General features: G+C 63.1%; 53 protein-coding genes, 2 tRNA genes, 1 pseudogene and 1 riboswitch (2 of these 57 cut by a window edge). Of the genes and pseudogenes, 29 read left to right on the top strand and 27 right to left on the bottom strand.

The features are described 5' to 3' along the window. The 4 genes from ACS3WB_RS00260 to ACS3WB_RS00275 all read left to right on the top strand — a co-directional run. On the top strand, positions 1-1,003 hold the 3' portion of the coding sequence (locus ACS3WB_RS00260; protein WP_438273620.1) for a heparinase II/III family protein. It extends 752 nt beyond the left edge of the window; 1,003 of the gene's 1,755 nt are visible here — the last part of the coding sequence; its start codon lies off the left edge, out of view; it ends in the stop codon at positions 1,001-1,003. Between the two features lie 59 nt (positions 1,004-1,062). Next, positions 1,063-1,144, top strand: a riboswitch (ZMP/ZTP riboswitch). A gap of 24 nt (positions 1,145-1,168) precedes the next feature. Continuing rightward, positions 1,169-2,761 carry a bifunctional phosphoribosylaminoimidazolecarboxamide formyltransferase/IMP cyclohydrolase gene (gene purH, locus ACS3WB_RS00265; protein ID WP_438273621.1) on the top strand — a complete coding sequence of 531 codons (1,593 nt, stop codon included), beginning with the start codon at positions 1,169-1,171 and terminating at the stop codon, positions 2,759-2,761. 350 nt (positions 2,762-3,111) lie between these two features. Continuing rightward, on the top strand, positions 3,112-3,774 hold the full coding sequence (locus tag ACS3WB_RS00270) for a c-type cytochrome (RefSeq protein WP_438273622.1): 663 nt from the start codon (positions 3,112-3,114) through the stop codon (positions 3,772-3,774). Further along, on the top strand, positions 3,771-4,751 hold the full coding sequence (locus ACS3WB_RS00275) for a c-type cytochrome (RefSeq protein ID WP_438273623.1): 981 nt from the start codon (positions 3,771-3,773) through the stop codon (positions 4,749-4,751). The genes ACS3WB_RS00270 and ACS3WB_RS00275 overlap by 4 nt, the downstream gene beginning before the upstream one ends. Before the next feature lie 14 nt (positions 4,752-4,765). On the opposite strand, the gene ACS3WB_RS00280 is transcribed toward ACS3WB_RS00275, so the two are convergent. Further along, positions 4,766-6,154: an MFS transporter gene (locus ACS3WB_RS00280; protein ID WP_438273624.1), complete on the bottom strand. Its 1,389-nt coding sequence runs from the start codon at positions 6,152-6,154 to the stop codon at positions 4,766-4,768. A 105-nt stretch (positions 6,155-6,259) separates the two neighbouring features. Here ACS3WB_RS00280 and ggt point away from each other — a divergent pair, with 105 nt between their 5' ends. The 4 genes from ggt (at position 6,260) to panE (ending at position 11,299) form a co-directional block, all read left to right on the top strand. Next, the gene (gene ggt / locus ACS3WB_RS00285) at positions 6,260-8,014 is read left to right on the top strand and encodes a gamma-glutamyltransferase (protein WP_438273625.1); all 1,755 of its coding nucleotides are present in this window, start codon (positions 6,260-6,262) and stop codon (positions 8,012-8,014) included. Between the two features lie 119 nt (positions 8,015-8,133). Beyond that, positions 8,134-8,715, top strand: coding sequence for a DUF2239 family protein (locus tag ACS3WB_RS00290; RefSeq protein WP_438273626.1), 582 nt, complete (start codon positions 8,134-8,136; stop codon positions 8,713-8,715). A gap of 241 nt (positions 8,716-8,956) precedes the next feature. Further along, positions 8,957-10,306, top strand: a complete 1,350-nt coding sequence (locus tag ACS3WB_RS00295) for an MATE family efflux transporter (RefSeq protein WP_438273627.1) — start codon at positions 8,957-8,959, stop codon at positions 10,304-10,306. A gap of 72 nt (positions 10,307-10,378) precedes the next feature. Beyond that, on the top strand, positions 10,379-11,299 hold the full coding sequence (gene panE, locus ACS3WB_RS00300; RefSeq protein ID WP_438273628.1) for a 2-dehydropantoate 2-reductase: 921 nt from the start codon (positions 10,379-10,381) through the stop codon (positions 11,297-11,299). A gap of 15 nt (positions 11,300-11,314) precedes the next feature. Here the strand turns inward: panE and ACS3WB_RS00305 are convergent, their stop codons facing one another. Next, positions 11,315-12,007: a glutathione S-transferase family protein gene (locus ACS3WB_RS00305; protein ID WP_438273629.1), complete on the bottom strand. Its 693-nt coding sequence runs from the start codon at positions 12,005-12,007 to the stop codon at positions 11,315-11,317. Between the two features lie 191 nt (positions 12,008-12,198). Here ACS3WB_RS00305 and ACS3WB_RS00310 point away from each other — a divergent pair, with 191 nt between their 5' ends. Then, a complete protein-coding gene (locus ACS3WB_RS00310) occupies positions 12,199-13,005 on the top strand; it encodes an undecaprenyl-diphosphate phosphatase (RefSeq protein WP_438273630.1) in 807 nt (268 codons plus the stop codon). 137 nt (positions 13,006-13,142) lie between these two features. Here the strand turns inward: ACS3WB_RS00310 and ACS3WB_RS00315 are convergent, their stop codons facing one another. After that, positions 13,143-14,111 (bottom strand): complex I NDUFA9 subunit family protein, encoded by a 969-nt coding sequence (locus ACS3WB_RS00315; protein WP_438273631.1) that lies wholly within the window; start codon positions 14,109-14,111, stop codon positions 13,143-13,145. 152 nt (positions 14,112-14,263) lie between these two features. Between ACS3WB_RS00315 and ACS3WB_RS00320 the strand changes: the two genes are divergently transcribed. Further along, a tRNA-Leu gene (locus ACS3WB_RS00320) sits at positions 14,264-14,350 on the top strand. Between the two features lie 140 nt (positions 14,351-14,490). Here the strand turns inward: ACS3WB_RS00320 and ACS3WB_RS00325 are convergent. The 3 genes and pseudogenes from ACS3WB_RS00325 to ACS3WB_RS00335 all read right to left on the bottom strand — a co-directional run. After that, complete coding sequence (locus ACS3WB_RS00325) at positions 14,491-16,008, bottom strand: protein adenylyltransferase SelO (RefSeq protein ID WP_438273632.1); 1,518 nt, start codon at positions 16,006-16,008, stop codon at positions 14,491-14,493. 160 nt (positions 16,009-16,168) lie between these two features. Next, the gene (locus ACS3WB_RS00330) at positions 16,169-17,125 is read right to left on the bottom strand and encodes an NAD-dependent epimerase/dehydratase family protein (protein ID WP_438273633.1); all 957 of its coding nucleotides are present in this window, start codon (positions 17,123-17,125) and stop codon (positions 16,169-16,171) included. Between the two features lie 121 nt (positions 17,126-17,246). Then, positions 17,247-17,434 (bottom strand): annotated as a pseudogene (locus ACS3WB_RS00335) (DHA2 family efflux MFS transporter permease subunit); the annotation flags it as partial. A gap of 415 nt (positions 17,435-17,849) precedes the next feature. On the opposite strand from ACS3WB_RS00335, the gene ACS3WB_RS00340 reads away from it, so the two are divergent. After that, positions 17,850-18,428, top strand: a complete 579-nt coding sequence (locus ACS3WB_RS00340; protein WP_438273634.1) for a tetratricopeptide repeat protein — start codon at positions 17,850-17,852, stop codon at positions 18,426-18,428. Between the two features lie 160 nt (positions 18,429-18,588). Here the strand turns inward: ACS3WB_RS00340 and ACS3WB_RS00345 are convergent, their stop codons facing one another. After that, complete coding sequence (locus ACS3WB_RS00345) at positions 18,589-19,344, bottom strand: NYN domain-containing protein (protein ID WP_438273635.1); 756 nt, start codon at positions 19,342-19,344, stop codon at positions 18,589-18,591. A 281-nt stretch (positions 19,345-19,625) separates the two neighbouring features. Here ACS3WB_RS00345 and ACS3WB_RS00350 point away from each other — a divergent pair, with 281 nt between their 5' ends. From ACS3WB_RS00350 to lptB, 4 genes are all read left to right on the top strand, one after another. Beyond that, positions 19,626-20,246, top strand: a complete 621-nt coding sequence (locus ACS3WB_RS00350; RefSeq protein ID WP_438273636.1) for a ribonuclease D — start codon at positions 19,626-19,628, stop codon at positions 20,244-20,246. 346 nt (positions 20,247-20,592) lie between these two features. Next, on the top strand, positions 20,593-21,363 hold the full coding sequence (lptC, locus tag ACS3WB_RS00355; RefSeq protein ID WP_438273637.1) for an LPS export ABC transporter periplasmic protein LptC: 771 nt from the start codon (positions 20,593-20,595) through the stop codon (positions 21,361-21,363). Between the two features lie 8 nt (positions 21,364-21,371). Continuing rightward, the gene (locus ACS3WB_RS00360; RefSeq protein WP_438273638.1) at positions 21,372-22,052 is read left to right on the top strand and encodes an LptA/OstA family protein; all 681 of its coding nucleotides are present in this window, start codon (positions 21,372-21,374) and stop codon (positions 22,050-22,052) included. 204 nt (positions 22,053-22,256) lie between these two features. Then, positions 22,257-23,261: an LPS export ABC transporter ATP-binding protein gene (gene lptB / locus ACS3WB_RS00365; protein WP_438273639.1), complete on the top strand. Its 1,005-nt coding sequence runs from the start codon at positions 22,257-22,259 to the stop codon at positions 23,259-23,261. A gap of 170 nt (positions 23,262-23,431) precedes the next feature. On the opposite strand, the gene ACS3WB_RS00370 is transcribed toward lptB, so the two are convergent. After that, complete coding sequence (locus ACS3WB_RS00370) at positions 23,432-23,710, bottom strand: hypothetical protein (protein WP_438273640.1); 279 nt, start codon at positions 23,708-23,710, stop codon at positions 23,432-23,434. A gap of 245 nt (positions 23,711-23,955) precedes the next feature. Here ACS3WB_RS00370 and ACS3WB_RS00375 point away from each other — a divergent pair, with 245 nt between their 5' ends. The 5 genes from ACS3WB_RS00375 (at position 23,956) to ACS3WB_RS00395 (ending at position 28,457) form a co-directional block, all read left to right on the top strand. Continuing rightward, the gene (locus ACS3WB_RS00375; protein WP_438274010.1) at positions 23,956-24,333 is read left to right on the top strand and encodes a DNA-directed RNA polymerase subunit N; all 378 of its coding nucleotides are present in this window, start codon (positions 23,956-23,958) and stop codon (positions 24,331-24,333) included. A gap of 341 nt (positions 24,334-24,674) precedes the next feature. Next, positions 24,675-26,318 (top strand): RNA polymerase factor sigma-54, encoded by a 1,644-nt coding sequence (gene rpoN, locus ACS3WB_RS00380; protein WP_438273641.1) that lies wholly within the window; start codon positions 24,675-24,677, stop codon positions 26,316-26,318. 56 nt (positions 26,319-26,374) lie between these two features. After that, a complete protein-coding gene (gene hpf, locus ACS3WB_RS00385) occupies positions 26,375-26,971 on the top strand; it encodes a ribosome hibernation-promoting factor, HPF/YfiA family (protein ID WP_438273642.1) in 597 nt (198 codons plus the stop codon). A 242-nt stretch (positions 26,972-27,213) separates the two neighbouring features. Beyond that, positions 27,214-27,675, top strand: coding sequence for a PTS IIA-like nitrogen regulatory protein PtsN (gene ptsN, locus ACS3WB_RS00390; protein WP_438273643.1), 462 nt, complete (start codon positions 27,214-27,216; stop codon positions 27,673-27,675). Positions 27,676-28,058: 383 nt separating this feature from the next. Continuing rightward, positions 28,059-28,457, top strand: coding sequence for a DUF930 domain-containing protein (locus ACS3WB_RS00395; protein WP_438273644.1), 399 nt, complete (start codon positions 28,059-28,061; stop codon positions 28,455-28,457). A 205-nt stretch (positions 28,458-28,662) separates the two neighbouring features. Here ACS3WB_RS00395 and ilvD read toward each other — a convergent pair whose 3' ends face one another. The 9 genes from ilvD to ACS3WB_RS00440 form a co-directional block, all read right to left on the bottom strand. After that, positions 28,663-30,504 carry a dihydroxy-acid dehydratase gene (ilvD, locus tag ACS3WB_RS00400; RefSeq protein ID WP_438273645.1) on the bottom strand — a complete coding sequence of 614 codons (1,842 nt, stop codon included), beginning with the start codon at positions 30,502-30,504 and terminating at the stop codon, positions 28,663-28,665. A 157-nt stretch (positions 30,505-30,661) separates the two neighbouring features. Then, positions 30,662-30,928 carry a DUF1150 family protein gene (locus ACS3WB_RS00405; RefSeq protein WP_438273646.1) on the bottom strand — a complete coding sequence of 89 codons (267 nt, stop codon included), beginning with the start codon at positions 30,926-30,928 and terminating at the stop codon, positions 30,662-30,664. Positions 30,929-31,026: 98 nt separating this feature from the next. Further along, positions 31,027-31,452: an Hsp20 family protein gene (locus ACS3WB_RS00410; RefSeq protein ID WP_292610452.1), complete on the bottom strand. Its 426-nt coding sequence runs from the start codon at positions 31,450-31,452 to the stop codon at positions 31,027-31,029. Positions 31,453-31,627: 175 nt separating this feature from the next. Next, on the bottom strand, positions 31,628-32,716 hold the full coding sequence (locus tag ACS3WB_RS00415) for a sn-glycerol-3-phosphate import ATP-binding protein UgpC (RefSeq protein WP_438273647.1): 1,089 nt from the start codon (positions 32,714-32,716) through the stop codon (positions 31,628-31,630). Positions 32,717-32,722: 6 nt separating this feature from the next. Beyond that, the gene (ugpE, locus tag ACS3WB_RS00420) at positions 32,723-33,571 is read right to left on the bottom strand and encodes a sn-glycerol-3-phosphate ABC transporter permease UgpE (protein WP_438273648.1); all 849 of its coding nucleotides are present in this window, start codon (positions 33,569-33,571) and stop codon (positions 32,723-32,725) included. Beyond that, a complete protein-coding gene (gene ugpA, locus ACS3WB_RS00425; RefSeq protein WP_438273649.1) occupies positions 33,571-34,452 on the bottom strand; it encodes a sn-glycerol-3-phosphate ABC transporter permease UgpA in 882 nt (293 codons plus the stop codon). Before ugpA ends, ugpE begins: the two co-directional genes overlap by 1 nt. A gap of 115 nt (positions 34,453-34,567) precedes the next feature. Further along, positions 34,568-35,884, bottom strand: coding sequence for a sn-glycerol-3-phosphate ABC transporter substrate-binding protein UgpB (gene ugpB, locus ACS3WB_RS00430; protein WP_438273650.1), 1,317 nt, complete (start codon positions 35,882-35,884; stop codon positions 34,568-34,570). A 295-nt stretch (positions 35,885-36,179) separates the two neighbouring features. Next, positions 36,180-36,255 (bottom strand) — tRNA-Ala (locus tag ACS3WB_RS00435). Positions 36,256-36,323: 68 nt separating this feature from the next. Then, positions 36,324-36,743 carry a TIGR02300 family protein gene (locus ACS3WB_RS00440; RefSeq protein ID WP_438273651.1) on the bottom strand — a complete coding sequence of 140 codons (420 nt, stop codon included), beginning with the start codon at positions 36,741-36,743 and terminating at the stop codon, positions 36,324-36,326. Positions 36,744-36,888: 145 nt separating this feature from the next. On the opposite strand from ACS3WB_RS00440, the gene aroA reads away from it, so the two are divergent. The 3 genes from aroA to rpsA all read left to right on the top strand — a co-directional run bounded on the left by aroA (position 36,889) and on the right by rpsA (position 41,041). Then, a complete protein-coding gene (aroA, locus tag ACS3WB_RS00445) occupies positions 36,889-38,235 on the top strand; it encodes a 3-phosphoshikimate 1-carboxyvinyltransferase (RefSeq protein WP_438273652.1) in 1,347 nt (448 codons plus the stop codon). Next, complete coding sequence (gene cmk / locus ACS3WB_RS00450) at positions 38,232-38,861, top strand: (d)CMP kinase (protein ID WP_438273653.1); 630 nt, start codon at positions 38,232-38,234, stop codon at positions 38,859-38,861. Before aroA ends, cmk begins: the two co-directional genes overlap by 4 nt. Before the next feature lie 479 nt (positions 38,862-39,340). After that, on the top strand, positions 39,341-41,041 hold the full coding sequence (rpsA, locus tag ACS3WB_RS00455) for a 30S ribosomal protein S1 (protein WP_438273654.1): 1,701 nt from the start codon (positions 39,341-39,343) through the stop codon (positions 41,039-41,041). Between the two features lie 298 nt (positions 41,042-41,339). Here rpsA and nth read toward each other — a convergent pair whose 3' ends face one another. Beyond that, positions 41,340-42,230: an endonuclease III gene (nth, locus tag ACS3WB_RS00460; RefSeq protein ID WP_438274011.1), complete on the bottom strand. Its 891-nt coding sequence runs from the start codon at positions 42,228-42,230 to the stop codon at positions 41,340-41,342. 22 nt (positions 42,231-42,252) lie between these two features. Between nth and ACS3WB_RS00465 the strand changes: the two genes are divergently transcribed. After that, on the top strand, positions 42,253-42,780 hold the full coding sequence (locus ACS3WB_RS00465; RefSeq protein ID WP_438273655.1) for a DUF2244 domain-containing protein: 528 nt from the start codon (positions 42,253-42,255) through the stop codon (positions 42,778-42,780). A 159-nt stretch (positions 42,781-42,939) separates the two neighbouring features. Further along, complete coding sequence (locus ACS3WB_RS00470) at positions 42,940-43,848, top strand: methylated-DNA--[protein]-cysteine S-methyltransferase (protein ID WP_438274012.1); 909 nt, start codon at positions 42,940-42,942, stop codon at positions 43,846-43,848. A 230-nt stretch (positions 43,849-44,078) separates the two neighbouring features. Here ACS3WB_RS00470 and ACS3WB_RS00475 read toward each other — a convergent pair whose 3' ends face one another. The 6 genes from ACS3WB_RS00475 to dnaK form a co-directional block, all read right to left on the bottom strand. Beyond that, on the bottom strand, positions 44,079-44,702 hold the full coding sequence (locus tag ACS3WB_RS00475; protein ID WP_438273656.1) for a 2,3-bisphosphoglycerate-dependent phosphoglycerate mutase: 624 nt from the start codon (positions 44,700-44,702) through the stop codon (positions 44,079-44,081). 142 nt (positions 44,703-44,844) lie between these two features. Beyond that, a complete protein-coding gene (gene dapB, locus ACS3WB_RS00480; RefSeq protein WP_438273657.1) occupies positions 44,845-45,660 on the bottom strand; it encodes a 4-hydroxy-tetrahydrodipicolinate reductase in 816 nt (271 codons plus the stop codon). 172 nt (positions 45,661-45,832) lie between these two features. Next, entirely contained in the window at positions 45,833-46,411 is a 579-nt protein-coding gene (locus ACS3WB_RS00485) for an NADPH-dependent FMN reductase (protein WP_438274013.1), read from the bottom strand. A 202-nt stretch (positions 46,412-46,613) separates the two neighbouring features. Further along, a complete protein-coding gene (locus ACS3WB_RS00490) occupies positions 46,614-47,216 on the bottom strand; it encodes a class I SAM-dependent methyltransferase (protein ID WP_292619484.1) in 603 nt (200 codons plus the stop codon). A 92-nt stretch (positions 47,217-47,308) separates the two neighbouring features. Next, positions 47,309-48,448 carry a molecular chaperone DnaJ gene (gene dnaJ, locus ACS3WB_RS00495; RefSeq protein ID WP_438273658.1) on the bottom strand — a complete coding sequence of 380 codons (1,140 nt, stop codon included), beginning with the start codon at positions 48,446-48,448 and terminating at the stop codon, positions 47,309-47,311. Between the two features lie 155 nt (positions 48,449-48,603). Further along, on the bottom strand, positions 48,604-50,502 hold the full coding sequence (gene dnaK / locus ACS3WB_RS00500) for a molecular chaperone DnaK (RefSeq protein WP_438273659.1): 1,899 nt from the start codon (positions 50,500-50,502) through the stop codon (positions 48,604-48,606). Positions 50,503-50,838: 336 nt separating this feature from the next. On the opposite strand from dnaK, the gene ACS3WB_RS00505 reads away from it, so the two are divergent. Then, positions 50,839-51,783, top strand: a complete 945-nt coding sequence (locus ACS3WB_RS00505) for a hypothetical protein (protein ID WP_438273660.1) — start codon at positions 50,839-50,841, stop codon at positions 51,781-51,783. A gap of 47 nt (positions 51,784-51,830) precedes the next feature. Here ACS3WB_RS00505 and grpE read toward each other — a convergent pair whose 3' ends face one another. Beyond that, positions 51,831-52,430: a nucleotide exchange factor GrpE gene (gene grpE, locus ACS3WB_RS00510; protein ID WP_438273661.1), complete on the bottom strand. Its 600-nt coding sequence runs from the start codon at positions 52,428-52,430 to the stop codon at positions 51,831-51,833. A 102-nt stretch (positions 52,431-52,532) separates the two neighbouring features. Beyond that, positions 52,533-53,621 carry a heat-inducible transcriptional repressor HrcA gene (gene hrcA / locus ACS3WB_RS00515; protein WP_438273662.1) on the bottom strand — a complete coding sequence of 363 codons (1,089 nt, stop codon included), beginning with the start codon at positions 53,619-53,621 and terminating at the stop codon, positions 52,533-52,535. Between the two features lie 163 nt (positions 53,622-53,784). On the opposite strand from hrcA, the gene rph reads away from it, so the two are divergent. The 3 genes from rph to hemW are packed head-to-tail and all read left to right on the top strand — an operon-like array spanning position 53,785 to position 56,318. Continuing rightward, positions 53,785-54,498, top strand: a complete 714-nt coding sequence (gene rph, locus ACS3WB_RS00520) for a ribonuclease PH (protein WP_319798371.1) — start codon at positions 53,785-53,787, stop codon at positions 54,496-54,498. A 36-nt stretch (positions 54,499-54,534) separates the two neighbouring features. Further along, entirely contained in the window at positions 54,535-55,161 is a 627-nt protein-coding gene (rdgB, locus tag ACS3WB_RS00525) for an RdgB/HAM1 family non-canonical purine NTP pyrophosphatase (RefSeq protein WP_438273663.1), read from the top strand. Next, positions 55,158-56,318, top strand: a complete 1,161-nt coding sequence (gene hemW, locus ACS3WB_RS00530) for a radical SAM family heme chaperone HemW (RefSeq protein ID WP_438273664.1) — start codon at positions 55,158-55,160, stop codon at positions 56,316-56,318. Before rdgB ends, hemW begins: the two co-directional genes overlap by 4 nt. Positions 56,319-56,361: 43 nt before the next feature. On the opposite strand, the gene ACS3WB_RS00535 is transcribed toward hemW, so the two are convergent. Then, positions 56,362-56,364, bottom strand: partial view of a penicillin-binding protein activator gene (locus ACS3WB_RS00535; protein WP_438274014.1) — the final stretch only. Its footprint extends 1,200 nt past the window's final position; 3 of the gene's 1,203 nt are visible here — the last part of the coding sequence; its start codon lies beyond the right edge, outside the window; its stop codon occupies positions 56,362-56,364.

The raw sequence follows: 56,364 nt of genomic DNA on the forward strand, positions 1-56,364 counted from the left end.
GACCTTCGCGGCGCGCAACATAGCGCCGCCGGCGGCGCTGTTGAACGCCATCGACCGCATGATGCCCATGCTGCGTTTCTTCCGTCACGGCGACGGCAGTTTTGCGCTGTTCAACGGTATGAGCGGTACGCCGTCGGACCTTTTGGCAACGCTGCTGGCCTATGACGACACTCGCGGCATACCGATGGCCCACATGCCGCACACCGGCTTCCAGCGCCTCGATGCCGGCGCCACGACACTGATCGTCGATACCGGACCGCCGCCACCGTCGAACCTCAGCGAGGAAGCGCATGCCGGTTGCCTGTCGTTCGAGCTGTCCTCCGGACTGAACCGGATCGTTATCAATTGCGGCACACCCTCGACCAGCCGCGACACCTGGCGCGCCTTCGCGCGCACCACGCCGGCGCATTCCACGCTGACCTGCCATGAAACGTCATCCTGCCAGTTCGTCGAACAGTCGGCGATGAAACGGCTGCTGCAAGGCGCGCCGATCGTCGGCGGCCCGCGCCATGTCGAAAGCTCCCGCGAGACTGTCGACGACGGCGAACGGCTGACGGCTTCGCATGACGGCTATCTCGCCCGCTTCGGCCTGATCCATAGCCGCATGCTGACGATCACGCGCGACGGCGCGCGGCTGGAGGGCGAGGACACGCTGGCGCCCGCGCCCGGCGGCCGCATGAAGGGCAGCAGGATCGACTACGCATTGCGTTTTCATCTGCATCCGTCGATCAAGGCGAGCCGCCTCAGCGATGGGCACGGGGTGATGCTGGTGCTGCCAAACCGCGAGGTCTGGACGTTCGACGCGCCCGCCGACCGCGTCGACCTCGAAGACAGCGTGTTTCTCGCCGGCAATGACGGCCCCCGCCGCAGCGCGCAGATCGTGATCCATCAGAGCGCGCGGGAAGCCCCCAGCGTGCGCTGGAGTTTCCTCCGTTCGGCCACCTCGCCAACGGCCACCACCGCCCGCCGCAATGCGAGCCGGCAGCCGGAATTACCGCTATAGCAGCTTAAGACCCGGTCTTTTCCGATCGTTGTGAAGGGCGACGAAAGCTGCTAACGAACCCGCGCTCGCGCGACTGGCGACCTTGGATGGAGCACCATCGGGAAGCGCGGGATATATCTGCCGCGCGCCTGGGCATAGGTATCCCTTCAGACAGAGGATCTGCCCATGACCGACCGCCCGCGCCGCGTGACCCGCGCACTGCTTTCCGTTTCCGACAAGACAGGCCTGATCGAATTCGCCCGCGCGCTCGCTGGCCTCGGCATCGATCTGGTCTCGACCGGCGGAACCGCCAAGGCGATCGCAGCGGCCGGGCTGACGGTGAAGGATGTCTCGGAGCTCACGGGCTTTCCGGAGATGATGGACGGCCGGGTCAAGACACTGCATCCGAAGGTGCATGGCGGTCTGCTGGCGATCCGCGATAATACCGAGCATGCGAAAGCGATGGCGGATCATAACATCGCGCCGATCGACCTGCTGGTGGTCAACCTGTATCCGTTCGAGGCGACCGTCGACAGGGGCGCGCATTACGAAGATTGCATCGAGAACATCGACATCGGCGGTCCGGCGATGATCCGTGCTGCCGCGAAAAACCACGACGACGTCGCGGTCGTGGTCGAACCGCAGGATTATCAGGCGGTGCTCGACGAACTTACCGCCAACGCCGGCGCAACCACGCTGAGCTTGCGCAAGCGGCTCGCCGCCAAGGCCTATGCGCGCACCGCCGCCTACGACGCCGCGATCTCCAACTGGTTCGCGGCGCAGATTGAGATCGACGCGCCGGATTATCGCGCCGTCGGCGGACGTCTTGCGCAGACGCTGCGTTACGGCGAAAACCCGCACCAGAGCGCCGCGTTCTATCGCACGCCCGAACGACGCGCCGGGGTCTCGACCGCGCGGCAGTTGCAGGGCAAGGAACTGTCCTACAACAACATCAACGACACCGACGCGGCCTATGAATGCGTCGCCGAATTCGATGCGGCGCGTACCGCGGCCTGCGTCATCATCAAGCACGCCAACCCCTGCGGCGTCGCGGAAGGAGTCGATCTCGCCGACGCCTATCGCAAGGCGCTTGCCTGCGACACCACCTCGGCCTATGGCGGCATCATCGCCTTCAACCGCACGCTCGACACTGATGCGGCCAACGCGGTCGCCGGCATCTTCACCGAAGTCATCATCGCGCCTGACGCGACCGAGGAGGCGATCGCCATCATCGGCAAGCGCAAGAACCTGCGTCTGCTGCTCGCCGGCGGCCTGCCCGATCCCCGCGCGCGCGGCCTGACCGCGAAGACGGTGGCGGGCGGACTTCTGGTGCAGACCCGCGACAACGCCGTCGTCGACGACATGCTGCTGAAGGTTGTGACGAAGCGCGCGCCGACCGAGGCCGAGATGCGCGATCTGCGCTTCGCGTTCCGCGTCGGCAAGCACGTCAAGTCCAACACCATCGTCTATGCCAGGGACCTCGCTACCGTCGGCATCGGCGCCGGGCAGATGAGCCGCGTCGATTCCGCGCGAATCGCGGCGCGCAAGGCCGAGGACGCGGCGCGCGACCTGAAGCTGGCACAGCCGCTGACCAAAGGCTCGGTCGTGGCGTCGGATGCGTTTTTCCCGTTCGCCGACGGGATGCTCGCCTGCGTCGAGGCCGGCGCCACCGCCGTCATTCAGCCGGGCGGCTCGATGCGCGACGAGGACGTCATCAAGGCGGCAGACGAGCACGGCATCGCCATGGTGTTCACCGACATCCGGCATTTCCGGCATTAGAGCATTTTCCGGCGAAGTGGATACCGGTTCGCCGTAAGAAAATGCGACGATTTTCAGAGCATGATCCCGAAAATTGGAAAGCGGTTTTCGGATAAGATCATGCTCAGAAGGATAGACGAGGGTCTGATTCAACGTAGTTTTGTCAGGCTTTAAAGCGCAATCTCTGCGGCGACTGCGTGCTCGATATTGATAATGCGGACCGTCTTTTCGCCAATCGCTCTCGCTTTGGCGGAACCAAAATCGGATTTGGCTTTTGTCGTCGAGCGGCATTCGCCGCGACGTGCTTTTCTATCTGGGCGAGGATATTTTCTTGCCGATGCGAACCTTGAGATGAAGGCGGGGGCAACAGAATGAGATCGGTGTTAGGCGGAGCAATGCTGCTTCTCGGCATGTCGGCGCTGCCGGTGCTTGCGGCGGATGGGAAAAACACCACGGCGAACGCGATGCCTCCCGGAGCGGCATCGTGCTCACCGTGTCACGGCAAGCAGGGAGAGGGCCAGCCGACGACGGCCGTGCCGCGCCTTGCCGGTCTCAACGCACAATACCTCGAACGTCAGCTTGCGGGCTTCAAGGACGGCACCCGCAAAAACCGCATCATGATGATGATCGCGTCGGACCTCTCGGATGCCGAGAAGAAAGCTCTCGCGACTTATTATGCCGATATGGCGACGACGAAGGCCGAAACCGCGCCTGCCGACGCGGCGGTGATCGCCGCAGGCGCAAAACTCGCCGCGACCGGCGACTGGTCGAAAGACCTGCCGGGTTGCGCACAGTGTCACGGAGCCGCTGGCCTCGGCGTCGGAACGGATTTTCCGCGTCTCGCCGGACAATGGGCCGTCTATATTGAGAAAGCGCTGCAGTCGTGGAAGAGCGGCGATCGCAAGACCGATCCGATGGGCGTGATGGCCAATGTCGCCGGCAAGCTCACCGACGACCAGATCAAGAGCGTCGCCGCCTATTACGAGAGCCTGCCTGTGGCGGCGTCGGCCCCTGCATCGGAGACCAAGCCATGACACGCAATCCGGTTGCCCCTTCGCTCCCGGCTGCGGCCGTTCTCGTCCTCGCGGCCACCGGCTTCGTCGGATACGTGCTGGCCATCGGCACGACCCCGGCGACAGGCGCAATGCCTGAGCAGCCTCCCGCGCAAAAAACGGAAGCCGTGCGTCCCTCCTACACGCCGCCTGCGGACAGCGACATCCCGAACGGTCCGTTCGGCGACATGATACGGCTCGGCGAGGCGATCTTTCACGACACCCAGCACAATGCGAAAGGCTTCGTCGGCAACGACCTGCAGTGCTCGAATTGTCACATCGATCGCGGCCGTCAACCGAACTCGGCGCCGCTGGGTGCCGCCTATCTTCTTTACCCCGCCTATCGCGCCAAGAATGCCCGCGTGAATACCTTCCAGGAGCGGCTGCAAGGCTGCTTCCGCTACAGCATGAATGGCAAGGCGCCGCCGTTTAACGACAAAGTGCTGGTTGCGCTGGAGAGCTACGCCTACTTCCTGGCGAAGGGCGGCCCAACCGGCGTCGTCGTCAAAGGCCAGGGCTATCCCAAGCTGAAAGCGCCGGATCAACCTGCCGATTACGATCGCGGAGCCAAGGCCTATGCCCAGCATTGCTCGCTCTGTCACGGGGCCGACGGCGCGGGACAAAAATCGGCGGACGGGCAGACCGTGTTTCCCCCGCTGTGGGGAGCGCGATCATTCAACTGGGGGGCCGGCATGGCCTCGATCCACAACGCCGCGGGCTTCATCAAGGCCAACATGCCGCTCGGTCTCGGCGGCTCGCTGACCGATCAGGAGGCATGGGATATCGCGACCTACATGGACAGCCAGGAGCGGCCGCAGGATCCGCGGTTCGTCGATTCGGTCGCGGAAACCCGCAAGCGATTCCACGACGAGCCAACCTCGAAATACGGGCTGGTCGTGAACGGCGTCCTGCTTGGCGAAAAGTCGCCGCCGTCGGGGACCATCAACGCAGCCGATTGAACGCGCGGGCGCGGCTATTCGCGCACGCGGGACAGCAGCGCGAGCCCGGCAACGAAGAACAGCACCAGCACCGCCATGCCCGCCTTCTGGCTGGCGGTGATCGCAGTGACGAAGGCGATCAGCAGCGGACCGACGAACGACGTCACCTTTCCGGTCAGCGCAAACAACCCGAAGAACTGCGCGATCCGATCCTTCGGCGCCATCCGGATCAGCAGCGTCCGCGAGGCGGCCTGCAACGGTCCGCCGGCGCCGCCGATCAGGCAACCGAGGATGAGATAGGCCTTCTCCGCGGGTGCCGCGAACAGCCCGCCGCCGGGAACGGGCGGCGGCACCTTCACGAACAGGATGGAGTCCTTCTCGACCAGCAGGATCACCGCGATCGACAGCAGCAGGACAGTCATGCTCGCGGCGATGACGAGCTTCGGACCCACGCGGTCGTCGAGCTTGCCGCCGATCCACGCGCCGAGCGCGCCGGCGATGGCAAGCAGAATGCCGAACACTCCCATCTGGATGGTATGCCAGCCGAAGGTGCCGGCGGCATAGATGCCGCCGAACGCGAACAGCGACACCAGTCCGTCGGTGTAGATCATGTTGGCGAGCAGGAAAGTCGCCAATGATTTGCGCCTCGGCAGTTCGCCGAGCGTCCCGCGCAGCTCTCTCAATCCTTCACGCAGCGCCGTCCGCACCGGACGCTTGGCCGGGAAGTCCGGCGTCAGCAGGAACATCGGCAGCACGAAGACGATGAACCAGATGCCGGTCAGGGGACCGGTGATGCGATCGCCCTGATGGGTCACGGGATCGAGCCCGAATAGCGGCGACAGGCCGAACAGCGTTTTGCCGGTCGTGGGATTGGCGGCGAGGAAGCCGAGCACCAGGATGAGGCTGAGGATGCCGCCGATATAGCCGGTGGCCCATCCTGTCCCCGACAGGCGCCCGATCTTGTGGGGCGGCACCAGCGAGGGCATCATCGCGTTGTTGAATACGGTTGCAAATTCGACGCCGATGGTGGCGATGCCGTAGGCAATCAAGAGCGGCAGGATCACGCTGGGGTCGCCGGGCCTGCCGATCCACATCAGGCTGGAGCCGATCACCAGCAGCGCGCCGAAGGCCGCGATCCACGGTTTGCGCCGGCCGCTGGCGTCGGCGATCGCGCCGAGCACCGGAGAGGCCAGCGCGATCACGATGCCGGCCGAGCCCGTCGCAAAGCCCCACAGCGACTGCCCCTCGGCCGGCGTCGCCGCCACAAAGGTCGCGAAATAGGGCGCGAAAACGAATGTCGTGATCAGCGTGAAATAGGGCTGCGCCGCCCAGTCGAACATGATCCAACTGGCGATTGCGGCGCGCGACGCATAGCGCACCTCGCTATCGGCGTTGCCCGCCGTCATGGCCGTGGTCACCGTCATGATCGATATGTCCCACCGAGTCACACAGGGCGGCTGCCTCGCGCGCCCAAATCCCTGTAGCATCCCTTCGATAACGAAATGACAACCATCATGGCCGGACCAGACATGACACGCCCTTTGCCGCCCCGGCGCGTCTTTTCCGCGATCGGTCTTTCCCTGATCGCCGCATTGCTGGTTTTCCGAACGCCCGTGTCCGCACAGGATGCGCGCGGTTCCCCGCCGCCCGCGACCGTTGCGATCCGTCCCGTGGACGCGAAACATGGCATGGTGGTGGCGCAGGAGAAGCGGGCCGCCGCAATCGGCGCGGAAATTCTGGCGCGTGGCGGCAATGCGGTCGATGCGGCGGTGGCGACCGGCTTCGCCATGGCGGTCACCTATCCCCGCGCAGGCAATCTCGGCGGCGGCGGCTTCATGGTGATTCACCTTGCGGACCGGAATCGCGACATCGCCATCGACTATCGCGAGACCGCGCCGGGCGCGACCACGCGCGACATTTTCCTTGGTGCCGACGGCAAGCCGGATCCTGCGAAGTCGCGAGATTCGGCGCTCGGCATCGGCGTGCCCGGCACCGTCGCCGGGCTCGCGCTGGCGCTCGGCCAATACGGTTCGGGCAAATTCACGCTCGCCGACCTGCTCAAGCCCGCGATCGCGCTGGCGCGCGACGGCTTCAGGATCGGCGACGACACCGCCGACACCTTGCCGCAATGGCACCGACGGCTCGCACGCTGGGCTTCGTCCGTGAAAATTTTTTCGCGCTCGGACGGCAGCTCGCTACGCGAAGGCGACCGTCTGGTTCAGACCGATCTGGCGGCAACGCTGACCGCGATCGCGGAGCGCGGGCCGCGTGGCTTTTACGAAGGGCCGGTGGCGGAACAACTGGTGGCGGCGATCCGCGCCGCCGGCGGCATCATGACACTGGACGATCTCAAGTCGTATCGGCCGCTCGTCCGCGAGCCGGTGCGCGGCAGCTATCGTGGCTATGATATCGTCTCGATGCCGCTATCATCGTCCGGCGGCACCGTACTGATCGAATCGCTGAACATCCTCGAGGGATTCCCGATGCGCGATCTGCATCAGGGGTCGGCGGATTCGCTGCACCTTCTGATCGAGGCGATGAAGCGCGCTTACGCCGACCGCGCGCGCTATCTCGGCGATCCCGCTTTTGTGCACGCACCGATCGCAACGCTGCTCGCCAAGGACTACGCCGCCAAACAGCGCGCTTCGATCGACATGGCGCGCGCAACGCCCGCCGCCGCAGTTCCCTTGCCGCCACCGCACGAGGGCGACAACACCACGCATTTTTCCGTGACCGACGCCTTCGGCAACGCCGTCAGCAACACCTATACGCTGAACTTCAGCTACGGCGTCGGGCTGGTGGCGGAAGGGACGGGCGTCCTGCTCAACAACGAACTCGACGATTTCACCGCAGCGTCCGGCGCGTCGAATGCGTTCGGGCTGGTCGGCTTCGAGGCCAACCTGCCCGGCCCCGGCAAGCGGCCGTTGTCCTCGATGACACCGACCATCGTGCTGAAGGACGGCAAACCGGTGCTGGTGACGGGCTCGCCCGGCGGCAGCCGCATCGTTTCCACGGTGCTGCAGATAATCGTCAATGTGCTCGATTACGGGATGAACGTTGCCGACGCCGTGGCCGCGCCACGGCTGCACCATCAATGGCTGCCCGACGAGGTTCGCGCCGAGCACGGATTTCCTGAAAACGTCATCGCGGAATTGCGGGCGCGGGGCCATACCGTGGTCATGCCGATGGGACAGACTTCGGCCAACTCCATCGCCGTCTCACCGGACGGCTTCCACGGGGCGGCCGATCCGCGCACGCGCGGGTCGGAGGCGGCGGGGTATTGAGCCGGCAGACCCTCATCCGTCAAAACACAGCCGAGTTCCATAATATTACCCGGATAATATTGACGCGTAAATTATATCCGGGTAATAATGATCGGCCTAATCCATGAGGGATATTGCCGATGATCTCCGACCAGACCTCCTGTTTCACCGCGTTTGAGGGCCAGCGGCGCATCGCCTCCGGCCCGCTCGCCGATGTCGCGCTCGCGGTCAAGCACGCGGAGACGCGCACGACCGCTCCGATCGCGATCTACAGCGATGCGACCGGACGGCCGGTCGACCTCGATTTGCGGGGATCCGACGATGAGATCACCGCCCGCCTGCAGCGGACCTCACCGGTGGAAGCGACCGGGCCGCGCGGTCGCGGCCGGCCGAAACTCGGCGTGGTCGCGCGCGAGGTGACGCTGCTACCGCGGCACTGGGAATGGCTGAACGCCCAGCCGGGTGGCGCGTCTGTCGCCTTGCGCAGGCTGGTCGACGAGGCCCGCCGCGCCAATGGCGAGCGGGATCGCAATCGCGCGGCGCGCGACGCGGCCTATCACTTCATGTCCGCGATGGCGGGCAACCTTGCGAACTTCGAGGAAGCCTCGCGCGCGCTGTTCGCAGACGACCGACCGCGGCTGACTGGCCTGATCGCTACCTGGCCGGACGACATCCGCGATCACGTCATCAAGCTGTGGAGCGGATTTGACATTTCACTGTGATCTGCCGTGGCCGCGCAATGCGAAGTGTCAATTCAAAACTCCACGGAAAACCTATAGCCGCCAGTTATCCCGTGGTTCCAGCCTTCGCAAAAGCGCCTGCTGAAGCGGGAATCGAATGTCAGAACCACCGGACCCCTCTATTATGTTTCGACGCGTTTTCTTTGCGCTAAGCGGCATCCACTTCGCTTGAAAACGCTATAGCTTTCGGCGGTGCCGTCAGAACTCCTGCAAGGATCCGATCATGACCGCCGCGCGACCGCTGTGGCAGGCGTATGTCTTCTTCCTGATGCCGATGATGCTGAGCAACGTGCTCCAGTCGTTGTTCGGCACCATCAACGGCATCTACCTCGGCCAGATGATCGGCGTCGACGCCCTCGCCGCCGCCTCGATCTTCTTTCCGGTGATGTTCTTTTTCATTTCCTTCATCATCGGACTTGGCGCGGGCTCGTCGGTGCTGATCGGACAGGCGTGGGGCGCGAACGCCGGCGGCAAGGCAAAAGCGATCGCGGGAAGCACGCTGGCGCTGACATTGCTTGGCGGTGGCGCGATTGCGATCGGCGGCGGAGTGTTCGCGCGACATCTGATGATGGCGCTGGCGACGCCGCCCAACATTCTCGATGCCGCGACCGACTACGCCCGCATCATGATGATCACCATGCCGGCGACCTTCACATTCCTGCTCGCCACCGCGATGATGCGCGGCGTCGGCGATACCGTCACCCCTCTATGGGCGCTTGCGATCTCCACCGTGATCGGGCTCGTCGTCACGCCGGCGCTGATACAGGGATGGTTCGGTCTGCCCCGGCTCGGCGCCGCCAGCGCCGCGATCGCCGCCGCGATTTCCTCGGTGGTAACGCTGCTATGGCTCGGGATCCACATGCTGCGGATGAATCATCCGCTGGCGCCCGATGCGGTGTTTTTCCGCGCCATGCGGCTGGACCGCGAACTGCTCGGCAAAGTGCTGCGCATCGGCGTGCCCACCGCGATCCAGCTCGTGGTGATGTCGCTCGCGGAAATCGTCCTGCTCGGCATCGTCAACGGATTCGGATCCGACGCCACCGCCGCCTATGGCGCCGTCAATCAGGTGTTGAGCTATGCGCAGTTTCCCGCGATCTCGATCGCCATCACCGCGTCGATCTTCGCAGCGCAGGCGATCGGCGCCGGCGACAACCAGCGGATCGGTGCGATCGTCCGCACCGGCATGTGGCTCAATTTGCTTTTGACCGGCGGCCTGGCCGCTCTGGGCTATCTGCTCTCACGGCTCATCATCGGCCTTTTCATCACCGGCCCTGCGGTCCTCGATCTGGCGCAGACGCTGCTGTTCATCGTGTTATGGAGCACGGTCCCGTTCGGCATGGCCACCGTGTACTCGGCCACCATGCGCGCGAGCGGTACGGTGGTGGTCCCGACGCTGCTGTCGATTCTCGCCATTGTGGCCGTGGAGGTGCCGGTCGCGGTCGTGCTCAGCCGCCGGATCGGGGTGGAAGGCGTCTGGATCGCCTATCCGGCCGCGTTCTGCACCATGATGGCGCTGCAGATGGCCTTCTACCTGTTGGTCTGGCGCAAGCGCGAGATCAAGCGTCTGATCTGAGGCCACACCGTCGTCCAGGCGTCTGAGCTGGCGTCGACAACAACCCGGGCACGACAAATACGGAGTACATCGATGCGCATTCTCGTGGTCGGGGCCGGCGCAACCGGCGGCTATTTCGGCGGCAGATTGCTCCAGGCGGATCGGGATGTGACCTTTCTGGTGCGCCCCAAACGCGCCACTGAGCTCGCAAGCACCGGTCTCGTCATCAAGAGCCCACACGGCGACGTGACGCTGAAAAATCCTCCGACCGTGCAGGCCGACGGCTTGAGCGAGAGGTTCGACGCCGTGCTGCTGGCCTGCAAGGCGTTCGATCTCGATGATGCCATCGCCTCTTTCGCGCCCGCCGTCGGCTCTCATACCGCGATCATTCCACTGCTCAACGGGATGCGCCATCTGGAAACGCTCGACGCCAAATTCGGCCGCGATCGCGTGCTCGGCGGCCTGTGCTCGCTCGCGGTCACGCTCAACGCCGAGCGCAAGATCGTTCACCTCGCGCCGATGCAGATGCTTCGCTTCGGCGAGCGCGACGGCGGCATGAGCGATCGCGTCAGGGCCATCGCCGATGTCTTCGCCGGCGCCCATTGCGGATCGCAGGCGTCCAACGACATCATCCAGGACATGTGGGAGAAGTGGGTGTTTCTGGCGACGCTGGCGGGCGCCACCTGCGTGATGCGCGCATCCATCGGCCAGATCGTCGCCGCGCCCGGCGGCCGCGATTTCATCCTTGGCGCACGCGACGAGATTGCCGCGATCGCCAGGGCGGCCGGACACGCGCCGCGCGAGGAAATTCTGACGTCCGCCACCGGCGTCCTGACGGCGGAGGGCTCGCCGCTCACCGCTTCGATGTTTCGCGACATCGAGGCGTGCGCGCGGATCGAGGCCGACCATATCATCGGCGATCTGATCACCCGCGCCGAGGCCGCGAGGCTGCCGGTGCCGAAGCTGCGTACGGTCTACACGCATCTGAAGGCCTACGAGAGCCGGCGCGGATGATCGCCACAGCGGTCTTCAGAAATCCAGATCGACATAGGTGCGCGACGCCGGCACGCCGGCCAGCCACTCGCTCAGCAGCGGCCGGAACGAGGGCCGCGACTTGATCCGCGCATACCACGCCTTCGCCGCTTCGTCCTCGGCCCATGGCACGTCGCCGAGATAGTCGATCGCCGATAAATGTGCCGCGGCGGCGAGATCGGCATAGGTCAGCTTCTCACCGGCCAGATAATTCCGCGTCCGTGCCAGCCAGCCGATATAGGCCAGATGGTGGCGCACATTGGCCTTTGCGGCGCGGATCACGTCGGTCTCCGGAGGGCCGCCGCCATTCTCCTCGCGCATGAAGCGCTTGTAGATGCGCTCCGTCACCAGCGGGCCGGACGCCTCTTCGAAGAACTTCTCGTTGAACCACGCCATCAGACGGCGCACCTCGATCCGTTCAGGCATCGACGGCGGCAGCAGCCGCCGCTCGCCGACCCGTTCGCCATAGGTCTCGTCGAGATAGTCCGCAATGATGGCCGCGCCGGGGATCGCCGGGATGCCTTCAGCGATCAGGACCGGCGTGGTGCCGGCCGGATTGAGCGCGAGAAATGCTTCGCGCCGCTCCCATACCCGCTCCTCCACCGGCCGCACATCGAGGCCGTGCTCGCCGAGAGCGAGGCGAATGAAGCGCGATTGTGGGCAGAATGAATGATGAAACAACGTGAACATAACGCCCTTGATAAGTTTGCGATTCTTAAAAAAGTATCTCTAATGCGTTAACGCCGCGGGGATCGAAGGCCCGCCTGAAGCGCCGGGAGCGCCGATCGCGGATCAGACGAATTTCGGCATTGCCGCAATGCGGCGAATAAGCGAAAAAAGCCCGCAATGTGCCGTCGAATGGGATTCGGAGCAGATATTTCATGTTTTCCGATGCGATCAGGGCCGTCATTCTCGGGATCGTCGAAGGCGTCACCGAATTCCTGCCGGTGTCCTCGACCGGACATCTGCTGCTGGCGGAACGCTTCTTCGATCTCGGCGCGGGCGATTTCTGGAATACGTTCACGGTACTGATCCAGCTCGGCGCAATTCTTGCAATTGTCGTTATCTATTTTGCGAAACTGTGGCGGATCGCGCTCGGCATGTTCTCCAATGCCGCGGACCGGCGTTTCGTCATCGGCGTGCTTGCGGCCTTCATGCCGGCGGTGATCGTCGGACTGCTTGCCGGCAAGTACATCAAGGAGCTGCTGTTCAATCCGTGGGTGGTGTGTTTTTCGCTGATCGTCGGCGGCGCGGCGCTGATGTGGGTCGATCAGCTCGACCACAAACCGCGAGAACACGACGCCACCACCTTTCCGCTGCCGATGTATATCTGGATCGGCATCGCGCAATGCACGGCGATGATCCCCGGCGTGTCGCGCTCGGGAGCGACCATCGTTTCGGCGATGCTGCTCGGCGCCGACAAGCGCGCCGCGGCGGAATTTTCCTTCTTCCTCGCGATCCCGACCATGATCGGCGCCTTCGCCTATGATTTCTACAAGAGCCGCGCCGAAATGACGGCCGACCATCTCGGCATCGTCGCGATCGGCTTCGTGGTGTCGTTCATTACCGCGATCATCGTGGTGAAGGCATTCCTCAGCTATGTCACACGAAACGGTTTTACCTTCTTCGCCTGGTGGCGGGTCATCGTCGGCACGCTCGGCCTGATCGCGCTGGCGCTGGGAAGATGATCGTGGCCGGGACGCGATGCAGCGCATCGCGCTGCTGCGCTGAACCGCGACCGTTACAACGGGTCATTCCCTGACACAGCCCCGGATCGGAAGCGCAACACGTCGTGCTGCAGCGCGCCGGGCACGCGCGGCAAAGATCACGCCCCCTTCGTCGCGAACTGGCCGGCCTTGCGGAAACGCCAGAGATATTGCGGCACCACGGCCTCCATCGAATCCGGCGAGATCCCGAGCCCCTGCAGCGTCAGTCCCGCAGCGGTCGCCGCTTCGGACACGACGTTATCGGTCCTGAGCATCGTGACCTGATCCGGCGTCAGTTTCAGCGCGCCCGGAGCGAACTGCAAAAACATCGCCTTGAAGCGGGCGGCGATGAACGGCAGCGACACCAGCATCCGCTCGCGCTCGATGACGCGCAGGATGATCTGCATGATCTCGCGCATCGTCAGCACCTCGGGACCGCCGAGTTCATAGACCGCGCCCGCCTTGGTTCTGCCGTCGACCGCGTCCGCCACCGTGGTGGCGACGTCGCCGACATAAACCGGCTGCAGCTTCGTCGCGCCGCCGCCGATCAACGGCAGAACCGGCGAGATCAGCGCCAGCGCGGCGAAGCGGTTGGTGAACTCGTCCTCGGGGCCGAACATCACCGACGGCCGCAGGATGGTCGCGGGCGGCACCGCCGCCAGCACCGCCTTTTCGCCGGCAGCCTTGGCTCGGGCGTAGGCCGAAGCCGACCTGGCGTCCGCGCCGATCGCCGAAACATGCACCATGTGTGCGCCTGCCGCAGCAGCCGCCTTCGCCACCGTCGCGGCACCCTCGGCCATCACGGCGTCGAAGGTCTGCGCGCCGCTCTTGCTCAGGATGCCGACCAGGTTGATCGCCACATGGGAATCGCGCATCGCCGCGCGCACCGACGCCGGATAGCGCAGATTGGCCTGCACGGCGTGGATCTGGCCGACCTTGCCGAGCGGCTGCAGATGTCCTGCCAGTTCGGGGCGCCGGACGCCGACCCGGATACGATAGTCACGCTTGGCGAGCGCGCGAACCACATGCCGGCCGAGGAAGCCGGAGCCTCCGAAAACCGTGACGAGAGTGTCCATATTCGATGCCATGGTCTGGTCCTCAAGGGCGCTGGTATCGGGTCGAAAACAAGGGATATTCCGCCGTTCCGCAGCCCGTCAACCGGCGGGATGCCCCACCCGTATTCGGCCGCCTCTTCAAGGATTTGACAAGCGCGCGGCCGATGCCTACTAACCCGGTCCGTGCCCAGGTGGCGGAATTGGTAGACGCGCTGGCTTCAGGTGCCAGTGGCTGCAAGGTCGTGAAGGTTCGAGTCCTTTCCTGGGCACCATGACGCTTTCGAGCGTTTGTTTTGAAATCACATAAGTAAAATCAAGGAACTGAACCTTTCCGCTTCTGATGGAATCAGAAGCAGTTAAAGGCTCTCCCCGCACATCCGAGGCTTGGCGTTTATTGCCTGCCGACGGGAGATCACGTCCCGCAGAAGGTTTGCCGGACTTCTTCCTCCGGTGCCGGCGGCTTCGCATAGTCCGCGAACTCCGGCTGGTCGTCGTAAGGATGCGCCAGCACCTCGACGAGCTGGTTAAATTTATCGAAGTGTCCCGCTTCGGCGTCCTGAATGGCCGCCTCAATACGGTGATTGCGTGGGATGAACATCGGATTGGCGGCCAGCATGGCGGTCCGGCGGGCCTCGGCGGGTCGCTCTTCAAACGACAGGCGCTCGCGCCAGCGTGCGGCCCATGCGTCGAACGCGGACGGGTTCGCGAAAAGCACCCGAGCGCCTGTATCGCACTTCGGATCGGCGGCCGCCTCGCACAGGGCCCGGAAGGTCAACGTGAAATCCGCCTGATTCTCAGCCATCGATGTGAGGAGATCGGAGGCGAGCTCGAAATCTCCTTCCATTTCGATCGCAAGACCGAGCTTCTGCCGCAGGCCAGCAAGGTATGCCCGGTTGAAATGATCATTGAAGAGCCTGATCGATGCGTTGGCGGCTTCAATCGCCTTGTCCGCGCCATCCGCCATCAGCGGCAGCAGCGTCTCGGCGAACCGGGTCAGATTCCATTTGATGACGGCAGGCTGATTGGCGAACGCATAGCGTCCAAAGTGGTCGATCGAACTGAAAACCTTGTCCGGATGGTAGGCGTCCATGAAGGCGCAGGGACCGTAGTCGATTGTCTCGCCGGCGATCGCGGTGTTGTCGGTATTCAGAACACCGTGGATGAAGCCGACAAGCATCCATCGGGCGGCCAGCCGGGCCAGGGCAGCGACCACCGCGTCGTAGAAGGCGCGATAGGGGTCTTCAGCCGAGCGCGCTTCCGGATAGTGCCGCTCGATGGCGTAGTCTGCGAGAACACGAAGATTGTCGACGTCGCCCCGTACGGCAAAATATTGAAACGTGCCGACGCGCAGATGGCTCGATGCGACGCGAGTCAGGATGCCGCCCGGCAGCACGCGTTCGCGGATGACGTTTTCGCCGGTCAGTACCGCGGCCAGCGAGCGCGTCGTCGGAATTCCAAGCGCGGCCATGGCCTCGCTGACGATGTATTCGCGGATGACAGGCCCTACCGCGGCGCGGCCATCACCGCCTCTTGAGAAGCGGGTCCGGCCGGAGCCTTTGAGCTGAAGATCATAGCGCCTGCCTGCAGCGTCGACGACTTCACCGAGCAGGATGGCGCGCCCGTCTCCAAGCTGAGGGACGAAATCCCCGAACTGATGTCCGGCGTACGCCTGAGCGATCGGCTCGGAGCCGGGTGCGATGACATTGCCGGAAAGAACGGCGACCCCTTCAGGGCTTTTGAGGAACTGAGGGTCGATGCGTAGCTGGCGGGCGAGCGCGTCGTTCACACGCAGCAGTCCGGGCGCGGGCGCCGTCGCAGGTATCACGCGCTGATAAAATGCGTCCGGCAGCCGGGCATAGGTATTGTCGAAGGGGATGAACGCTGCCGCATCTGTGGACGTGGAACGGGAAACTTCTGTCAAGGACGTCATGGCCCTAAAATCGTTCCCTGGCCGCGAAAAGCAAGCCGGAGATTTGCGGTTTGACGCGGCATAACGGAGCTGCGCCCTTGCAATTTGATGCGCGGGTCGGGATTAAAGACGTACCACGCTTAGCGCAAGCCTGCCGGCCCTCCGGACGACTGCGTTCGATCTATGCGGCCAGCCGCATTTCCTTTTCGATGATTTCGGAAAAACCCTGCCGCCAGGACGGATAGCGTGGCGACCACCCAAGTTCCCGCTTGGCCTTGGCGTTCGATCCTGCGCGGGACTCGGTCATCATGACCACGAGATGTTGTCCGGCGATAAGGCGGCCCAGCCAGGCGGGAACGCGGAATGGCGGTTTTGCCCCGAGCAGCTTGGCGATCTCGGTGAGCCAGTCGTGCACCGGCGCGGGATCATCGTCGACGATGTTGTAAACGCCCTCACCTCGCTCGACCGCGACCGCGGCCGCTTCGGCGGCATCCTCGACATGCAGGAACGACCACCACGCCGTGCCGCCGCCGATCAGCGGCATGCGGCGCTTGCAAATCTGTTCCAAAATGGAGGGATCGCAAAAGCCGGTATCGGGGCCATAGAATCCGCCATAGCGCAACGCAACACCGACCACGCCCGGCGTTGTCGTCACGGCGCGCTCGAGATGGCGGATCGCATCCAGCGTGCCGCGGAGTTCCCGCGGCGGATCCTGATCGAGCGGATCGTCTTCGGTCTTCACGTGACCGCCGGTCCGTGCATAGGGCCAACCGCAGAAGCTTTGCGCAACCATTCGCTTCGTGCCGCAGGCCTGCGCGGCTGCAACAAGATGGTCGGTTCCGGCCGTGCGCAGCCGATTGCTGCTTGCAAAGGTGCGGTCGAATTTACGCAAGTCCGACGCGCCCTTCAAATCCGTGAGTTGATGCACGATCACATCCGGGCGCGCGGCAACGACCGCGGCATGAATGGCTTTCTCGTCGAGCGCATCAGCGACCACGGGGTCCGCGCCGAGTTTCCGCAAAAGGTTCGTTTTCGCGGGCGTTCGCGTCAGTCCGGTCACGCTATACCCTCTGTGGATCAAACGCGGAACCAGACGGCATCCGACAGCGCCCGTGGCGCCAGCAACGAAAATATGCATGGAACACCTTACGAGTTGTTGCTGCTGACTGGTTAGGTTGGTGTCGGGTCTGATGAATGCAAGCGCATCAGCAAGCGACCGCGAACCTGGTCGCACGCTGCTTTCTGTTCCTGCGATGGAGACGCGCCAGCACGGTCTGACCAATTGCGACACCGATGGAGCCGCCAAAATTGCGGGCGAGATTGATGAGAGCCGACGCCTGATCGGTCTTGTCCGGCGGAATGCCTCATATGAGGCGGTGGTGATCGGGATGAAGATCAGCGGCAATCCGATGCCGAGATAGATACGCGACCAGGCGAAGTACCAGAAGTCGCATGGCGCTAGGCGTCCGAGACGACACAGCAACACGGCCGAAGCGACTTCGAACGAAATACGCATCAGCGCCGGGCTGTGCGTTCCGGTTCGGACGAGGCCGCAACGACACCCGTCGGTCGCACCAGCGAGGTCACGAAGTCGCCGTACCCGCGATCCGTCGAGGCGCGAACTCCGGGCTCACCCCCCCAGCCGCGTCAAACGCGCCGGGCTGGAGCCTTATCGCTTGCTGATGAAATCGGAAACGAGAGGCTCCATGATTTTGATTTGACGCATTTTCTTCGCGCAAACAGGTATTCACTTCGCTGGAAAACGCTATAAGTGCCGGCAATCGACGAAGCCGGGGCGAATTAGGGCATACCGGCGCTCCCCTGTTTTGCTAAACTCGCCCACGAGTCAGGAGTCCAGTGTTATGGCAGTATCCGAAATCATGCTTGCGGCAAGGCTGAACGATCAGGCCGAGATCTTTAAAGCAGAGGGGCGCTACGCCGAAGCCGAACCGCTGTATAGACAAGCGTTGGCCATCTGCGCGAAGACGCGCGGGCTCGAGCATCCCTCTGTCGCGCTCGGGCTGACCGATCTGGCCGAACTCTACAGCCTCCAGGGCCGATATGCCGAGGCCGAGCCACTCTGCAAGCGGGCGTTGGCGACCTGGAGAAAGGCTCTCGGGCCCGATCACCCGGATCTCGTGCAGTCGCTGAACAGCCTGGCCTTCGTCTACAAGGCCCAGGGCCGCTATGCCGAGGCTGAGCCGCTCTATAAGCGCGCGGTCGTCATCTTCGAGAAATCGCTCGGCGCTCACCATCCCTCCGTCGCGTCGGCGCTGGACAATCTGGCCTCGGTTTACAAGGACGAGGCCCGCTACGACGAAGCCGAGTCGCTCTACAAGCAGGCCCTGGCGATCCGGGAGAAGGCGCTCCCTCCCGATCATCCCGATGTCGCGCAATCGAACAAAAATCTGGCCGATCTGGACAGCGCCCGGAAGGGGTAGCCCCGGAGTTCCTGGGGTCTTGTGATTTGACGCGTTTTCTTTCCGTCCCGCTGGAAACGCTATAGGACCGCCTGCCGGAAATCTTGTTTCGCGCGAAGCAGCCGTCGGACAGCACAATCCTCCCTCTGGCAGGATTGTTTTTCGACTTTCTCTCGCAGGTTCACGATCGTTGGCTCGGCGTGTGAGCTTGCCGCCCGCGCGGGCGCGCCCGGATGCGCATCGGCCCGTTTTTCTCAACGATCTCGAATGCGCCGGTCTTTCGGACAAGATTGCTGAGTTTTCCGAAGCCATAGCTACGGACATCGAAATCCGAGAACAATTTCGATATCTGCTGTCCCACAAGGCCGAGAGGCGCCCATCCATCCTCGCCTTCGATCTGTGAAAGAGCTTTGTTGAGGATAGGAATCGCGGCGCTTGGCGGCTTCAATGACGCCCGTTTCCCTGCCACGTCGGCGTTCGACGACAGGGGTTCGGGAACTAGATTTTCGGTGTAGATGAATCGGCGGCAAGCCTGCCGAAAGCTTTCGGGCGTTTTCTGCGCGCCGAATCCGTAGACCTCGGCGCCCTGCTCGCGCAAGCGAGACGCGAGGCGCGTGAAATCGCTATCGGACGACACGAGGCAGAAGCCGTCCAAGCGTTCACCATGCAACAAATCCATCGCGTCGATGACGAGCGCTATATCGGAGGCGTTCTTTCCTTTGGTATAAGAAAACTGCTGATAGGGGTCGATCGCATGCTTCTGGAGAAGCTCGGTCCACGATTTCAGATGTGAACCCGAAAAGTCGCCGTAGATGCGGCGGACGCTGGCTTCGCCGAATTTTGCGATCTCCTCGAACAGGCCGCCCGCGATTTGAGGCGATGTGTTGTCCGCGTCGATGAGGACTGCAAGGCGTGGCAATCGTGCTTCATTTTTCATCCGGCATCCTCGTCAACCCGCAATTCGCCGATGTTGCCGCGGTTTCGTTTGATATTGGTGAAAGATAGGCCGCCGTTGTGCACACAAGCAGGGACCGGAGTCAGCGAAATCTATAAAAAAGATCGAGACTTTTCAGTGCATTGGAAGTCTTTATTAGCCAACCGGTCTTCTCCCGCTCCGGGCGCCAGCCGCCGAGGTCCTTAAAAAGGGATCACCCCTCGTTTGTTAGCCATTTCAACGATATTTTTAGCCACCAACCGATTCGACCGAGGCCGAGACACATGACCATCCGCCTGCACCGTGGCGACCTGCCGGACCAGGACCTTGCGCGCTATACCGGTTCGGCGGCGATCGACACCGAGACGATGGGCCTCAATCCGCACCGCGACCGCCTCTGCGTGGTGCAGATGTCGCCGGGCGACGGCACCGCCGATGTGATCCAGATCGCGCAGGGCCAACATGACGCGCCGAACCTGAAAAAACTGCTGGGCGATCCGAACATCGTCAAGATCTTCCACTTCGCGCGCTTCGATCTCGCCGCGCTCTACAACGGGCTGAGCGTCATGCCCCAGCCGGTCTATTGCACCAAGATCGCCTCGCGGCTGACCCGCACCTATACCGACCGGCATGGCCTGAAGGATCTGGTGCGCGAGTTGCTCAATGTCGATCTGTCGAAGCAGCAGCAATCGAGCGATTGGGGATCGCAGACGCTGAGCGATGCGCAACTCGCCTATGCCGCCTCCGACGTGCTGCATCTGCATGCCCTGCGCGACAAGCTCGACGCCATGCTGGCGCGCGAGGATCGCACCGGGATGGCGCAGGCCTGTTTCGAATTCCTGCCGACGCGAGCCAGACTCGATCTCTGCGGATGGAGAGACGAGGACATTTTTGCCCACTCGTGAGCAGGCACGATTCTGGCGGCCGAGGACGGTCGGCCGGCCAGAACAGGCTGCGACATTAAAGATCCGCCCCGTTTCGGTCACACTCCTCGTTCTCGGTGGCGCCGGTTTTGCGGTGGCCCGTCACGGCAGATTGAGCACCGCGTTCCGTGTCGCGGAGACGGCGCAATCATGAGGCCGACGCGAGGTGCTACCTCTTGCGATGTCAGGCTGCGAAATCCCGCGGTTCGGGGTAAAATGGTCGGAGTGCGATCCAACTGCGTCGATCCGACTCAAACACTGTCTTTTGATTGAGCATGATCCTGTCCGAAAACCGGTTTTCACTTTTTGGGATCATGTTTTGAAACAGATGCCTGGAGCAGCGGTGTATCCGGTTCAGAAACCAACCTACCAAACCGGACTTCAGGCCGGGCTGGAAGCACGTTTCGCCCGCGCGGCGCGTCACAGCCGCATGGTGCGGGCGTTGCGCATCGCGGTGCCGGCCGTGGTCGGTCTTGTCATGACCGGGCTGATCGCGATCGCGGTCTTCAATCCCTTTCGTGCGCTCGCCAAGCTGCCGCTCGACACGGATAATCTCGTCGTCTCCGGCACCAAGATCACGATGGAGTCGCCGCACCTGTCGGGCTTCACGCCGGACAAGCGGCCCTACGAGATGCGCGCCACGACGGCGACTCAAGACATCACCGATCCCGATCATGTCGAGTTGCATACCTTGCGCGCGAAGGTGCTGATGGAAGACCGCACGACGGTGACGCTGGATTCCCGCACCGGCCTGTTCGATACGAAAACGCAGATACTCGATCTGCACAAGGATATCCTCATGCAGTCCTCGACGGGATATGAGGCGCGGCTGAACCATGCGCTGGTCGATATGGGCCGCGGCACGGTCACGTCGGACCAGCCTGTCGATGTCAAATTGCTGAACGGGACGCTGACCGCCGACACCATGAAGGTTTCAGAAAAGGGCGACGTGGTGCGATTCGAAAACAATGTCGTGATGCATCTGATCCTGGACAATCCTGCCGCGACCGCGGATGCCGCCGCCAAGGAGACGCCGCCGCCGCCATCCGCGGCGGAGCGCATGCACAGCCCCTCGCGCAAATCCGGCAACACGAAGTGATTCTGGCCATGCAAAGCCGTGTCGACCTCCGGCGGGCGTCCCGCCTCGCCTGCCTGTTGTGCAGCGGATTGATCGCCCTCGCCGTGACGGCCGCGGGTGAAGCGGCCGGGCAAAGCTCCGTGCAGGGCGTTCCCAATGCGATGCAGGGCTTTTCGCAAAACCGCGATCAGCCGATCCAAATCGAGGCCGCCGCACTGGAGATGCGCGACAAGAAAAAGGAGGCGACCTTCTCCGGAAACGTCAAGGTGGTGCAGGGCGACACCACGATGACGTCGAAGACGCTCGTGGTCTATTATGAAAGCGGCAACTCGGCCAATGGCAACGCCAAAGGCAACGCGCCGGCGAAGACGACGATGGCCGCGGCGACGCCAGGACCATCTGGGGCGTCCTCGATCAAGCGGCTCGAGGCGAGGGGCGACGTTGTGGTGACCCAGAAGGACCAGGTCGTAACCGGCGAGACCGCAGTGTTCGACACCAGGACCAACCTGATCACGATGCTGGGCAAAGTGGTCTTGACCCAGTGCAAGAACGTGTTGCGCGGCGACAAGCTGCTGGTCGACATGACCACCGGCGTATCGCGCGTCGAATCCAATAGCGGCAGGGTCCAGGGTCTGTTCATTCAGAATAACGAAAGCTGCGCGGGTTCCGGGCCGTCCATAACCCCCCTCTCCCCTAAAAAACCCAAGTAACATCATGGTGTTCGACTGACGGACGCGACCTCCGAGGTTGCATCCATGCGCGACGCTCTGTATCTGGTGCGCGCGGCTCACCGAAAAGCACGACTAATTTCGGCGGCTCGCTGGGCAAGTGCGATCTGCTCCTTCATGGTTGTGCGACGAATCAGGCACGCCGCGGGTGCGGGCGAACGACCGTGAGAGGCTGAGCAAGCGCCCATGGTGGACATCTTCAACGTGTTCCGCAAACGGCCGCAAAAACGCAGGCCACAAGCGTTCGCGCGAAACCAGCCGGGCATCACGGCGCTCGGCGACGACACCGTCGGCGACATGCTGACCAACCCGGTGCGCGATGCGCCGCCGGTTTCCCGCGGGGCTCCCCGCGACGTTCCTTCCGCCCCGCCTGCCCCCCGGTCCCGGCCGCCAGTTCGCTCCGCGCCGGATGCTCCCCGTCCGCGTGCCGCCTCCAGCGACAGCCGCTCCCCGCGCATGGCCCAGCGTCCCGGCTACCTCGCCGTTCACGGCGTGGAAAAAAGTTTCGGCTCGCGTCAGGTTGTGCGCGGCGTCAGCATCTATGTCCGTCGCGGCGAAGCGGTCGGATTGCTGGGTCCTAACGGCGCCGGCAAGACCACCGTGTTCTACATGATCACCGGTCTTATTCCTGCCGATCGCGGCACCATCGAACTGGACGGTCACGACGTGACGAAGCTGCCGATGTATCAGCGGGCGCGGCTCGGCATCGGTTACCTGCCGCAGGAAGCCTCGATCTTCCGGGGTCTCACGGTCGAGCAGAACATCCGTGCTGTGCTCGAGGTCGTCGAGCCCAGCAGGAAGAAGCGAGAGGCCGAACTCGACGCGCTGCTCGAGGAATTCAATATCAGCCGCCTGCGCAAGTCGCCGTCGATCGCGCTGTCGGGCGGCGAGCGGCGGCGCGTGGAAATCGCGCGCGCGCTGGCGACGCGCCCGAACTACATGCTGCTGGACGAGCCGTTCGCCGGCATCGATCCGATCGCGGTGGGCGACATTCAGGACCTGGTGCGCCACCTGACCAATCGTGGCATCGGCGTGCTCATCACCGACCACAACGTCCGCGAAACGCTCGGCCTCACCGACCGCGCCTATATCGTCTATGCCGGCGAAATCCTGACCGAGGGCACCCCCGACGCGATCGTCAACGATCCCGACGTGCGGCGCCTCTACCTCGGCGAGGAATTCCGGCTTTAGAGCGTTTTCGAGCCAAGTAAAAATCGTTCGCGTGAAGAAAACGCGTCGGATCATGGAATTCCGCTTCTGATTGCATCAGAAGCGGGAAGGCTCGAGCGCGCAGGCCGCCAGCCTGACCATACGTAAGCACGGCATTCTTCGGAACGACTTTTTTCGACATCGGCTGCCGGTTACTCGTCGTCATCATAATCGCGATAGAAGCCGGGACCCGGCGCGACATAGCGCGGACGATCGTCGCGGTATTCGCCGCCGTCAACCTCATCATCGTCATCATGCCAGCGTTCGACGTAACGTTGCGTGCGCGTGCGGTAGCAATTCCCGTCATCGTCGCAAACCATGCGCGTCGGAGCGACCGGCGCAAGCTGCGGCGGTTCGCCGGCGTAGGAGAAGTCGGCGGCGGACGCCCGAAACGCGACCAGCAGACTCGCAGCCGCAACAAGAAGGCTCATTCTGAACATGGGAAATTCCTTGTAGTGCCAAGAGACCGCGCCAAACCGAATCACCGCCCGGCTTTCAATTCCATCCGGAAGCGAACGGCTCTGCCGCAGCGGAGCCCGCCAAGCCTGCGGAAGCTGCCGCGCCTCGGTGGCCAAATTTGGAACCTGATCGGGCTTATCGGCGGCGCGATGACCGCCGTCTCGCCGCATTCTTCAGTCTTCCTCGCGGGCAAAATGGGGAGCGTAAAATGAAAATCATGAAAGTCGTCGCTGCGGTGGCCTTGGCGCTGCCGCTACTATCCTCGGCCGCGCTGGCGCAGGAGCGCGCCGGCGACGCCGCGCTGGGTGCGCTGTCGGGCGCAGTGGTGCTGGGGCCTGTCGGGGCGCTCGCCGGCGCGGTGGTCGGCTATACCGCAGGCCCCTCGATCGCGCATTCATGGGGAATGCGTCACTCGTCCAGACGACCTCACCAGCGATCCGCCAGACGGTCGCAGCAGCGACTGATGAGCGCGAACGATACCCGCCGCGCACCGCCTGCGCCGATGGCAAGGCCGAAAGCAGCGCCGGCAGCGGAGGTAGCGGCGACGCCGCGCGCCGCCGAACCGGCGATGCCGCCGGTGCAGGCCCTGGATTGAGAAGCGCGTTCTCGATTGTCAGGTTCTTGATTCTCAAGGCTTGGATTTGAGGGCTCGACTTGATCGGCGCGAATCACGACGGTAGCGCGGCGCCTGCCCGGCTTTGAGCAAGCCGTGCCCTCGACTTGATCCGGTATCGGTTCGTGAAGAAACGCGTCAAATTGGAATCATGACGCCCGCTTTTGATTTCGTCGGAAGCGGGAAACGCGCCCGCGATGCGAACGAACGTATTTTGGCGACTCGGGCTTCCGCCAAAGTCGCATTTCGTCGCCGTCAAGACGTGTACATCTGGCCGCAAAAAAGTTAAGCAAGAATCGGACCAATCTTTGGACCGTCTTGGCATGGCGCTGACGCAGAGACTCGAATTCCGGCAGTCCCAGTCGCTGGTGATGACGCCGCAGCTCATGCAGGCGATCAAGCTGCTGCAACTGTCCAATCTCGACCTTGCCGCATTCGTCGAGGGCGAACTGGAACGCAACCCGCTGCTGGAGCGAGCCGGTGAGGACGGCTCTGGTTCAGCGGCAACGGACCCCACGCCTTCCGAGGCGGCCGCCGGCCTTTCAGACAGCGAGGCCGCGGCATTCGGGGACGACGGCGCGGGCGACCGTCCGGGCGGCCGGGATTCCGAACCCGCGTCTGAGGAGTGGATGAACCGCGATCTGGGCAGCCGCACCGAGATCGAGCACACCTTCGACAACGGCCTCGAAAACGTCTTTCCGGAAGAGCCGTCCGAAGCCGCGGCGCGAACTGCGCAACATGTCGCTCCGACCACGTTCACCGAATGGGGCGGCGGCGCTTCCAGCGACGACAGCTACAATCTCGAAGCCTTCGTCGCCGCGGAGGTGACGCTCGCCGAGCATCTCGCCGAACAGCTCGCGGTCGCGATCACGGAGCCGGCGCAGCGCATGATCGGACGATATCTGATCGATCTCGTCGACGATGCCGGTTACCTGCCGCCTGACCTCGGCGAGGTCGGCGACAAGCTCGGCGCTGGTGCAGGCGACGTTGAAGCCGTGCTGGCAATGCTGCAGACCTTCGATCCGCCGGGGATCTGCGCCCGCGGTTTAAGCGAATGCCTTGCGATCCAGTTGCGCGAGAAAGACCGCTACGATCCCGCGATGCGGGCACTGATCGAGCATCTCGATGTGCTGGCGAAACGCGACTTCGCAGCCCTGCGCAGGATCTGCGGAGTCGACGATGAAGACCTCGCCGAGATGATCGGAGAAATTCGTCACCTTGATCCCAAGCCCGGATTGAAGTTCGGCGCCACCCGCGCGCAGACCGTGGTGCCTGACGTGTATGTGCGGCCGGGCCCGGACGGCGGCTGGCTCGTGGAACTCAACAGCGATACCCTGCCGCGCGTACTGGTCAACCAGAGCTACTATGCGGAACTGTCAAAGACGATCCGCAAGGACGGCGACAAGACCTATTTCACCGACTGCCTGCAAAACGCCACCTGGCTGGTCCGCGCGCTCGATCAGCGCGCCCGCACCATTCTCAAGGTGGCGACCGAGATCGTGCGCCAGCAGGACGGCTTTTTCACGCACGGCATCGCACATCTGAGGCCGCTCAATCTCAAGGTCGTGGCGGACGCGATCCAGATGCACGAGTCGACGGTGTCCCGCGTCACCGCCAACAAATACATGGCGACGAATCGCGGCATCTTCGAGTTGAAGTATTTCTTCACCGCCTCGATCGCCTCAGCCGACGGCGGCGACGCCCATTCGGCGGAGTCCGTTCGCCATCACATCAGGCGGCTGATCGACGCGGAGGATCCCGCGGCCGTCCTGTCCGACGACACCATTGTGGAACAATTACGCGAGGCCGGCATCGATATCGCCCGCCGTACCGTCGCGAAATATCGCGAGGCGCTGCGCATTCCGTCCTCGGTGCAGCGCCGCCGCGACAAACAGAACCTGCCCGGCAAGCCGGGGGTGGCGTCCGCTTCGCCGACCGACCGCTCCAGCGACGCCACACCGGCTTGATTGCGCGCCCGCCACGCCCGATAATCCATTCCTACTCATGATGGACGAGGCGTGCCATGACACTTCGAATCTCGGGCAAGAGCATCAATGTCGGCGAGGCGCTGCGCGGGCGCCTCAGCGGTCGCACCGACGAAGTTCTCCGAAAATATTTCGACGGAAAGTATTCGGGTCATATCACGCTAAGCAAGGACGGTTTCGGGTTCCGTACCGACTGCGCGCTGCATCTGGATTCCGGAGTGACGCTTGAAGCCGAATCCAACGCCTCGGATGCCTATCTGAGCGCCGACCAGGCGCTGCTCCAGATCGAGAAACGGTTGCGCCGCTACAAGAGCCGCCTCAAGGATCGCTCAGTCCGCAAGGCGCATGCCGCGGCGGAAGCGATCGCCGAGCTCGACGCGCCGAGCTACGTGATCGAGGCGCCCGCCGTCGACGGCGAGGACGAGGTTACCGCTTTCAATCCGGTCATCATCGCGGAAGCCACGACGTCGCTCAGGCGGCTCTCGGTCAGCGAGGCGGTGATGGAGCTCGATTTCACCGGCGTGCCCGTGCTGGTTTTCCAGCATGGCTCCAGCGGCCGCGTCAACGTGATCTATCGCAGGCCTGACGGCAATGTGGGCTGGATCGACCCGCCGGCGGTCAACGGCTCGGCGTGACCGGCCGCAATTGACGCCCGGGCCGCCGATCCCTATGGTCCGCGGCCCTTCGGGATCGGTTTCCATCGGGCAGGGACAAAAAGTTCAGGAATTGGCATCGGGCTCGCGTTAGACTATAAGGCCGGTCATCCGGCCGGAGGGCCGCGAACCATGTGCGTTTGCCCTGATGTGGGCTCACGCTGTTGATGCTTGTCTGACGTGTCTTTCGCAACCTGACGGCAAAACTCACCTCGGAACGTCATATGATGATTACCGACCTGGTCGCACCCGAGGCGATCATTCCTGCATTGAAAGTCAACAGCAAGAAACAGGCGCTGCAGGAACTGGCCGCGCGCGCTTCTGAATTGACGGGGCAGAACGACCGCGCCGTTTTCGAGGTCCTGCTGCGGCGTGAGAAGCTCGGAACCACGGCGGTCGGCTACGGCGTCGCGATTCCGCACGGCAAGCTGCAGAAACTCGACAAGATATTCGGCCTGTTCGCACGGCTCGAGCGTCCGATCGATTTCGAGGCGATGGACGGCCAGCCGGTCGATCTGATTTTCCTGCTGCTCGCGCCCGAGGGTGCCGGCGCGGATCATCTGAAGGCTTTGGCGCGAATCGCCCGCCTGCTGCGCGATCAGGACATCGCCAACAAGCTGCGCGCCTCGCGCGATGCAGAGGCGATCTATTCGGTGCTGGCGCTGCCGCCGGCGACCGTCCCCTGACCTGCTGCGAATCACGCCGGCCGGTGGTCCGCTTCCAGCATTCGCAGCCCTCCCCAGCGGGCGCTTGCGACTGCTGAAATGCGCGAACGCAAATGCGCTCCGTAAAACAACGATGATTTCCAGGCCGAATCGATCCAAAGTCATGACCGTGATCGATTCGTATTCTTGAAAGAAATGGAGGAAAGCCGCCGACCTCTCGGGCCGAGCACGTCCTCGTCTGGAGCTTCGCTTCTGATTCAACCAGAGGCGAAGATGTTCTAGAGAGATTCTTACTTCCGGCGGAACGGATCGAAGCCCTTTCCTCCCCTGGACGAGAGGGCGAATCTGGGGTCCGTTCGCTGGAACCGACATCAGAAATCATCGACAATCCATCCGGAGTCATGATGCCTTTTGCGATATCCATCCTGCTGGTCTGCGCCTTCGTTCTCGCGGTCACAACACCGGCCGGCGCGGCGGATCCGAGGCTTATTGCAAGCCTCGGCAAGCTTGATCCGCAAACACGACTGGAACAGGTCTGCGACGTCGCGGCAGTCGAACACATCGGCAAGAGCGGAAATCTTCCGAAACCGGATCGCGCCAAATCCAACGTCATTACCCCGCCACGGCATCACGGCGACACGATAGAAGCGAGCGGCGGCGCATTTCGCAGTGGCGGAAAATGGTACGCATTCTCGTACAAATGCAGAGCATCGCCCGATCATCTCAACGTGCTGTCGTTTACCTATCGCATCGGCGCGATGATCCCGAAATCGAAGTGGCAGGAATACGGGCTGTGGGATTGAGGGGCTCTCAAGTCCGCTTTGCCGGACAAGCATTGCCCAAGCAGGACAGAGCATTTTCCGGCTAAAAACCTTCCGTCATTCCCGAAGCCGCGCCAGCGGCTATCGGGAATCCAGGAGTCACAGATTTTCTCTTGTTGCTGGATTCCGGGTTTGTCGCTTCGCGACGCCCGGAATGACGAGAGGACAGGTTATTTACAGTCGTCAGCTAATCCTTCACCACCCGCACGGCGCCGAGCGCGGCGCTGGTGGCGTGCGCGGCGTAGGCCTTCAACGCCACCGTCACCCGGCGCTTGCGTGGCGCAGGCTTCCACGCCTTGTCGCCCTTGGCCTCCATCGCCGCGCGGCGGCGCTCGATCTCGGCATCATCGACTGCAAGATGAACCTTGCGGCCCGGAATATCGAACTCGATCGTATCGCCTTCCTCGACCAGGCCGATCGCGCCGCCCTCCGCCGCTTCCGGCGAAGCGTGGCCGACCGACAGGCCGGCGGTGCCGCCGGAGAAGCGGCCGTCGGTGATCAGCGCGCACTGCTTGCCGAGACCCTTCGATTTCAGATAGCTGGTCGGATACAGCATCTCCTGCATACCGGGGCCGCCGCGCGGGCCTTCGTAACGGATGACGACAACGTCGCCTGCCTTGATCCGGTTGCCAAGGATGGCGTCCACCGCGGCGTCCTGGCTTTCGAAGATGCGCGCGGGGCCTGAGAACTTCAGAATGCTGTCGTCGACGCCGGCGGTCTTCACGATGCAGCCGTCGCGCGCGATATTGCCATAGAGCACCGCAAGGCCGCCGTCCTTCGAGAAGGCGTGCTCTGCATCGCGGATGCAGCCCTTGGCGCGATCGGCGTCGAGTTCCTCGAATCGCCTGTCCTGGCTGAACGCGATCTCGGTGCGCACGCCACCGGGCGCGGCCAAATAGAAATTGCGGACGCTGTCGCTTTTCGTCCGCTTGATGTCCCAACGTTCCAGCGCGTCCCTCAGCGAGGCGCTGTGAACCGTCGGCAGGCTCGAGTCGATCAGGCCGGCGCGATCGAGTTCGCCGAGGATGCCCATGATGCCGCCGGCGCGATGCACGTCTTCCAGATGCACGTCAGCAACCGAGGGCGCGACCTTGCACAGCACCGGCACGCGGCGCGACAGCCGATCGATATCCTTCATCGTGAATGGCACTTCGCCTTCGTAAGCGGCTGCGAGCAGATGCAGCACCGTATTGGTGGAACCGCCCATCGAGATGTCGAGCGTCATCGCGTTCTCGAACGCCTTGAAGCTCGCGATCGCGCGCGGCAGCGCGCTCGCGTCGTCCTGCTCGTAATACCGCCGCGCCAGATCCACGATCAGGTGGCCAGCCTCGATGAACAGGCCCTTGCGGTCGGCATGCGTGGCGAGCACCGAGCCGTTGCCAGGCAATGCGAGGCCGAGCGCCTCGGTCAGGCAGTTCATCGAATTGGCAGTGAACATGCCCGAACACGAGCCGCAGGTCGGACACGCGGAGCGCTCGATCACTTCGACCTCGGCGTCGGTCACCTTGTCGTCTGCGGCGGCGATCATGGCGTCGATCAAATCGATCGACTTGACCTTGCCGTTGAGGTTGACCTTGCCGGATTCCATCGGACCGCCGGAGACGAACACCGATGGAATGTTGAGGCGCAGCGACGCCATCAGCATGCCGGGCGTGATCTTGTCGCAATTGGAGATGCAGACCATGGCGTCGGCGCAATGCGCGTTGACCATGTATTCGACGCTGTCGGCGATGATCTCCCGCGAAGGCAGGCTGTAGAGCATGCCGTCGTGACCCATCGCAATGCCGTCATCCACCGCGATGGTGTTGAACTCCTTGGCGACGCCGCCGGCCTTCTCGATCTCGCGCGCCACGAGCTGGCCGAGGTCCTTGAGATGGACGTGGCCGGGCACGAACTGCGTGAAGGAGTTGACCACCGCGATGATCGGCTTGCCGAAGTCCTCGTTCTTCATGCCGGTGGCGCGCCATAGTCCGCGGGCGCCGGCCATGTTGCGGCCGTGGGTAGAGGTTCGGGAGCGATAGGCAGGCATGGTTTTTTTCCGGACGTTCAACAGTTGGCGGGACCATACAGCCCCCCCGCCGGAGGCGGCAAACAGAAAAGCCGGAGGCGGCAAACAGAAAAGCGGCTGCACTCAACGCGCCGCCGCTTTCCGCTAACTCGTTACTCCGCGCCGGCTTGGCGCAGGATCAGTGCACGCTGACAGCCTGCAACTCGTTGCTCCAGGCGCTCGCGACCGCGGCCTCGCGCGAATCGGTGAGCATGATCGGCGTGCCGTCGGCGGCATGCAGCGCGAACAGCATGAGGCCGGGCGCTATTTTCGGGGCCTGCGGAAACAGGTCGGGCACGTCCTCGGAACGAACCTGCTTCACATAGGCGATATGACCTTCGCCGAGTTGCGCCAGCGTCTCGATCGAGACGCCTTCGGGCCGGAACGTGGAACTCACTTCACTCATGGTCTCGACTCCTTCTGTAGACTAAGCGGTCGAGTCCGCTACTCGTTGCACTCGGATGCATGATTTTTCGCCGGGTCTTTGCTTGTCCGGGCCATGCATTATTCGTGTTCATTGATCGCGATTGTCTTAACGACCCTTTCAGGTTCCGGCCTGGCCAGATCGATGGACAATAGCCCGTTTTTCAGGTCCGCGCCCAGCACCAACATCCCCTCCGCCAGCACGAAGGTGCGCTGGAAGTGGCGCGCGGCAATGCCGCGATGGATGTATTGCCGGGCCTTATCCTCCTGCTGCCGGCCCCGGATCACAAGCTGGTTTTCCTCAATGGTCACATCGAGTTGGTCGCGGGTGAACCCCGCCACCGCCAGCGTGATCCGCAGGCGCTCCGGCTCGCCGTTGTTACGGTCGCACCGCTCGATGTTGTAGGGAGGATAGCCGTCGGCACCCTTGACGACGCGGTCGAGCGCACGCTCGATTTCGTCGAATCCCAGGAGGAACGGACTGGACAACGAAGGAACACGAGACATTCACAAAGTCCTCTCGAAGCGACTTTGACGCGCACAATCCTGTCGGATCATGCGCTGGGGCCCTTGCGGCACCCCGTTCGGCCGTCTGGAGCTTCCCAGCCGGTCAGACCGAATATGGCGATGATTTGCATGCCGTTCAAGATGTCGGGCGCATCGCCAACACTTTGAAATCGGGTCAAGAATCCAGCCGCTTGCGGCCGCAGGCGCTGAACAGATGCAGCTTGTCCCGCACTGCAACCGCGCGAACCCGCTGGCCGACCGTCGGACCACCCTGACCCGGGATGCGGACCAGAATCTCGCCGGAAGACGATTCGCCCGGTCCGGCGCTCGTAGTCGGCACGCCAGCCGGCCGGTCGCGAACTCCGTAAACGTAGGTTTCGGCTCCCACCCGTTCGATCGTCTCGACGGTCAGTTCCAGAGCAACACCGCCGGGTGGCGTCGGCTGGTCGGACAGCACCAGATCCTCCGGCCGGACCCCGAGAATTCCCGCCTGCCCTCCCGCGTCGGCGAGGCCTATATCGTCGCCCTGCAGGCGTATCAGGTTCATCGGCGGCGCGCCGATGAACGATGCCACGAAGGTGGTGGCGGGCTTCCGGTAGATCTCCAGCGGATTGCCGATCTGCTCGACAAGGCCGCCGTTCATCACCACCAGAATGTCGGCGAGCGTCATCGCCTCCAGCTGGTCGTGGGTCACATAGAGCGATGTGGTCTTCAGGCGTCGTTGCAGTTTCCGGATCTCGACCCGCATGGCGATCCGGAGTTTCGCGTCGAGGTTGGACAGCGGCTCGTCAAACAGAAACAATTTCGGCTGCCGCACGATCGCGCGTCCCATGGCGACGCGCTGGCGCTGGCCGCCGGAGAGTTGCTTCGGCTTGCGGTCGAGCAGCGAGCCGATCTCGAGAATCTGCGCGGCCTCGCGCACGCGGCTGTCGATCTCCGGCCGGGCCACGCCGCGGTTGCGCAGGCCATAGGCCATGTTGTTGTAGACGCTCATGTGCGGATAGAGCGCATAGTTCTGGAACACCATTGCAATATCGCGGTCGGCCGGCCCGATCTCGTTGACGATACGGCCGCCGATCTCGATCTCGCCCGAGGTGACGGTTTCCAGACCCGCCACCATGCGCAGCAGCGTGGACTTGCCACAGCCGGAAGGGCCGACCAGCACGCAGAACTGTCCGTCGCCGACTGCGAGGCTGATGCCCTTGATGGCCTCGACGTTGCCGGCATAGGTCTTGCGGACGTTGCGGAGAGCGAGATCAGCCATGAGGGATCACTTCTCCGTCTCCACCAGTCCGCGCACGAACAGCTTCTGCATCACCACGACGATGAACACAGGCGGCAACATCGCGAGCACCGCGGTCGCCATCACCACCGGCCATTCGGTCAGCGCGTCTGAGGTGACGATCATCTTGCGGATGCCGATCTGGATGGTCTGCATGTCGTCACGGGTCGTGATCAGCAGCGGCCACAAATACTGATTCCAGCCGAGGATGAACAAGATCACGAACAGCGCCGCCATGTTGGTGAGCGACAGCGGCAGCAGCGTATCCTTGAAGAAGCGGAACGGGCCCGCGCCGTCGATGCGCGAGGCCTCGAGCAGTTCGTCGGGCACCGTCATGAAGAACTGGCGAAACAACAGCGTCGCGGTGGCCGAGGCGATCAGCGGCAGCGTCAGTCCGGCGTAACTGTCGAGCAGATGCAGATCTGCTGCGATCTTGTAGGTCGGATAGATCCGGACCTCGACCGGCAGCATCAGCGTGATGAAGATCAGCCAGAAAATCGTCATCCGGAACGGGAAACGAAAATAGACCACGGCGTAGGCGGAGATGATCGAGATCGCGATCTTTCCCACCGCGATCAACATCGCCATCACGAACGAATTGAACAGCATCACGAATACGGGCTCGCGCGTGGTGCCGGACGAGCCGATGAACAGCGTCCTGTGAAATGTTTCGAGGAAGTGATCGCCCGGCAGCAGCGACATCTGACCGTTGGCGATGGTGGGGGTGTCCTGCGTGGTCGCGACGAAGGCGAGATAGATTGGGAACGCCACGATCAGCACGCCGATGCAAAGCACGACGTGCGGAATGAGGTTGCCGAATTTCTGCCGCTCGATCATCAGTAGTTCACCTTGCGCTCGACGAAGCGGAACTGGATCGCTGTGAGCACGATCACGATACCCATCAGGATCACCGACTGCGCCGCCGAGCCGCCGAGATTGCCGCCGAGCAGGCCATCCTCATAGACCTTGTAGACAAGGGTTTCGGTCGCGTTCGCCGGCCCGCCGCGCGTCATGGTGTCGATGATGCCGAAGGTGTCGAAGAAGGCGTAGACGATGTTGACGACGATGAGGAAGAAGATCGTCGGCGACAGCAGCGGAACGATGATGGTCCAGAATCGCCGCGCTGGTCGCGCGCCGTCGATCGCTGCCGCCTCGATCACGCTCGACGGGATGGCCTGAAGGCCGGCGAGAAAAAACAGGAAGTTGTAGGAGATCTGCTTCCACGCCGCCGCGAGGATGATCAGCGCCGCCGCCTGATTACCGTCGAGCAGCGGATTCCAGTCGACGTCGAGGGCGCGCAGTCCATGCGCGATGATGCCGAGCGATGGATTGAGCATGAACACCCAGAGCACGCCGACCACCGGCGGCGAGATCGCATAGGGCCAGATCAGCAACGTACGATAGACGACGCTGCCGCGCAGCGGCCTGTCGGCCATGACGGCGAGCAGCAGCGCCAGCGACAGCGATGACAGCGCGATCAGGAAGGAAAACACGAAGGTGCGGACCACGGCGTCGAAATAGTCCGGCTGGTTCAGCACGTCCCTGTAGTTGTCGAACCAGACGAAGGTTGTCGACAGCCCGAAAGCGTCCTGCAGCAGGAACGACTGGATGACCGCCTGCACGGCGGGCCAGTAGAAAAAGATCAGCACCACGGCGAGTTGCGGCGCGACCAGAAGATAAGGCAGCAGGCGCGACTGAAAGACGGATTGCTTTTGCATCGGCTGTCGCCCCGTGTCGCCACTGTTTCCCTTCCCCCGCCCTTGCGCCAGGGAGGGGACACGGTACTTCACGCCGAAACGAAGCCGACCAGCGTCCACGGGATAGCGTCGCCGGCTACTTCGCTACCGTCCGTTCGAACTGGCGCAGCATGACGTTGCCGCGCTCCACGGCCGCGTCGAGCGCCTGTTGCGCGGTTTTCTTGCCCGCCAGCGCCTGCTCGATCTCCTCGGCCCAGACGTCCCGCAGTTGCACCATGTTGCCGAGCCGCAGGCCGCGGGAATTTTCGGTCGGCTCCTTATTGGTCAATTCCTTCAACGGCGTTTCGAGATAGGGATGATCCTTGTAGAAACCCTCCTCCTTGGCCTTAGCATAGGCCGCCTTGGTGATCGGCAGATAGCCGGAGACCTTGTGGATATAGACCTGCCGATCGGTGTCGGAGAGGAAGGCGAGGAACTTGGCGACGCCCTTGTAGACTTCGGGCGATTTGCCCCCCATCACCCACAGCGATGCCCCGCCGATGATCGAATTCTGCGGCGCGTCCTTGACGTCGGGATAGTAGGGCATCGGCGCGTTGGTCCAGTGGAATTTGGCCTGCTTGCTGACATTGCCGAAGAAGCCCGATGAGGTCAGGAAGATCGGACATTCGCCCGACGTGAAGCGCCCCTCGCCGGTGTTGGTCCGGCCGGAATAGTCGTAGGTCTTGTCCTTCTGCAGGTCGATCAGGTTCTGCAGGTGCCTGACCTGCAGCGGACCGTTGAACACCAGTTTGGTGTCGAAACCGTCGAGACCGTTGGCCCTGGTCGCGAGCGGCACGTTGTGCCAGGCCGAGAGCTGTTCGAGATTGACCCAGGTCACCCAGGCGTTGGAGAAGCCGCAGGTGGAATAGCCGGCCGCTTTCAGTTTCCTGGCGTCGTCGAACACTTCCGGCCAGGTCTTGGGAATCTCGGCAATGTCGGCCTTCTTCAGCGCGTCGAGATTGACCCACATCACGGTGGATGACGAGTTGAACGGAAACGACAGCATCTCGCCCTTGGAGGTCGAGTAGTATCCGGTGATGGTCGGCAGATAGGCCTTCGGATCGAACTTCTCGCCGGTCTCGGCCATCAGCTTGTAGACCGGCTTCACCGCCCCGGTCGCCGCCATCATGGTGGCGGTGCCGACCTCGAACACCTGCAGAATCGCGGGCGCGGTGCCAGCCCGGAACGCAGCGATGCCGGCATTCATGGTGTCGGCGTAGCCGCCCTTGTAGGTCGGAACGACCTTGTAGTCGCTCTGCGAGGCATTGAAGTCGTTGGCAAGCTTGACGATGACATCGTTGTTGCCGCCGGTCATGGCATGCCACCACTGGATTTCCGTCACGGCGTGGGCGGGCGTCGTCAGGCCGAGAGCGGCGGCAATCGCGGCCACGCCGGCAAATCGTCGAATACCCATCATTTTCCTCAAGGGTTGGCTGTTATCTTCATTTCGCGCGATACACCGCTGGATAACCTGCAAACGATCCTGAAAGCGAAAGGAGGATATCGGGCAAACTGCATCCAGGGAAAGGTCAAATCCGAAGAACTCAACCACCCGTATGAAACGGGACGTCCCGCATTCGGGTTCCATCGCCGGAAGCACGATCAGGCGGACTCAAGCATCCGTCAGGCCGGACATCAACGTCGGAATGTCAGCGAAGAAAGGCGGGGCGCAGGCTCGTTCAAGCGATCCCGGGAAATCGGTCGGAAGATGGTGGAGCCAGGCGGGATCGAACCGCCGACCTCTTGCATGCCATGCAAGCGCTCTCCCAGCTGAGCTATGGCCCCTCGACCGGTCCGCGCCAAATCATGCAGCGCGGCCTACTAAGACCCTGAACCACAGTTCAGGATCGATCTCAAGTCTCCTCGTCGTCTCCGACGTCGCCGATGATGTCGGTCACGTCTTCGTCGCCCTCTTCCTCGTCGGCGATGAAGGTGGAGTCGTCGTCCTCGTCATCGTCGAGGGTGTCGTCGATCTCGATATCATCCTCGGTTTCCGGGACAACGGCCTTCTTGACCTTGCCGGTGTTCTCCTCGGCGTCGGCCTCCTCCAGCGAAACCATCTCTTCGGCTTCCGCCGGCTCCGGAGTCGTATCGGACGTGGAAGCCGCGGCAGCGGCGGCGCGCGCAGCCTCGCCGCGGGTTCGCATCGGCGCCACGACGATCGGCACCACCTCGCCGGTATAGGGCGAGATCACCGGGTTCTTGTTCAGATCATAGAACTTCTTGCCGGTGGTCGGACAAATGCGCTTGGTTCCGAGCTCTGATTTGGCCACGTGGGGAATCCCGGGATATTCTTGAAAACGGAGCTTCACTTGGCTAGTTGCGACGGCCCTGTCAATAGCGCTTTGCGACCGAGCCGCAGGCGTGACGCGCAACCGCCCCTGTGATACCAGCCGCCCACAACAGGAACACGCGATCTTGACTCATTCCGGCCAGCCGAGTCCGCTCGAAGCGCGAAAATGCCATCCCCTGACCGGCCGCGTCCGGGTGCCCGGCGACAAGTCGATTTCCCACCGGTCGCTGATTCTGGGCGCGCTGGCGGTCGGAGAAACCCGGATTTCGGGCCTTCTCGAAGGTGAGGACGTGCTCAACACCGCCAACGCGATGCGGGCGCTGGGGGCCAGGGTGGAGCGCATAGACGAAAAAGGCGGAATCGTCTGGTCAGTGCGCGGCACCGGCACCGGGGGATTCGCGACGCCGGCAGCCCCGCTCGATTTCGGCAATTCCGGCACCGGATGCCGTCTCGTGATGGGCGCGGTGGCCGGCTGTCCGATCACTGCGACCTTCGATGGCGACAGTTCGCTGCGCTCGCGGCCGATGCGGCGCATCCTCGATCCGCTGGAATTGATGGGCGCGCGGGTCATTTCCCAAAGCGACGGTGGCCGCCTGCCCCTGTCATTGCAGGGCGCGCGCGATCCGCTGCCGATCGTGTACCGCACACCGGTCGCCTCGGCGCAGATCAAGTCGGCGGTGCTGCTGGCGGGATTGTCCGCGCCGGGCGTCACCACCGTCATCGAGCAAGAGGCCAGCCGCGACCACACCGAGCTGATGCTGAAGCATTTTGGCGCGAGCATTGTTTCCGTGCCGGATGGCGCCCACGGGCGCAAAATCTCGCTGACCGGGCAGCCAGAGTTGCATGGCGCCGAGGTCACGGTGCCGGCCGATCCGTCGTCGGCCGCGTTTCCGATCGTCGCCGCGCTGATCGCCGCAGGCTCCGACATCATTCTGACCGACGTGATGACCAACCCGCTGCGAACCGGGCTGTTCGCAACGCTGCGCGAGATGGGCGCCTCGATCGAGGAGAGCGAGACACGCAGCGATGCCGGCGAGCCGATGGCGCAACTGCGGGTGCGCGCCTCGAAGCTGCGCGGCGTCGAGGTTCCGGCGGAGCGCGCGCCGTCGATGATCGACGAATATCTCGTGCTCGCGGTCGCTGCCGCCTTTGCGGAAGGCACCACCACGATGCACGGCCTGCAGGAATTGCGCGTCAAGGAATCCGATCGCCTGGAAGCGACCGCCGCCATGCTGCGCGTCAACGGCGTCGCGGTCGAGATCGACGGCGCCGACCTGATCATCGAGGGACGCGGCCATGTACCGGGCGGCGGCCTTGTCGCCACCCACATGGATCATCGCATCGCGATGTCGGCGCTGGTGATGGGATGCGCATCGGATGCTCCGGTCAAGGTCGACGACACCGCTTTCATCGCCACGAGCTTTCCGGACTTCGTGCCGATGATGCGACGGATGGGAGCGGATTTCGCATGATCATCGCCATTGACGGACCTGCGGCTTCGGGAAAGGGCACGCTCGGCAAGCGCCTTGCCGCGCATTATCACTTTCGTCATCTCGACACCGGGGTGATCTATCGCGCGGTCGCAAAAGCCCTGATCGATGCCGGCGCTGACCCAGCCGATGAAGCGCGCGCGGTGGCGGCCGCGCACGAACTCGACCCGGAAAAATTCGGCCATCCGGCCCTGAAAACCCGGGCGATCGGCGAGGCGGCTTCGGTGGTGTCGGTATTTCCTGGGGTGCGCGAGGCGCTGCTGACCTTTCAGCGCCAGTTCGCTACCGAGCCGCCCGGCGCGGTGCTCGACGGGCGCGACATCGGAACCGTGATCTGCCCCGACGCCGACGTGAAGATTTTCGTGGTGGCCGATCCGGTCGTACGCGCCCGCCGGCGCACGCTGGAGGCGCGCTCGCGCGGCGAGGACGTCGACGAGGCGGTGGTTCTGGCAGACATCCTCAAACGCGACGAACGGGACCGCAACAGGCCCGTCGCGCCGCTGAAGGCGGCCGCGGACGCTCATGTGCTCGACAATTCCAATCTCGATATCGACGCCGGCCTGAAGGCCGCCATCGCCATCGTCGAGGCGGTCAGGGCGGGACGCTGAACCTGGCGCAAGCAGGGCGGCGTTTTCATCGAGCCCTACAGCGCTTTCGAGCGAAGGGGATACCGGTTCGCGTGAAGAAAACGCGTCGAATCAAATCCTGGAGCTCGCTTCTGATTCCATCAGAAGCCAAGCGGCTGGCCGCCTGAATCACATTCCTCGCTTGCCGCAGAATGTCTCAGGGAGTATATCCACGGCGTCCGGGCCGCCACCGATAATGTCGGGGCCGTCCGAGCGGGCCGGCCGGAGTTTCAAACTCCCGCCGTCATTGGAGGAACGCCCCGCTCAAGGTCTTGACCCATCGATCGTTTTGCGATCGTCGAAGGTCCCGGAGACATTCATCGTTTCGAACGTGAAGGCTGCTGCCGGCCCGTTGTTGCATGTTCCCGCACAACGGTCGTCAGGATTGCGGACCCCTGACCCTTCCCGCGCGAAACGCCCGTCAACCTGAACCGCCGGCAAGTATCCCGCTTGGAGAACAAATGGCTTCGACTGATACCTACAACCCGTCCCGTGACGATTTTGCCGCAATGCTCGACGAGTCCTTCGCCGGCGGCAACCTGCAGGAAAGCTCCGTCATCAAGGGCAAGGTGGTCGCGATCGAGAAGGACATGGCCGTCATCGACGTCGGCCTCAAGACCGAAGGCCGCGTGGCGCTACGCGAATTCTCCGGACCCGGCCGCGAGAGCACCCTGAAGGTCGGCGACGAAGTCGAGGTCTTCCTCGACCGCATCGAGAACGCGCTTGGCGAGGCCGTGCTGTCGCGCGACAAGGCGCGCCGCGAGGAAAGCTGGGGCAAGCTCGAAAAGGCGTTCCAGAACAACGAGAAGGTGCACGGCGTCATCTTCAATCAGGTCAAGGGCGGCTTCACCGTCGATCTCGACGGCGCTGTCGCCTTCCTGCCGCGCTCGCAGGTGGACATCCGTCCCATTCGCGACGTCGGCCCGCTGATGAACAACACCCAGCCGTTCCAGATCCTCAAGATGGATCGCCGCCGCGGCAACATCGTCGTGTCGCGTCGCACCGTGCTCGAAGAAACCCGCGCCGAGCAGCGCCAGGAACTGGTGCAGAATCTCGAAGAGGGCCAGGTGATCGACGGCGTGGTCAAGAACATCACCGATTACGGCGCGTTCGTCGATCTCGGCGGCATCGACGGCCTGCTGCACGTCACCGATATCGCCTGGCGCCGCGTCAATCATCCGACCGAGGTGCTGGCGATCGGCCAGACGGTGAAGGTCAAGATCATCAAGATCAACCACGAGACCCACCGCATCTCGCTCGGCATGAAGCAGCTCCTGGACGATCCGTGGCAGGGCATCGAGGCGAAGTATCCGCTCAACGCCCGCTTCACCGGCCGCGTCACCAACATCACCGATTACGGCGCGTTCGTCGAACTGGAGCCGGGCATCGAAGGCCTGATTCACGTTTCCGAGATGTCGTGGACCAAGAAGAACATGCACCCCGGCAAGATCGTCTCGACCTCGCAGGAAGTCGAAGTGCAGGTGCTCGAGGTCGACAGCGTCAAGCGGCGGATTTCGCTCGGCCTCAAGCAGACCATGCGCAATCCGTGGGAAGCGTTCGTCGAAAAGCACCCGGTCGGTTCGACCGTGGAGGGCGAGGTCAAGAACAAGACCGAGTTCGGCCTGTTCCTTGGCCTGGAGGGCGATGTCGACGGCATGGTCCACCTCTCCGATCTCGACTGGAAGGTCCCGGGCGAGCAGGTCATCGACAACTTCAAGCGCAGCGACATGGTCAAGGCCGTCGTACTCGACGTCGACGTCGAGAAGGAACGTATCTCGCTCGGCGTCAAGCAGCTCGAAGGCGACCCGTTCGCCGAACCGGGCGACGTCAAGAAGGGCGCGGTCGTAACCTGCGAGGTGCTCGAGGTGAAGGACGGCGGCATCGAGGTGCAGATCGTCGGCACCGAGTTCCAGACCTTCATCAAGCGCTCCGAACTGGCGCGCGACCGCAACGACCAGCGCACCGAGCGTTTCGCCGTGGGCGAAAAGGTCGATGCCCGAGTCATCCAGTTCGACAAGAAGGCCCGCAAGGTGCAGGTCTCGATCAAGGCGCTGGAAGTTGCCGAAGAGAAGGAAGCCATTGCGCAATATGGCTCATCCGACTCGGGCGCGACGCTGGGCGACATCCTCGGCACTGCCCTGAAGCAGCGCACGGACAAGTAAGCCTCAGGCTTCCTGTTGCAGCAATCAAGGCCCCGGTTTTTGACCGGGGCCTTTTATTTTGCAATGACGCTTCGCCCCGGAACCCGAACGCCCATGTTCGCGTTTTATAGGACACGCAGGTTTTCCGCGGCGAGGCTCAGGTCGACGCCGGAGAGCAGGATGAGGAAAGTGTGCAGCGGTTTTCCGCGCCGCGTCCCGCTTCTCAAAATTATGGGAATCGATCACGTTCATGATTTTGGATCGACCCGGTCCAAAATCATGATCTAGCCCCTGGAGGCGATGGATCAGCGACTGCGCTCTAGATCGTCTTTTCCGGCCAGCGGCACAGGTCGTTAATCAGGCATACCGCACAGCGCGGCGATCGCGCCAGGCAGGTATAGCGTCCGTGCAGGATCAGCCAGTGATGCGCATGCAGCATGAATTCGTCAGGAATCACGCGCTCGAGTTCGAGCTCGACCTCGAGCGGCGTCCTGCCCGGTGCCATGCCGGTACGATTGCCGACACGGAAGACATGAGTGTCAACCGCCATGGTGTGCTCCCCGAAAGCCATGTTGAGCACCACGTTTGCGGTCTTGCGGCCCGCGCCTGGCAGCGATTCGATTCCGGCGCGGCTGCGCGGGACTTCGCCGTTGAAATCCGTGAGCAGTTTTTCCGACAGCGCGATCACATTCCGCGCCTTGTTGCGATAGAGCCCGATGGTCTTGATGTAATCACGGACCTTTTCCTCACCGAGCGCCACCATCTTGGCGGGTGTATCGGCGACGGCGAACAGCGCGCGAGTCGCCTTGTTGACACCGGCGTCGGTCGCCTGCGCCGACAACACCACCGCGACGAGCAGCGTGTAGGGATTGAGATGTTCGAGCTCGCCCTTCGGCTCGGGATTGGCCTTGCGGAAACGCACGAAAGCCTCCCGGACTTCGGCACGCGTCCAGGGTCTCAGGGACGGCTCGCCGCGCGACGCCGACCTCCGCGCGGGCGGCCCGGCGACAGCCCTGACGGTCTTGGCGACGGTTTTCGCCTCGGGTGTCGGCGACGGCTTTCGCCGCTTTTTAACCGCCGGAGCCTGCCTCGATTTCGCCGCAACGGATTTTTGCTGCCGAGAATCCGCCACAGGGCCGTTCGCGAGTTTGGTCGCCCGTTCTCGCGCGGGCCTCAGCGTTGCAAAGGTGCGACGGGTGTTTTTTGACATGATCATGGTATAGTGGTTTCCAATGGCATTAGACAGTAACTTGGCTGGTCATCCGGAGCTCGCCGAGCAGACGCTGTTTTCGGCGCTGCTGACGCCGCACCGCTCGTTGAACCGAGCCCATTTCATGCTGATGATGGCGGTTCTGACCCTGGGGAGTTTTGCCGCAGGAATGATCTTCCTGATGATGGGCGCCTGGCCGGTATTCGGTTTTTTTGGTCTGGACGTTCTCGCCATTTACTTTGCCTTCCGCATCAACTTCCGACGCGCCCAAGCCACCGAGGAAATCTCCATCACACACCTCGAATTGCGGGTGCGCCGCACTACCCACCGCGGTCATATCGTCGAGTGGGTCTCCAATCCGCTATGGGTACATCTCGAAAAGATCGTGCACGAGGAATTCGGCATCGAGCGGCTCTATCTGGTTTCGCGCGGCCGCCGGATCTCGATCGCAAATTTTCTCGGCCCGGATGAAAAATTAAGTTTCGTCAAAGCCTTCTCCAATGCGCTCCAGATCGCGAAGCGCGGTCCGATCTACAATCCGATCACCTAGGCCGCTCCGCTTCTGAGGGCGAGGCTCCATGATTTTGTTTTGACGCGTTGTTTTTCACGCGAGCCGATTTGGCAAGGGCCGAGGGCCTCGCTTGAAAACGATAAAGGCCGGCACGGGAATCGGGTGGCTGCAACAGGGCGGCCGCCCTACAGTTCACGCATGGTGATGCTCGCAAAAGAACTCGCTCCGACCGATCCCCGCCTCGCAAAGCCCGGCTCGCAAAACGCTGCGTTGCGCGATTACGATGCGGTGCGTCGCGCGATCGCCTTCATCTCAAAATTCTGGCGCACGCAGCCGACGGTCGAAGCGATGGCCGATGCCGCAGGCGTCACTCCGGACGAGTTGCATCACCTCTTTCGCCGCTGGGCCGGGCTGACGCCGAAAGCTTTCATGCAGGCGCTCACGCTCGACCACGCCAGAGGACTGTTGCGCAAGTCCGCCAGCGTGCTCGATGCAGCCCTCGACTCCGGCCTGTCCGGGCCGGGCCGCCTGCACGACCTGTTCGTCACGCATGAGGCGATGTCGCCCGGCGAATGGAAGAACGGCGGCGCCGGCACGAGGCTGGCGTTCGGCTTTCATCCCTCGCCATTCGGAGCGGCGATTGTGATCGCCAGCGACCGCGGCCTTGCCGGCCTCGCTTTCGCCGACACCGGTGGGGAGCAGACAGCCCTGGCCGATATGAAGCGGCGCTGGCCCAATGCGACCTATGTCGAGGACCATGCCCGAACGGCCGCGCTGGCGCAGCGTGTGTTCGATACGAATCTCTGGCGAGCGGATCAGCCGCTGCGCGTGGTTCTGATCGGCACGGATTTCGAGGTCCGGGTCTGGCAAACCCTGCTCAGGATTCCCATGGGCAATGCCACGACCTATTCAAGCATCGCCGCTGACCTGGACCGCCCGAAGGCGTCGCGCGCCGTGGGCGCCGCGGTCGGCAAGAACCCGATATCGTTCGTGGTGCCCTGCCATCGCGTGCTCGGCAAGAGCGGCGCATTGACCGGCTATCACTGGGGTATCACCCGCAAGCAGGCGATGCTGGGTTGGGAAGCAGGGCAGACCGGCTTCGACTAGAGCCTCCAATAGCAGAGACTTTTCGCTTCTGAATCAGAGGCTGGCTCTATGATTTGATCTGGCGCGAACCGGTATTCGTCGGATCGAGCCGGAGAACATGCTTCGCTCGAAAACGCGCGAGAGTCTGTTTCAACCGAGTTGAATCAGACTCCTCGCTTACCCTTTTGTTTGAGCATGATCTTTTCCGAAAACCGGTTTCCACTTTTCGGGATCATGCTCTAAAAGGCCTTTCAGGCCGCGAGATCGAGCTTCGAGGCCACAGTCGCGTCGGCGTTCAGCCGATAGATCACGGGCGCGCCGGTTGCTAGTTCGCGCTTGAGAATTTGCTCCGGCGACAACTTTTCCAACACCATGACGAGCGCGCGCAGCGAATTGCCGTGCGCCGCAACGAGCGTGCACTCGCCGCGCAGCACACAGGGCAGGATTTCCTGCACGAAGTACGGCAGCGTGCGTGCCAGCGTATCCTTCAAGCTCTCGCCGCCGGGCGGCGGCACGTCATACGACCGGCGCCAGACCAGCACCTGCTCCTCGCCCCATTTTTTCCGAGCCTCATCCTTGTTGAGGCCGGCAAGGTCGCCGTAGTCACGCTCGTTCAACGCCTGATCTTTCCTGACCGGAATTCCGGCCTGGCCCAACTCCTCCAGCACGAGGTCGAGTGTGTGCTCGGCACGAATCAACAGCGAGGTAAAGGCGATGTCGAACACAAAGCCCTGCGCCTTCAGCTTGCGTCCTGCCTCTCTCGCCTCGGCTACGCCGAGTTCGGTCAGATCAGGATCCTTCCAACCCGTGAACAGGTTCTTCAAATTCCATTCGCTCTGGCCGTGACGCACGAGCACCAGAAGACGTTCGCTCATTCTGCCTGTTCCCGCTTTCTTCAGTTCTGGTAGCCGCTGGAGCTATTCCGCTTTGAGGGATCAAAGCCGGCTCCAGCTTTTTGTTTTAACGCGTTTTCTATACGCGAAGCGGTATCCACCTCGCTTGAAAACGCTCTAGATGCTAGACGTCGCCAAGCCCGAGCACGTCGGCCATTGAATAAAGGCCGGGTGCCTTGCCTTGCGCCCATTTTGCGGCTTTCAACGCACCATGCGCGAAGATCATTCGGTCTTCGGCGTGATGAGACAGCGTTATACGCTCGTAAGGACCCGCGAAGATGACGCTGTGGTCTCCGGACACGGTGCCGCCGCGGAGCGAGGCAAAACCGATGTCGCCCGATTTGCGGGCGCCGGTGACCCCGTCACGCCCGCGCTCCGCATGCTGGTCCAGCACGATCTTGCGGCCGTCTGCCGCCGCTTGTCCCAACATCAGCGCGGTGCCGGAGGGCGCGTCGATCTTGGCCCGGTGATGCATTTCAAGAACTTCGATATCGAAACTTTCGTCCAGCGATTGCGCCATCCGTTTCACCAGCGCGGCGAGCAGATTGACGCCCTGGCTCATGTTGCCCGACTGCACGACCACGGTGCGGGAGGTCACGCTCTTGATGACCGCCATATCCGAAGCCGACAGGCCCGTCGTGCCGATGACGTGAACCAGCCGGCGCTCGGCGGCGATGGCGACGTTCGCGATGGTCGCCGCCGGAACCGTAAAATCCAGGATACCGTCGGCATTCGCCGCCATCGACCAGAGATCGGCCGATACTTCGATTCCATTGGCGGGAAGGCCGGCCAGAATACCAGCATCCTTTCCGACCAGTTCGGATCCTGGCGACTCCAGCGCGCCCGCCAACACCGCGCCGCCGGTTTCCGTCATCGCGCGCACTAGAGCCCGGCCCATCCGGCCGCCTGCTCCCGCAACAATCAAACGCATGTCGGCCACGAACCGAGTCCTTTAAAATACTCTCCGGGTATAGCGGGGGCCGGGTTTCCCGGCAACCGATCAAGCTCAGCATCGCCTGCCGCGCGGTGAGAATGTCATGGCGCTCGATGACCGCAGGTGTCTTTTCGAACATGGTGAGCGGTGAGCAGGTTTGCCTCAGGCCGCGCCCGCTTCAGCGGGCGTTTCCGACGATCTCGATCAATTGGCGCACCATGGCCCTCAGCGCATCGGCATCGGCCGGATGCTTCAAGCGTTCCATGTCATCATAGGCATCGGCTGCGAACGACAGAGCGAGCTGATTGGGTATCACCAGCGCGCGGCACGCGGAGAGTACAAGGCGCAACTGGGCCAGACATCGCGCGCCCCCGAACCGTCCGGCGGAGGCCGACGCGATCGCAAACGCACGGCCGTGAAAAACCTGGCCGCGCGCTTCGTGCGGAACCTGAACGCATGAGACCCAATCGATGGCATTCTTGAGCAATGGCGGCAGCGAAGCGTTGTATTCGGGCGTCACGATGAGAATCCCGTCATGCGCCCCGATCATCTGCATGAGACGGACGGCGCTGGCGGGCACGCCGGATTTTGCCTGCATATCGGCATCGTAGATCGGCAACGGAAAGTCGCCGAGCGAAATACGGGCGACTTCGACGTCGGCACGGACAAATTCCGCGACTGCAACGGCGGCGAGCCTCGCATTGTGCGAGCCAGTGCGTAGCGAGCCGGGAATGACGAGAATTTTCGGCGCGGACATCGGTCGCATTGCAGGCAGTCCAGCCGCGCTAGGACCCTGACACTGAAGTTTGCTTCATTGTGCGGCGCCATCCCGAAGCGAACTTCTGATTCGAAATGGATACTGCCGAATTCACAAATCCAAACCTGGTTCAGGTTCGGAACTTCGCTTGAACCACTTCAGGGAAAGGATGCGAACCTCTGAACAACCCCGCTCTGCCCCGTCAGCGTCTGCGATACACCCAGACGCGCGCAGGAGGAAGATTCATCCAGATCCGCTCGGATGCTTCCGTCGAAATGCCTGGCAGCGATTTGGGGATCGGGGGTACGACCGAATAAGTGAACTGCACGAACGGTGCGCCGGGGGCGAGCGTCGCGAAAGCATCGCGGATCAACCTGAGCCGCGTCAACATCGGTTTGGTGACGAGCGGCAGGCCGGAAACGATGGCCGAGGCGCGAGCGCCCAGCACGTTCCACAGCGAGTCCCGCAACGTATAGGCATCGCCCTGAACGACCGTCGCCTGTGGGTAACGGTCGCGAAGCAATGCGCAAAATCCCGGATCGTACTCGACCAGCACGAGACGCTTCTGATCCACGCCGTGCTCGATCAGCGCATTGGTGATGGCGCCCGTGCCAGGCCCAAGTTCGACAACCGGGTCGCTCGATCCGACATCAACATATTGCGCCATGGTGCGGGCCAGAAGGCGCCCGGACGGCATGACCGCACCCATATGGAGCGGCTTTTCGATCCACGAGCGGAGAAAGCGAACCTCGTCATCGAGGCGGAGCGGCTTCTTCAACGCACGCGCGGACATTTGCAAAGGCATTTTGCACCCAGGTGGGTCACTACTGGCAGGATGTCAGACTTAAGTTATACACAGGTACAGCCGGCAATCGAAGCGGTCAAGCAAAACGCTCTTCAGGGGCCCGCGCGCGTGCCGAAGAAGTCCTTGACCTTAGTGAAGAAACCAGCCGCCTCGGGCTGAGTGGCACCCGACGATAATTTTTCGAACTCGGCGAGAAGATCCTGCTGCTTCTTGGTCAGATTCTGCGGTGTTTCAACCATCACTTGCACATACATGTCGCCGGTCTGGCGCGAGCGCAGCACCGGCATGCCTTTGGACGCGATTCGGAATCGGCGGCCTGATTGTGTCCCGGACGGCACCTTCACCTTCGTCTTGCTCTTGTCGATGGTCGGCACCTCGAATTCTCCGCCAAGCGCGGCCGTGACCATCGAGATCGGGACGCGGCAATGCAGATCGGCGCCGTCACGCTGGAAGAACTCATGAGAAGCGAGGGACAGGAAAATGTAGAGGTCGCCCGGCGGCCCGCCACGGATTCCGGCCTCGCCTTCGCCAGCCAGACGGATGCGGGTGCCATCCTCGACGCCGGCCGGAATGTTGACCGACAGCGAGCGCTCGCGGCTCACGCGGCCCGAACCGTTGCAGGAGGGACAGGGATCCTCGATCATCTGACCGCGCCCTTGGCAGCCGGGACAGGTACGCTCCAGTGTGAAAAAGCCCTGGGCCTGGCGAATTCGTCCGGCTCCGCCGCACATCGCGCAGTTCTTCGGCTTGGTCCCCGCTTTGGCGCCAGTGCCGGAACAGGACTCGCAGGTGACCGAAACCGGAATTTCGATCTGAGCCGTCCTGCCCTGGAAAGCTTCCTCCAGGGAGATTTCCATATTGTAGCGAAGGTCTGCGCCGCGCTCGCGGCCGCCGCCCCGGCCGCGCTGCCCGGCCATTCCAAACAGGTCTTCGAAAATGTCGGAGAACGATGACGCGAATCCGGCTCCGAATCCCGCGCCTCCGCCCCCACCCATGCCGCCATGCTCGAACGCGGCGTGACCGAAACGATCGTAGGCGGCGCGTTTATCGCCGTCCTTCAGGACTTCATAGGCCTCGTTGATTTCCTTGAAGCGTATCTCGCTGGTGGCATCGCCCGGGTTTCGGTCCGGATGCCATTTCATGGCCAGTTTGCGAAAGGCCGCCTTGAGCTTGGATTCGTCCGCGTTCCGATCAACCTCAAGGGTTTCGTAGTAACAGCGCTTGGTCGACATCAGTCCATACCGCCCGAACGTCGCTTCATCCCAAAAGACGCATGAATGATTCGTCGGCCAGAGGATGCAGCGTCCCGCTTAAAGAAACATAACCCCCGCCCTTCGAGACGCTCTGCGTGCTCAGAGGAAACGGGGGTCATGGTCATTCTCGCTGCCTAAGCAGACTTCTTGTTCTTGTCGTCGTCGACCTCGGTAAACTCGGCGTCGACGACATCGTCCTTCGCGGCGTCCTTGGCTGCGTCGGCTTCGGCCTGCTGCTTGTACATGGCTTCGCCGAGCTTCATCGACGCCTGCGCCAGCGTATTCGTCTTGGCCTTGATCGCCTCGGCGTCGTCGCCCTTCAGCGCTTCCTTCAGATCGCTGACGGCGTCTTCAATGGCGCGGCGGTCGCTTTCCTCGATCTTGGAGCCGTGTTCGCTCAGCGCCTTTTCGGTCGAGTGCACCAGACCATCGGCGTGGTTCTTGGCGTCGACAGCCTCGCGGCGCTTCTTGTCCTCGGTTGCGTTGGCTTCCGCGTCCTTGACCATCTTCTCGATGTCGGCCTCGGACAGACCGCCGGACGCCTGGATGCGGATCTGCTGCTCCTTGCCGGTCGCCTTGTCCTTTGCCGAGACATTGACGATGCCGTTGGCGTCGATGTCGAACGTCACCTCGATCTGCGGCATGCCGCGCGGAGCCGGCGGAATGCCCATCAGATCGAACTGGCCGAGAATCTTGTTGTCGGCCGCCATTTCGCGCTCACCCTGGAAGACGCGGATGGTGACGGCGTTCTGGTTGTCCTCGGCAGTCGAGAACACCTGGCTCTTCTTGGTCGGGATCGTGGTGTTGCGATCAATGATGCGAGTGAACACGCCGCCCAGTGTCTCGATGCCCAGCGACAGCGGGGTGACGTCGAGCAGCAGGACGTCCTTGACGTCGCCCTGCAGCACGCCGGCCTGGATCGCAGCACCGATCGCGACAACCTCGTCCGGGTTGACGCCCTTGTGCGGCTCCTTGCCGAACAACTGCTTGACCACTTCCTGGACCTTCGGCATGCGCGTCATGCCGCCGACCAGCACCACTTCGCCGACTTCGCCCGCCGTCAGTCCGGCATCCTTCAGCGCCTTGCGGCATGGCTCGATGGTCTTCTGAACCAGATCGTCGACCAGCGCCTCGAACTTGGCGCGGGTGAGCTTCATGGTCAGATGTTTCGGACCGGACTGGTCGGCCGTGATGAACGGCAGGTTGATTTCGGTCTGCGTGGTCGACGACAGCTCGATCTTGGCCTTCTCGGCGGCTTCCTTCAGCCGCTGCAAGGCGAGCTTGTCGTTGCGCAGGTTGATGCCCTGCTCCTTCTGGAATTCATCGGCGAGATAGTTGACCAGACGCATGTCGAAATCTTCGCCGCCAAGGAACGTATCGCCATTGGTCGACTTCACCTCGAACACGCCGTCGCCGATCTCCAGGATCGACACGTCGAACGTGCCGCCGCCGAGATCGTACACGGCGATGGTGCCGGCCTTCGACTTGTCGAGGCCGTAGGCCAATGCCGCCGCGGTCGGCTCGTTGATGATGCGCAGCACTTCGAGACCGGCGATCTTGCCGGCATCCTTGGTCGCCTGTCGTTGCGCGTCGTTGAAATAGGCGGGAACCGTGATGACGGCCTGATCGACCTTCTGGCCCAGATGGGCTTCGGCGGTCTCCTTCATCTTCTGGAGGATGAAAGCCGAAATCTGCGAAGGGGAATAGGTCTTGCCATCCACCTCGACCCAGGCATCGCCGTTGCCGGCTTTTGCAATCTTGTAAGGGACAAGCTTCTTGTCCTTTTCGACCGTGGGGTCGTCGTAACGGCGGCCGATCAGACGCTTGACGGCGAAAATGGTCCGCTCGGGATTGGTCACGGCCTGGCGCTTGGCCGGCTGCCCGACGAGCCGCTCGCCGTCATCGCTGAAGGCGACAATGGACGGGGTGGTCCGCATCCCTTCCGCGTTTTCGATGACTTTCGGCGTCTTGCCGTCCATTACGGCAACGCACGAGTTCGTGGTGCCGAGGTCGATCCCGATGACCTTTCCCATGGTCCTTGTATCCCTCTTGTTGCGGCAGTCCGGCCGGGCCCTGACGGCACCCTTATCCAGACCCCCAGATATCAAATGCGCGCGATATAGCGGCGGTGAGCCTCATATAGGAGGGGGGGTGGTGGCCGCAAGGACCGGCGCGATCCTTCGTGGCGGAAAACATCCCTTTTTAAGGAAGCCTGCCTCTTTTCCGGACAGCCCCAGCAGATCGCGACATTGCGATTCGATCCGTTAACGACATGCGGAAACCACCGCCAAAACCGGTTGGCGAAAGCAGCGAGAGCGTTGTACCGACCGATCATTGAACGGCCTTAATGCAACTCCAAGAGAGATTCCATGAGATATCTGACGCAAGCGGTAGCCGCTGTGTTTCTGCTGGCCGGCGTCGTCGCCGCTTTCGCCGACGGCTTGATCTATGCGCCTGGCAGTCGGATCGGACTGGTTCCGCTGATTGGCCTTTCCCCCTCAAAGACATTTCCCGGCTTCGAGACAGCCGATCATCAGGTCAAGGTCGTCGTCGCAGAGCTTCCGCCCGCCGCCTTCCGGGACGTGGAGGCTGTCGCCAGATCCGGGACACCCGCTGCTCAGGGTCCGAAGCCTCAAGGCCTCGAGACCGCAAGCGGACAGGGCTATTTCATCGTCGAGAACGCCAAGAGCGGCAGCGACAACGTCCGGCGCTATTCGATGGTGGTGTCGGGCGACACCTTTTCCGGATATGTCGCGGCGCAAGTGCCGGAGAACGTCGAAAAGATCTATTCCGACGAGGCCGTCCAGAAGATGTTCGCAACGGTGGCGCTGCGCAAGGAAGTGCCGGTGGAGGAGCAGCTCAGCCTGCTGCCCTTCAAGCTGACCGAATTGAGCTCCTTCAAAACGGTCCGCACGCTGGCGCCGGGAGCCGCCATCCTGCTCGCCGACGCCGCAACGGACACCGACATCGACAGCAAGGCGTTCATGATCATCGCCCCGATCGGCTCGGCTCCGGAACGGCCCGACGATCGGGACCGGTTCGCACGCGACGCCGCCACAACGATCCCGAATCTGCGCGACGCGCGCATCACGATGTCGGAGCCGATGCGGATCAACGGATCGCCCGGCTTTGAAACGCGGATCGACGCCACCAACGCACAAACGAATGCGCCGGTGACGGTCGTCCAATGGCTGGTGTTCGGCAGCGGAAACACGGCAATGCGACTGATCGGCAGCACGCCGCGCGACGGATGGTCCGCCGCGTTTCCACGCTTTCGCGCGGTGCGCGACGGCATCCAGCCCAAATCCCAGTAGGCAGACCTCTTAGTGGACAGACCTTGCGGCCAAGCCCGCGAAACAGGCTAACCCTGTTCGGAAGCGGCCGGCTTGGCGCCACCCTTCGCAACACCCACCAGCGCCGGGCGCAACACACGCTCGCCGATCATGTAGCCGGCCTGAATAACCTGCGCGATCGTACCGGCGGGAACCGACGAATCGGGAACTTCGTACATCGCCTGGTGAACATTCGGATCGAACTTTTCGCCGGCCGGATCGAACTTCCTCACGCCGTGCTTCTCCAGCGCGTTGTGCAGCGAACGCTCGGTCAGCTCGACGCCCTCGATCAGAGATTTCAGCCCGGGTTCGGCCGCGGCGCGCGCCTCGGCCGGCACCGCATCGAGCGCGCGTTGCAGATTGTCGGCAATGTCCAGCACATCACGGGCGAACCCCGATATGGCATAAGCTCGCGCGTCCGACACCTCCCGCGCGGTGCGCTTGCGCAGATTTTCCATCTCCGCCAGCGTGCGCAGCATCCGGTCCTTCGCTTCTGCGGCTTCCTTGGTCAGCGCGTCCAGCGACCCTTCCTCGGGATCGTCGGGCATGATGTACGGCTTGGATACCACCGGCTCGGCCTCCGGAGCGGGATCGCCGGAATTGTTTGTTTTGCCGTCGGAATCGGTCATCACGCAGCCTTCTCGCAAATGGTCTCGAACGAATGGATGGTCCGTGCGGGATATCGTGGTTCAGGCGTAAAAATCAAGCGCAGGCGGGGGACCGGCGAGGACTCAGCCGCCGAGCATCCGGCTGACGATGCGGGCGGCATAGTCGACCATCGGGATCACCCGGGCGTAATTCAGCCGGGTCGGTCCGATCACGCCGAGGACGCCGACGATATGGCCGGCGCCGTCGCTGTAGGGCGCGATGATCGTCGAGGACCCCGACAACGAGAACAGCTTGTTTTCCGAACCGATGAAGATGCGGACCCCATCGGCGCGTTCGGCGCGGCCGAGCAAGTCGATCACGCCGCGTTTGGTTTCGAGGTCGTCGAACAACAACCGCACCCGCTCGAGGTCTTCCATCGCGTGCAAGTCCTCCAGCAGATTGGCGTGGCCACGCACGATCAGTTGCCGGTCATCGCTGTCGCCGCCCGACCAGCTCGCAATCCCGGCCGCAATGATCTTCTGGGTGAGCTGATCGAGTTCGGCCTTGCTCTGCGTCAGTGCGGTCTCGAGTTCGAGACGCGCTTCGGCAAGCGTTCGGCCGCGGATTCGCGCATTGAGAAAATTCGACGCTTCGGTCAGCGCGGACGCCGGAACGCCGGACGCCAGCGTCAGCACGCGATTTTCAACCTGCCCGTCCTCGGCGACGAGCACCACCAGCGCCTTCTCCGGCTCCAGCCTGACAAATTCGATGTGCTTCAGACGCACGTTGGATTTGGCCGTCAGAACCACCGCCGCCGCGCGCGTCAGTCCCGACAGCTGCGTCAAGGCTTCGCCGAGCGCGGCTTCGACCGACTGCGCCTTGCCGACCGCCGCGAGCTGGGTCTGGATCGACTGGCGCTCCGCTTCGGTGAGGTCGCCGACCTGCATCAGGGCATCGACAAAGAACCGCAGGCCGAGTTCGGTCGGCAAGCGTCCGGCCGAAGTATGCGGTGCATAGATCAGCCCAAGCTGTTCGAGATCCGACATCACGTTGCGAACCGATGCCGGCGACAGTGGCACCGCGATCAGGCGGGAAATGTTGCGCGAGCCTACGGGCTCGCCGGTCGCGAGATAGCTCTCGACAATCTGACGAAAAATGTCGCGTGACCGCTCGTTCAACTGGGCAAGCCCGGCATTCGGTGCAATCAGGCCAATCGATTCGTGATGGACCAACACTATCTCCCGCGCATCATGGCTGCCTCTAATTTGTCCCCCGGAGGCATCGGCTGCAAGCAGCTTTGCAACAATCGATGCTCAAGCCTTGCCGTTGCGGCTTCGCGCCCCTAAAAGCACCGGCGAAAGCATCGATTTTCACGAGATAGCTGGAGAGTTTCCCATGCGGCCGAGCCGCCGTGCACCCGATGAACTGCGCGCCGTGTCGCTCGAGCGCGGTGTTGTCAAATACGCCGAGGGCTCCTGCCTGGTGAAATTCGGCGATACCCACGTGCTGGTGACCGCGACGCTGGAGGAGCGGCTGCCGCCGTGGCTCAAGGGCCAGGGGCGCGGCTGGGTCACGGCCGAATACGGAATGCTGCCGCGCGCCACGCTGGAGCGGACCCGGCGCGAGGCCTCCGCCGGCAAGCAAGGCGGCCGGACTGTGGAAATCCAGCGCCTGATCGGCCGCTCGCTGCGTGCCGCAGTCGACCTCGAGGCGCTCGGCGAACGCCAGATCACGATCGATTGTGATGTCATACAGGCCGACGGCGGCACGCGCACCGCCTCGATCACCGGCGCATGGGTCGCGCTGGCCGACTGCGTCGGCTGGATGAAGGCCCGCAACATGCTCAAGACAGGCGTGCTCCGCGACAACGTCGCGGCGGTCTCATGCGGCATCTATAACGGCACGCCCGTCCTCGACCTCGACTATGCGGAGGATTCGGAAGCCGATACCGACGCCAACTTCGTCATGACCGGCGACGGACGAATCATCGAGGTGCAGGGAACCGCCGAGAAGACCCCGTTCTCGGGGGATGAGTTCCTCGCGCTGATGGCACTCGCAAAAAAAGGGGTCGCGCGGCTGGTGGATTTGCAGAAAATGGCGGTGGCGTGATTCGCGCTTCGCTTGCGCAATAGTCACAGGATGGCCATGCATCGTCGGATAACCGGCAAGCTCGTGATCGCCACCCACAATCCCGGCAAGCTCGCCGAGATGCGCGAATTGCTCGCGCCCTACGGCGTCGAGGCGGTCTCGGCCGGCGAACTCGGTCTCGGCGAGCCCGAGGAAACCGGCGACGACTTCCGCGCCAATGCCCGGATCAAGGCCATCGCTGCGGCGAGACGCGCGAAGATTCCGGCCTTTGCCGATGATTCCGGGCTTGTCGTCGACGCGCTCGATGGCGCGCCGGGCATCCACTCCGCGCGCTGGGCCGGCAAACCTGCGGATTTTTCCGCGGCGATGGGGCGGATCGAGCGGTTGTTGCAGGAGCGCGGCGCGACCACGCCGGAGAAGCGCCGGGCTCACTTCGTATCGGCATTGTGCGTCGCATGGCCCGACGACCATCTCGAGGAGGTCGAAGCCCGCGTGGACGGCACGCTGGTCTGGCCGCCGCGCGGCACGGCGGGTTTCGGTTACGATCCGACGTTCCTGCCGGACGGTCACGCCCGCACCTTTGGCGAAATGACCAGCACCGAGAAGCACGGACTGCCGCCTGTCGGCCTCGGCCTGTCGCATCGCGCCCGCGCATTCGCGAAGCTTGCGGAGATTGCACTTTGATCGCCGCTGACACGAAGCCCGCTTTCGGCGTCTACGTGCACTGGCCGTTCTGCCTGTCGAAGTGTCCGTATTGCGACTTCAACAGCCACGTCCGGCACGCGCCGATCGATGAAGAACGCTTCGTGCAGGCATTCGTGCGCGAGATCGAAACCACCGCCGCCCGCGCACCCGGCCGCGACGTGTCCTCGATCTTCCTCGGCGGCGGCACGCCGTCCTTGATGCAGCCGCAGACCGTCGGCGCCATCCTCGACGCAATCGGAAAGCATTGGGACGTTGCTGATGACGTCGAGGTCACGCTGGAGGCCAATCCCACCAGCGTCGAAGCCACGCGGTTCCGTGGCTATCGCGCCGCCGGCGTCAACCGCGTCTCGCTCGGCGTGCAGGCGCTCGACGATTCCTCGCTGAAAGCTCTCGGACGGCTGCACACCGCCCGCGAGGCGCTTGAGGCAGTGGCGATCGCGCGCTCGGTGTTCGACCGCTATTCCTTCGATCTGATCTATGCGCGCCCCGACCAGACGCCTGACATGTGGGCGGAGGAATTGCAGCGCGCGATCGCGGAAGCCGCCGAGCATCTGTCGCTCTATCAATTGACCATCGAGGAAGGCACGCCGTTTTTCGGCATGCACGCCACCGGCAAACTCAGGACGCCGGATGAAGCGGTCGCGCGCGCGCTGTATGACATCACGCAGGAGATCTGCGCGCATCATGGCCTGCCGGCCTACGAGATTTCCAACCACGCGCGGTGCGGCGCGGAATGCCGGCACAACCTGGTCTACTGGCGCGGGCAGGAATATGCGGGCATCGGCCCAGGGGCCCACGGACGTCTCGATATCGACGGCCACAGGCACGCCATCGCCACGGAAAAGCGGCCGGAGGCCTGGCTCATGCGGGTCGAGGCAATCGGCAACGGGATCGTCGCCGACGATATCCTGAACAGCGAAGAGCGCGCCGACGAGTTCCTGCTGATGGGGCTGCGGTTGCGCGAGGGCATCGATCCGGAGCGCTACACGGCGCTGTCGGGCCGGCCCCTCGATCCGCGGCGAATCGCCATTTTGCGCGAGGAAGGCGCAATCGCGATCAGCCCCGACGGCCGTTTGCGGGTCACGCAGGATGGCTTTCCGCTGCTCGATGCGGTGGTGGCCGATCTCGCCGCCTGATTCCGGCAGCCAAGGGGGCCACTAAGGGATGCCGGCAAAGAGATCA

The organism is Nitrobacter sp. (genome assembly GCF_051535215.1).
Taxonomy (GTDB): domain Bacteria; phylum Pseudomonadota; class Alphaproteobacteria; order Rhizobiales; family Xanthobacteraceae; genus Nitrobacter.

Coding starts and splice junctions, on each gene's coding strand:
- ACS3WB_RS00490 (WP_292619484.1), bottom strand. CDS start 47,216: ATGCCTTTGCAAATGTCCGCGCGTGCGTTGAAGAAGCCGCTCCGCCTC.
- ACS3WB_RS00415 (WP_438273647.1), bottom strand. CDS start 32,716: ATGGCTGATCTCGCTCTCCGCAACGTCCGCAAGACCTATGCCGGCAAC.
- ACS3WB_RS00465 (WP_438273655.1), top strand. CDS start 42,253: ATGGCATTAGACAGTAACTTGGCTGGTCATCCGGAGCTCGCCGAGCAG.
- ugpE (WP_438273648.1), bottom strand. CDS start 33,571: ATGATCGAGCGGCAGAAATTCGGCAACCTCATTCCGCACGTCGTGCTT.
- ugpA (WP_438273649.1), bottom strand. CDS start 34,452: ATGCAAAAGCAATCCGTCTTTCAGTCGCGCCTGCTGCCTTATCTTCTG.
- ACS3WB_RS00470 (WP_438274012.1), top strand. CDS start 42,940: ATGGTGATGCTCGCAAAAGAACTCGCTCCGACCGATCCCCGCCTCGCA.
- ACS3WB_RS00395 (WP_438273644.1), top strand. CDS start 28,059: ATGCCTTTTGCGATATCCATCCTGCTGGTCTGCGCCTTCGTTCTCGCG.
- ACS3WB_RS00375 (WP_438274010.1), top strand. CDS start 23,956: ATGAAAGTCGTCGCTGCGGTGGCCTTGGCGCTGCCGCTACTATCCTCG.
- ACS3WB_RS00475 (WP_438273656.1), bottom strand. CDS start 44,702: ATGAGCGAACGTCTTCTGGTGCTCGTGCGTCACGGCCAGAGCGAATGG.
- ACS3WB_RS00485 (WP_438274013.1), bottom strand. CDS start 46,411: ATGTCCGCGCCGAAAATTCTCGTCATTCCCGGCTCGCTACGCACTGGC.
- ACS3WB_RS00280 (WP_438273624.1), bottom strand. CDS start 6,154: ATGACGGTGACCACGGCCATGACGGCGGGCAACGCCGATAGCGAGGTG.
- rph (WP_319798371.1), top strand. CDS start 53,785: ATGCGGCCGAGCCGCCGTGCACCCGATGAACTGCGCGCCGTGTCGCTC.
- rpoN (WP_438273641.1), top strand. CDS start 24,675: ATGGCGCTGACGCAGAGACTCGAATTCCGGCAGTCCCAGTCGCTGGTG.
- hpf (WP_438273642.1), top strand. CDS start 26,375: ATGACACTTCGAATCTCGGGCAAGAGCATCAATGTCGGCGAGGCGCTG.
- ACS3WB_RS00295 (WP_438273627.1), top strand. CDS start 8,957: ATGACCGCCGCGCGACCGCTGTGGCAGGCGTATGTCTTCTTCCTGATG.
- ilvD (WP_438273645.1), bottom strand. CDS start 30,504: ATGCCTGCCTATCGCTCCCGAACCTCTACCCACGGCCGCAACATGGCC.
- ugpB (WP_438273650.1), bottom strand. CDS start 35,884: ATGGGTATTCGACGATTTGCCGGCGTGGCCGCGATTGCCGCCGCTCTC.
- ggt (WP_438273625.1), top strand. CDS start 6,260: ATGACACGCCCTTTGCCGCCCCGGCGCGTCTTTTCCGCGATCGGTCTT.
- grpE (WP_438273661.1), bottom strand. CDS start 52,430: ATGACCGATTCCGACGGCAAAACAAACAATTCCGGCGATCCCGCTCCG.
- ACS3WB_RS00310 (WP_438273630.1), top strand. CDS start 12,199: ATGTTTTCCGATGCGATCAGGGCCGTCATTCTCGGGATCGTCGAAGGC.
- dnaK (WP_438273659.1), bottom strand. CDS start 50,502: ATGGGAAAGGTCATCGGGATCGACCTCGGCACCACGAACTCGTGCGTT.
- panE (WP_438273628.1), top strand. CDS start 10,379: ATGCGCATTCTCGTGGTCGGGGCCGGCGCAACCGGCGGCTATTTCGGC.
- ACS3WB_RS00370 (WP_438273640.1), bottom strand. CDS start 23,710: ATGAGCCTTCTTGTTGCGGCTGCGAGTCTGCTGGTCGCGTTTCGGGCG.
- ACS3WB_RS00270 (WP_438273622.1), top strand. CDS start 3,112: ATGAGATCGGTGTTAGGCGGAGCAATGCTGCTTCTCGGCATGTCGGCG.
- dnaJ (WP_438273658.1), bottom strand. CDS start 48,448: ATGTCGACCAAGCGCTGTTACTACGAAACCCTTGAGGTTGATCGGAAC.
- ACS3WB_RS00290 (WP_438273626.1), top strand. CDS start 8,134: ATGATCTCCGACCAGACCTCCTGTTTCACCGCGTTTGAGGGCCAGCGG.
- ACS3WB_RS00315 (WP_438273631.1), bottom strand. CDS start 14,111: ATGGCATCGAATATGGACACTCTCGTCACGGTTTTCGGAGGCTCCGGC.
- ACS3WB_RS00405 (WP_438273646.1), bottom strand. CDS start 30,928: ATGAGTGAAGTGAGTTCCACGTTCCGGCCCGAAGGCGTCTCGATCGAG.
- ACS3WB_RS00275 (WP_438273623.1), top strand. CDS start 3,771: ATGACACGCAATCCGGTTGCCCCTTCGCTCCCGGCTGCGGCCGTTCTC.
- ACS3WB_RS00505 (WP_438273660.1), top strand. CDS start 50,839: ATGAGATATCTGACGCAAGCGGTAGCCGCTGTGTTTCTGCTGGCCGGC.
- lptB (WP_438273639.1), top strand. CDS start 22,257: ATGGTGGACATCTTCAACGTGTTCCGCAAACGGCCGCAAAAACGCAGG.
- rpsA (WP_438273654.1), top strand. CDS start 39,341: ATGGCTTCGACTGATACCTACAACCCGTCCCGTGACGATTTTGCCGCA.
- cmk (WP_438273653.1), top strand. CDS start 38,232: ATGATCATCGCCATTGACGGACCTGCGGCTTCGGGAAAGGGCACGCTC.
- nth (WP_438274011.1), bottom strand. CDS start 42,230: ATGTCAAAAAACACCCGTCGCACCTTTGCAACGCTGAGGCCCGCGCGA.
- ACS3WB_RS00325 (WP_438273632.1), bottom strand. CDS start 16,008: ATGACGTCCTTGACAGAAGTTTCCCGTTCCACGTCCACAGATGCGGCA.
- ACS3WB_RS00305 (WP_438273629.1), bottom strand. CDS start 12,007: ATGTTCACGTTGTTTCATCATTCATTCTGCCCACAATCGCGCTTCATT.
- rdgB (WP_438273663.1), top strand. CDS start 54,535: ATGCATCGTCGGATAACCGGCAAGCTCGTGATCGCCACCCACAATCCC.
- lptC (WP_438273637.1), top strand. CDS start 20,593: ATGCCTGGAGCAGCGGTGTATCCGGTTCAGAAACCAACCTACCAAACC.
- purH (WP_438273621.1), top strand. CDS start 1,169: ATGACCGACCGCCCGCGCCGCGTGACCCGCGCACTGCTTTCCGTTTCC.
- ACS3WB_RS00350 (WP_438273636.1), top strand. CDS start 19,626: ATGACCATCCGCCTGCACCGTGGCGACCTGCCGGACCAGGACCTTGCG.
- ACS3WB_RS00330 (WP_438273633.1), bottom strand. CDS start 17,125: ATGCATATTTTCGTTGCTGGCGCCACGGGCGCTGTCGGATGCCGTCTG.
- ACS3WB_RS00410 (WP_292610452.1), bottom strand. CDS start 31,452: ATGTCTCGTGTTCCTTCGTTGTCCAGTCCGTTCCTCCTGGGATTCGAC.
- ACS3WB_RS00340 (WP_438273634.1), top strand. CDS start 17,850: ATGGCAGTATCCGAAATCATGCTTGCGGCAAGGCTGAACGATCAGGCC.
- ACS3WB_RS00360 (WP_438273638.1), top strand. CDS start 21,372: ATGCAAAGCCGTGTCGACCTCCGGCGGGCGTCCCGCCTCGCCTGCCTG.
- ptsN (WP_438273643.1), top strand. CDS start 27,214: ATGATGATTACCGACCTGGTCGCACCCGAGGCGATCATTCCTGCATTG.
- ACS3WB_RS00345 (WP_438273635.1), bottom strand. CDS start 19,344: ATGAAAAATGAAGCACGATTGCCACGCCTTGCAGTCCTCATCGACGCG.